This window comes from Kitasatospora hibisci, assembly GCF_043950205.1.
Classification (GTDB): domain Bacteria; phylum Actinomycetota; class Actinomycetes; order Streptomycetales; family Streptomycetaceae; genus Kitasatospora; species Kitasatospora hibisci.
In genome coordinates, this window is the sequence record NZ_CP171642.1 from 3,914,734 (window position 1) to 3,970,859 (window position 56,126).

The following is a 56,126-nucleotide window of genomic DNA, read 5'->3' on the forward strand; positions in this document are numbered from 1 at the left end:
GGCCGGGCGGGTCACCGCACCCGTCGTCCACAGGGGCGTCGGCACGGGGAAGCGGCTGTCCACAGGGGCGCCGGCTGTCCACAGCCGCGAGTTATCCACAGGCCTGGGGATGAGTCGACAAAACGGTATAGCTACTGTCGGGTTCGGTCGGATCATCGGTTAGCGCCGCAGAGATGACTAATCGGACCAGAGTCACCCGTGTGCCAGCAAATCACCCGTCCGAGTGCTTCAATTCCCTCACCCGAGAAGGTCAAATGAGGTTTGAAACCTCAATTCCTTGGTTTTGAGTACGGCCTGCCGGCCCGGCCCGGCCGTCCACAGCCCACCGGTCCCGGCTGTGGATAACCTCCGGACGTCCGGCCGCCCACCGGAGTTATCCACAGGCTCGGGGGAGTTATCCCCAGGGGAAATCCGGTACCGGTGGACAGGCCCCCGCCCGGTAGGCTTGGGCCCGTGATTGACCTTCGCCTGCTTCGTGAGGACCCTGACCGAGTGCGCGCCTCGCAGCGCGTCCGTGGCGAGGACGTCGACCTGGTCGACGCCCTCCTCTCCGCCGACGAGCGGCGCCGGTCCTCGGGCAGTCGCTTCGACGAGCTGCGCAACGAGCAGAAGTCGCTCGGCAAGCTCGTCGCCAAGGCCCAGGGCGACGAGAAGACCGCCCTGCTCCAGCGCACCAAGGAGCTGGCCGCCGAGGTCAAGGCCGCCGACGCCGAACAGGGTGCGGCCAAGGAGGAGGCCGAGCGCCTGCTCCGCTCCCTGGCGAACCTCATCGACCCGGCCGCCCCGGTCGGCGGCGAGGAGGACTTCGTCACCCTGGAGGAGATCGGCACCCCGCGCGACTTCGCCGCGGAGGGCTTCGAGCCCCGGGACCACGTCGAGCTGGGCCAGATCCTGGGTGCGATCGACACCGAGCGCGGTGCCAAGGTGGCCGGCGCGCGGTCCTACTACCTGACCGGTGTCGGCGCGCTGCTGGAGCTCGCCCTGGTCAACATGGCGATCGCCCAGGCCACCGCGGCCGGCTTCATCCCGATGATCACCCCGGCCCTGGTCCGCCCGGCCGCCATGGACGGCACCGGCTTCCTCGGCCAGGCCGCCGAGAACGTGTACTTCCTCGAAGAGGAGGAGCGCTACCTCGTCGGCACCAGCGAGGTCCCGCTCGCGGCGTACCACATGGACGAGATCATCGACGCCGAGAAGCTGCCGCTGCGGTACGCCGGCTACTCGTCCTGCTTCCGCCGCGAGGCCGGCACCTACGGCAAGGACACCCGCGGCATCATCCGCGTCCACCAGTTCGAGAAGGTGGAGATGTTCGTCTTCACCTCGCCCGAGGACGCCGAGGCCGAGCACCGCCGCCTGCTGCAGTGGGAGAAGGACTTCCTGAACGCACTGGAGCTGCCGTACCGGGTGATCGACGTCGCCTCCGGCGACCTCGGCTCCTCGGCCGCCCGCAAGTTCGACATCGAGGCGTGGATCCCCACCCAGGGCAAGTACCGCGAGGTCACCTCGACCTCGAACACCACCGAGTACCAGTCCCGCCGGCTCTCCATCCGGATGCGCGAGGAGGGCAAGGTGCGCCCGCTGGCCACGCTGAACGGCACCCTGGTGGCCGTCCCGCGCACCATCGTGGCGATCCTGGAGAACCACCAGCAGGCCGACGGCTCGGTGGTCGTGCCGGAGGCGCTGCGGCCGTTCCTCGGCGGGCGCACCGTCCTCGAACCCGTCAAGTAACGCCCCACCACCCGCAGGCAGCACCCGGGAGACGCACGGCCCATGAGCAGCACAAGCCCCAGCCCCGTCTCCCCGGTCGACGGTGGCGACCTGCCTTTCCGGCTGGTCGCCACCGACCTCGACGGCACCCTGCTGACCGGTGAGGAGACCGTCTCCGAGCGGACCAGGGCGGCGCTCGCCGCCGCCACCGGCGCCGGGGCCCTGCACATCATCGTCACCGGCCGTTCGGCCGCCTGGGCCCGGCCGGTCTTCGACGAGATCGGCTACCGCGGGATAGCGGTCTGCGGCCAGGGTGCCCAGGTGTACGACGCGGGCGCGCACAAGCTGCTCACCTCGCTCACCCTGGACCGCCGGCTCGCCGCACTGGCGATCGCCAAGATCGAGGCGGAGACCGGTCCGCTGGCGGTGGCCGCCAACCAGGACGGCCTGGAGGGCGAGGTGCTGGCCGGCCCCGGCTACGAGCTGCTGATCGGCTCCGACCTGCCGGTGGTCCGGGTCGCCAGGGACGAGCTGCTCCTGAGCCCGCTCAGCAAGCTCTACGTCCAGCACCCCCGGCTCACCGACGACGGCCTCGCCGAGGCCGCCCGCCGGGTCGCCGGTGACCTGGTCGGCGTCGTGATGGCCGGCCCCGGCATCGTCGAGCTGCTGCCGCTGGGTCTCTCCAAGGCCACCGGCCTGGCCGTCGCGGCCCGCCGGCTGGGGGTGAGGGGTGCCGAGACCATCGCCTTCGGTGACATGCCCAACGACGTGCCGATGTTCGCCTGGGCCCGGTACGGCGTCGCGATGGCCAACGCGCACGAGGAACTGCTCGCGGTCGCCGACGAGGTCACCGCCGGCAACGACGAGGACGGCGTCGCCGCCGTGCTGGAGCGGCTCTACCCGGCGCGGTGAGCGCCCGGTGAGCGAGCGTCGGGCGAGAGCCGAGCGGGCGCCGAGCGGGCCGGGGTCGGCACCCGGATGCTGACCGCTCCGGGAAGAGTTTGTATGCTCCGCTGAAGCTCCGTGCCTCCTGGCGCGGTGCTCCTGTGCGGTGTTCCTGGCAGGGCCCGGGCCGTGCCCGCCGGACACGCGCAGGATTGCTGCTTCCGCCGGTGAGAGGTACGCGCATGTCAGGCCAGAGGGACGAGAACCCGTCGGGGGCGGACGGGCGTCGGCGTGCCGAGGGCGCCTCGCGCGGCGGCGTACGCACCGAGCGGCCCGCGGAGGGCGGCCGGGTCCCCGCACCCCGCCCCGGCGGCCGGGCCGAGGCCCGGCGGGCCGCCCAGGGCAAGGACGGCCGCGGCCGGACCGACGGCGCGCGGAGGGACGGCGGGCGCGCGGACGGCGCACGGGCCGAGGGCGGGCGGGCCGAGGCGCGCCGGGCCGCCGGCGGACGCCGGGCCGAGGCCGCCCCGACCGGTGGTCGGGCGGCGGCGCGCAACAGCCGCAAGCCCAAGCGCAACGTCAAGAAGACCGTCGCGTGGTCGGTGGCGGGCGTGATGGTCGTGCTGGCCGGGTGCGGCGGCGCGATCTACTACAAGCTGAACGGCAACATCAAGTCCTTCGACGCCGGGGCCGTCTCCACCGACCGCCCGCCGGAGGCCGCCGCCGACGCCAACGGCAACAAGCCGGTGAACGTCCTGCTCATCGGCTCGGACTCGCGCGCCGGCAAGAACAGCGACCTCGGCGGCGGCGACGAGGACGGCGCCCGCTCGGACACCACGATCCTGTTGCACGTCTACGCCGACCACAAGCACGCCGTCGGCATCTCGATCCCGCGCGACGCCCTGGTCACCATCCCGAAGTGCAAGCTGCCGAACGGGAAGTGGACCGAGGAGAAGTCCGGACAGATGTTCAACTCCGCGTTCTCGGTGGGCAACACCGAGACCGGCAACCCGGCCTGCACCCAGAACACGGTGGAGAAGCTCACCGGCATCCGGGTCGACCACACCATCGAGGTCAACTTCGAGGGCTTCTCGGCGATGACCGAGGCCGTCGACGGCGTCGACGTCTGCCTGCCCAACGACATCTACGAGGGGAACATCAACCCCAACCTGGGCAAGAAGGGCAAGATCATCCTGCCCAAGGGCAAGCAGAAGGTCTCCGGCCAGAAGGCGCTGGACTACGTCCGGCTGCGGCACGGCATCGGCGACGACTCCGACGTCGGCCGGATGAAGCGCCAGCAGGCCTTCCTCTCGTCGATGATGGCCAAGGTCAAGGGCCAGGGCCTCAACCCGACCACGCTGCTGCCACTGGCGGACGCGGCCACCAAGTCCATGACGGTCGACCCCGGGCTGGACTCGGCCAAGAAGCTGATGGACTTCGCGCTGTCGATGAAGAACATCGACCTGCACGACGTCAAGTTCCTCACCGCGCCGTGGCGCTACAACGGCCCCCGGATCGACCTGGTCCACCCGGCCGTCGACAACCTGTGGAAGACCCTCCAGGCCGACCGGACCATCGACGGCCAGGACGCCACCGGCAAGCAGGAGGACGCCGCGGCGAGCCCGACGGCCGCGCCGGAGACCACCTCGGCGGCGCCGACGCCGGCCGCCGTGGACACCCCGATCAAGGTCGCGGTCTACAACGGGACCACCGCCAACGGGCTGGCGGCCAAGGCCGCCGAGACGCTCAAGGCCGCCAAGGTCACCGTCACCACGGTCACCGGTGCGAAGAGCACCAACAAGGCGACCACCACGGTCGAGTACGGCAGCGGGCAGAAGGCCAACGCGGAGAAGGTGGCGGCACTGTTCCCCGGTGCCACCCTGACGCCCACCTCGGCGGCCGGGATCAGCCTCGTCCTCGGCAAGGACTACGCCGCCGCCAACGCCGGCGCGGCCGCCCCCGCGGCCGGCACGCCGAACGCCCCGGCACCGCTGCCCTCCGAGGTGGTCAGCGAGGCCCGTTCGGCCGACGACGACATCTGCAGCAACGTCTCCTACGGCTGAGCCGGCCGGCACGGGGTCCGTCCGGGCGGACGGACCCCGCAGCGCCGCTCGGCGCCCCCGGCACCGGCCGGGCCCGGTTCGGCCGGTCTTGCCGGGCAGCGCCTAGAGCGCCGCGCGGATCCAGCCGTCGACCAGTCCGGTGAGGTCCTCGTCGGCCTGGCCGTGCTCCACCACGTGGGTGCGGATCACGTCGTGCCCGTCGCCGAACAGGCCGCCGCGCCGGTCCGCCTCCAGCACCACCTCGACCCGGTGCGGGGTGGTGACGAAACTGACCTCCAGCGAGTTGCAGGCGTGCGCGTACTGCGGCGCCGAGGAGAACTCGATCTCCTGGTAGAACGGCAGCGTCTGCCCGGTCCCGTGGATGTGGCCGGCCTCCAGGTCGGCCGAGCGGAAGTGGAAGCCGAGCTGCAGCAGGGTGTCCAGGACGCGGCGCTGCACCGGCAGCGACTCGACCTCCAGCGGGTCGGAGTCACCCTTGTCGAGCGCGCCCGCGATGTCCACCTCGGTCCGGACGCCGAGCTGCATGCCGTGCAGGCGCTGGCCGGCGATCGTGGTGACCGGCGTCTCCCAGGGCACCGGCACGGCGAACGGGATCGAGCGGTTCTCGCCGGGCGCCAGCACCAGCGGCTGGGCGACCGAGAAGCGGGCGAACGGGTACAGCCCGGTGCTCTCGCCCTCCTCGTGCTCGATCTCGACCCGGGCGACCAGCGTCAGCGTGATCCCCCGGATGTCCGCCTCGACCGTCCCGCCGGTCAGTTCGACCGTCCCGTGCAGGGTCCCGCCGGGCTGGACCACCGGCGTGGTCAGGACGGTGTCGACGCCGGGACCGCCGACGCCCAGGGCACCGAGCAGCTTCTTGAACACCATGCGGGCGCTCTCCTCGTAATTGGGGTGGACCGAAGTCGTCGGGAGGAACGCCAGGAGGGAGCCGGCGGTTCCCGAGCTGTTCAGCGGCGGTTGTAGGATGACCGGGCAATCAGTTGTAGGATGACCGACGACCCGCCCAGGGCCGACCGACCGCACCGAGGGGAGCCCCGCCATGAGCGTGCCCGGCCACAGCCAGGACACCTTGCAGGCCGCCGGCCGGCGCTCCCTGGTGGACACCGCCATCGACGCGCTGCGCGAGCAGCTCGCCGCCGGCGCCTGGCCGGTCGGCGCCCGGATCCCCACCGAGCACGAGCTGGCCGAGCGGCTGCAGGTCGGGCGGAACACCGTGCGGGAGGCGATCCGGGTACTGGTGCACGCCGGGATGCTGGTCTCCCGCCAGGGCGAGGGCACCTTCGTGCGCAGCACCAGCGACCCGGCCGCCGTCCTGCGGGGCGTGCAGCGTTCCGGGGTGCGGGACGTCCTGGAGGTCCGCGCGGCGCTGGAGGCCGAGGGCGCCCGGCTCGCCGCACTGCGGCACACCCCCGAGGACATCGTCCGGATGCGGGCCGCGCTGGCCCGCGAGGCCGAGGTGATCGCGGCGCACCCCGAGCGGGGCGGCCGCGAGGCCACCGTCGAACACGACCTGGAGTTCCACACCGCCGTCGTCGAGGCCGCGCACAACCCGGCGCTGGCCGAGGTCTACCGGTACTTCGGTGCCTCGGTGCGCGAGTCGATGCGGACGGCCTTCGGCGACCACGAGATGCCCGAGGTGGTCGTGGCCACCCACGAGGCGCTGGTGGACGCGATCGAGAGCGGCGACCCGGACCGTGCGGAGGCCGCCTGTCGGGCGCTGCTCGCCGAGCCGATCGCGGCCGTCGAGCAGCTCATCGCGGCCATCGCGGCGCGGAAGTGACCGGGCCCACGCCCCCTTCCCCCGCCCGCACCCCCTGAGTTCACGAAAGAGCAGCACGTCCCATGGCCGTCACCCGTGCCCACCAGCCGGTCGCCACCCCGCCCGCACTCCCCGTCCGCACCCGGCTGGCGCACCCCGCCCTGCTGCTGACCGGCATCCTGCTGGTCGCCCTCAACATGCGCGCCTGCCTCGCGGCGATCTCGCCGATGGTCGGGGAGATCCAGCGCACCTTCGGCCTCTCCGCCACCGCGAGCGGTCTGATCACCACCGTGCCGGTACTCTTCCAGGGCGTCGGCGCCCCGCTCACCCCCCGGCTGACCCGGCGGTTCGGCACCGAGCGGGTGGTGCTCGGCGCGGTGCTGGTGCTCGGCGCCGGCGTGCTGCTGCGGGTGCTGCCCTCGGTGGCGGCGCTGTACGCGGGGTGCGTGGTGATCGGGGTGGCCATCGCGGTGCTGAACGTGTCGATGCCGGGCCTGGTCAAGCGCGAGTTCCCGGGCCGGGCGGCGGCCATGACCGGCGTCTACTCGACCACCATGCTGGTCGGCGCGACGCTCGCGGCCGGGACGTCGGTGCCGCTGGAGCACGTGCTCGGCGGCGGCTGGCAGGCCTCGCTCGGCGCCTGGTCGCTGCTGGCGCTGGTCGCCGCGGTGGCCTGGCTGCCGCAGGTGCTGCGCTCCCGGCAGGGCCGGACGACGGCGCCGACCGCGTCCGCCCCCGCCGCCGCGGCGACGGCCCGGCCGGTCGCGGGGATCTGGCGCTCGCCGCTGGCCTGGCAGATCAGCCTCTTCATGGGCATCTCGTCGCTGCTGGTCTACACCCTGGTGGCGTGGATGCCGACCATCCTGGCCGACCACGGGATGGACCGTGGCGAGGCCGGCCTGGTCTTCGCCTTCTCCAACCTCGTCCAGGTGGCCGGTGCCTTCCTGGTGCCGCTGATGGCCGGACGGATGACCGGCCAGCGGGCGCTGGCCGTGGTGATGGCCGCGCTGAACGGCCTCGGCATCGCCGTGCTGCTGGCCGCCCCGGTGTCGGGCGCCTGGGTGGCGGCCGCCGTCCTCGGTGTCGCCCAGGGCGGTTCGCTGGGCCTCGGCCTCGCCTTCATCGTGCTGCGCACCGACAGCGCCGCGGGTGCCGCCCGGCTGGGCGGCATGTCGCAGGCGGTCGGCTACCTGGTGGCCGCGGCCGGGCCGGTCGGTGCCGGTGCACTGCACCAGCTGACCGGCGGCTGGACCACTCCGCTGGTGCTGATGCTGGTTCTGGTCGCCGTCGTCGGCACGGCCGGCTGGGGCGCGGGCCGCAACCGGACGCTCTGAGCCGAGGCCGGCGCCGCGCCCCCGGGGCGGGCTAGGACTCCTCGGCGGCCAGGGTGAGCCCGGCCAGCTTCACCGAGGCCAGCACCGTCGCCCCGGCCGTCACCGCGAGCAGCAGCGGGACGGCCGCGCCGAGCGCGACGTACGTGGTGATCGCGCCGTCCGCGGCCACCGTCCCGGCCACCGAGAGGCCCCACTGCTGGACGCTCAGCGTCCGGGCGCCGTTGACGAAGTTGCCGACCAGCGCCTCCCAGACCAGCGCGTACCCCAGACCCGCCACCACCGCGTGCCGGGTGGCCACCCCGAGCAGCAGGAAGAGCGCGCTGTACGCGGCCCCGGCCAGCAGGACGGCCACGGTGTAGCCGAGCGCCAGGCCGTCCTCCGTCCCGTAGAGCATCAGGCCGCTGAGCAGGGTCGGGATCGCCGCGAGCACCCAGGTGGTGGCGACGGCGACGGCCAGCTTGGTGGTGACGATCTTCCACCGGGGCAGCGGCTTCGCCAGCAGGTAGACGATCGAGCCGTCGTCGATCTCGGTGGCGATGGCGCCGGTGCCGACGACCAGGCCGAGGATCGGCAGCAGGGTGCCCAGGCCCAGCTGGCCGAGGATCTTGACGGTCAGGTCGTGCTTGTCCCCGCTGGAGCCGCTCGCGATCGCCGAGACGAGCAGCAGCAGGGCGGGCACCACCAGCAGCAGGATGCCGCGGCGGCGGCCCAGCAGGCCGCGCAGCGTCAGCCTGGCGACGGTCGGGTTCATGATGGGTCGGCCTTCCTGGGTCCGGTTCCGGGGTGGGTGCCGCGGGTGCTGGGTGCGAGCGCCGGGTGCGGGGTGCGGGGTGCGGGGTGCTGGATCGTCGCTTCGGGTGCCGGACGGGGTCTACGCGGAGACGAGGTAGGAGAACACGCTCTCCAGCGACTCGTCCGCCGGTGCGACGGTGAACAGCCGGATGCCGGCCTCCCGGGCGACCTTCGGCAGCAGGGTGGTGAAGCCCTGGAAGTCGACGGCCTGGATGCTCAGCCCCTGCTCCTGCCGGTCCAGCGCGATGCCGGCCGTCGACGGGTCGGCGATCAGCGCCGCCGCCAGCCTGCGGTCGTCGCTGGAACGGACCAGGTAGCGGTGCGGCCGGTCGGTCATCAGCCGGCGGATCCGGCGGAAGTCGCCCGAGGCGGCGTGCCGGCCGGCCACCACGACCTCGATGTGCCGGGCCAGCTGCTCGACCTCCTCCAGGATGTGCGAGGAGAAGAGCACCGTCCGGCCGTCGGCACCGAACCGGCGCAGCAGCTCCATCAGCTGCAGCCGCTGGCGCGGGTCCATGCCGTTGAACGGCTCGTCGAGCAGCAGCACCGCCGGTTCGTGGACCAGCGCGGAGGCCATCTTGACCCGCTGCTTCATGCCCTTGGAGTAGGTGCCGGTCCGCCGCTCCTGGGCGTACTCCATCTCGACCAGGGCCAGCGCCCGCCGGGCCGCGGCGCCCGGGTCGGCCAGGCCGTGCAGTTCGGCGTTGGCGAGCACGAACTCCCAGCCGGTCAGGTAGTCGTACATCGACTCCCGCTCGGGGACCAGGCCGATCTGCCGGTACACCTCCTGGTTACGCCAGATCGGCGCGCCGTCCAGGGTGACCGCGCCGGTGGAGGGCGCGAGGAAGCCGCTCATCATGTGGATGAGGGTGGACTTCCCGGCGCCGTTCGGCCCCAGCAGGCCGGTGATGCCCGGCCCGATCGCCATGCTGACGTCGTTGACGGCGACCACGTTCCCGAACCAGCGGGAGACCTTGTCGATGGTGATGGTGGCCATGACGCCCTCTCAGATCCTGCGGTGGGTCGGTGGTGGGTCAGATGTTGCGGTAGCGGCGCAGCAGCAGCGCGTAGGAGCCGGTCACCATCGCGACCGCGGTGGCGGCGAAGACGACCGCGCCGAGGGCGCCTGGCGCGTGCAGCCGGAGGCCGGCGGACCCGGCGTCGAACAGCTGGTTGGCCAGGCTCTCCACCAGTGCGTCGGGCGACAGCAGCGCCACCCACTGGGCGGAGTCCGGGACGGTCGACGAGGGTCCGGTGGCGATGCCGACGACGATCCCCACCACCGCCGTGCTGACCGCCAGCCAGCCCATGATCGCGGCCACCCCGAAGCCACGGCGCGGTGTGGCCGCGGCGATCACCAGCGCGACCGAGGTCGGCACCAGGGCGTAGAGCACGGCCGTCAGCAGGCCGTACAGGAAGTGCGCGGTCTGGTGACCGAAGCTCATCCCGCCGAGCAGCGCGCCGACGTAGAGCACCAGCAGCGGCGCGGTCATCAGCAGCAGCTGGGCGCAGACCATGGCGGCGAACTTGGCCCGCACGTAGTCGGCCCGGGTGATCGGGCGGGAGAAGTACAGCGGGACGGTCTGGTGGCGGAGGTCCCGGGAGAGCAGGACGGGCGCCTGTGCGGCGAGGAAGATCGAGACCACCAGGTCGAGGTCGGCGAGGTAGTTCGGGTAGTCCGTCGGCAGGTCGTCGGCCTGCTGGACGACGGCGATCGCCACCAGCAGCACGGCGGGCACGGTGACCGCGCCGAGCACCAGCATCGGCAGCACCTTGGACTTCGCGGAGCGTCCGAGCCCGTACGCGGCGCGCAGGCTCTGCACGAAGAGCGAGCGGGCGGCGTACGACCGGCCGAGCCGGGGGCCGGTGTAGCCGCGGTAGCCGATGTCGTGGATGACGCCGGTGTCGGCCGATCCGGTCTCAGGAGACGGCGGCATCTGCGGTACCTCCCTGCGGTGTGGCGGTGCTGTCCGCCCCGGTGTCGGTGAACAGTTCGGCGACCCGGTGGCGGCGCTGCTCCAGCCGGACCAGCCCGAGGCCGAGATCGGCGACCGCGTCGCGGATGGCGTCGTACGTCCCGTCGCCGGCCAGCCGGACGAGCAGGAGCCGCGGGCCGTCGGTCTCGACCGCCAGGCCGGCGGCGGCCAGCCGCTCGCGCACGGCGGTGCTCGCGTCGGCGGACCGGCCGTCACCCCGGCCGTCGGGGAAGTCCGTCACCTCGACGGCCAGGGTGGCGGTCGCCCCGGTGAAGGAGGCGGTGGAGGAGGACCGCAGCAGCCGGCCGCCGTCGATCACCACGAGGTGGTCGCAGGTCCGCTCCAGCTCGCCGAGCAGGTGGGTGGTGACCAGCACCGAGATGCCGAAGTCGGTGTACACCCGGCGGATCAGCGCCAGCATGTCGTCCCGGCCGACCGGGTCCAGCCCGTTGGTGGGCTCGTCCAGCAGCACCAGCTTGGGGTCGTGGACCAGCGCCTGGGCCAGCTTGACCCGCTGCTTCATGCCGGTCGAGTACCCGCCCATCGGCCGGTACCGCTCCTCGTAGAGCCCGACGTGCCGCAGCGTGTCGGCGGTCCGCTCGCGGGCGGCCGCCGCCGGCAGCCCGGACATCCGGGCCATGTGGACCACGAACTCGGTCGCCGAGACGTCCGGCGGCAGGCAGTCGTGCTCGGGCATGTAGCCGACCTGTTCGCGGATCCGCGGCCCCTCGGTGGCGACGTCCAGCCCGAGGACCTGCCCGCTGCCCGAGGTGGCCGGGGCCAGCCCCAGCAGGATCTTGATGAGTGTGGACTTGCCCGCGCCGTTCGCACCGACCAGGCCGACCACCCCGGGCCGCACCTCAACGGTGAGCCGGTCGAGGGCGGTGACCCGGGGGAACCTCTTGGTGAGGCCGTCCGTCTTGATGACAGTGGACACGTCCACAAACGTAGTGCGGGTCCCCTGCGCGGGCCATGAGCTGGAATGACGACCCGCACTGGTGCTGCGGTATGACACCGGGCCGGCGGTCCCCTAGGGGGCGACGGGAACGGCATCCCCTCGCCCCCTTGCCGACCGGCCGGACACGCCGGTGCGGCCTCGGCCGGAGCGTGTCCGGCCGCGCCCCGGGCCGGCGGCCGCGCCGTCCGCCCGGGGCCGGGCCCGGCGGACGTCAGGCCAGCAGGTCGGACTGGAGGGTGACGACCTGGCGGAAGGCGGCCGTGGGGACGCCCCCGGGATTGGTCATGGTGACGACGCCGAGGACGTCGCCGGCCGACAGGTAGGCCACCCGGCCGGTGGGGCCGGCCACGGCGACGCCGGCCGGGGTCTCCCGGGTGGCGAGGTCGACGCCGGAGACGATGTCCCAGCCCTGGACGGAGCCGACCCGCAGCCCCGGGACGTCCTTCGGATCGGCGTTGGCGCGCAGGTCGGCGAAGACGTCCCAGGCCTCGGCGGAGGAGCCGAAGCCGAGCAGCCGGATCTGGGTGCGGGTGCCGTCGGCCGCGGTCCACTCGCGGACGGTGGCCCTGCGGCAGGCGTCCTGCAGCAGCAGGATGCGCAGCTTGCCGGCCTCCTTCTGCTCGTCGGCGATCGCGTCGCAGGGCACCCACTCCGCAACCGGGGCGGTCTCGGCGCCGGTGGCGGACGGGGAGCCTGCCGGGCTGCCGCTCGGGTTCGCCGAAGCGTTCGCGGAGGGCGTCCCCGACGGGCTCGTCGAGGGGGCGCCGGAGGCGCTCGGATCGGCCGACGCCGGGGCGGTCGGCGACGGGGCGGTCGGCGACGGGAAGACCACCGGGGCCAGCGAACCGCCCGCCTCCTTGGGCGCGGGCAGGAGCAGGAACCGGAGGTCGGCGGCGTGCCGGCTCCTGCTGTCGCGCGGCGCCGCCTTGTCCGAGGGCAGCGGCGGCAGGACCAGTGCCGGGAAGGTGTAGCGGCCGTCGTTCTCGGTGGCCAGGCCGGGCAGGTCGGTGCGGTCCGGCGCGGTGACGCCCAGCGCGGCGCCCGTACCGGCCAGGCCGAACACCAGGACGGCCGCGCTCCAGCGCACCGCCGCCCGGCGCCGGCGGGTCCGGCGGGCCGCGAGCTCCTCGGGGCTCGGCGGAGGGACCAGCGGCGGGAGTGCCGTGGTGTCCGGGGAGCCCCAGGGGTTGTGCTCGGGCGCCACCGGGGCGCCGGCGGGCAGGACCCGGGGGGTCGGCGGGGCGAGCGGCGGCGCCGGGGCGGCCGGTGCCTCGGTGGGGGCGGCCGCGGCGTCGTGCGGGGTGGCGTGGTCGGTCATGCGGACGCTCCCGGGCTGGCGAGGCGGTCGAGCTGCTGGGTGAAAAGGGTGACGATCCTGTCCTTGGGAAGCGGCGCCACGCCCTCGGCGTTCATGATCACGAGGAGGTCGCCCTCGGCAGCCGAGCACTCCAGGTAGTCGATCGGCGCGGACGGCGGAGCCGGCATCAGGTAGCAGTGCGCCTCCGGGTGCCCGGGGATCGTCGGGCCGACGCGGAAGAGGCCGGTGTCGCCCGTGAAGACGGCGGTGTACTCGTTCTGCTTCTGCACCTCCTGCTGGTTGAACTGACGCAGCTTCATCCCGACGACCAGGTCGTCGCCCTCGGCCTTGTAGGTGCGCACGCCGGTGGCCTTGACGTGCAGGCCCTCCCAGTACTGCCGGAGCTTGTCCCGCTTGTCCTTGGGGATCTGCTGGAGCCCGTCGTCCAGCTCGGCGGAGAGCAGGTCGGCGCCCAGCTCGACGTCGTTGCCGTAGCCGCCCTCGTCCGGGCCGAGCGCGTAGCCGACCGGCACGGGCAGCAGCAGGTCGCGCAGCGAGCCGAAGTGGTTGCCGTTGGACCTGGCGCCGTAGGGCGTCGCGCCGACCGTCGGCGCGGGTGCGGCCGCCGGCGCCGTGGCGGTGGCGGGTGCGGGGTCGTCGTACCGGGTCTTGATGACGCCGACGCCGATCACCACGCCGACCAGCGCGGCCACGACGACCGCGCCGGTGGCCCGGACGAGCCGGCGGCCGGAGGCGGCCGGAACGGCAGCGGGTGCGGCGGGTGCGGCGGGTGCGGCGGGGAACGGCTCGGCGGCCAGCGCCGCGGCGACAGGGGCCGGTGCGGCGTCGACGGCCGGGGTCGGCTCCGGGGAGGCCGCCCCGGTCACGGTGCTGTCGGTCATACCAGCCGCTCCCACTGCTGCTCGGCGATGCCCTTCACGACATCGGGGTTCACCGGCTCCGTGCCGAAGACCTTGATCTCCATCACCACGGTGCCGCGCTGCGCGTGCGCCGTCCCGAGGTAGTACTTCTCGGTGGTCTCGGCCCAGTACGAGGCCTCGGAGTCGACGTGGTAGCCGCCGTTGGCGTCGTCCGCGAACGGCTTGAGGTTGTAGCCGGTGGCCCGGGACTTCGCCTCGGCGGCACGGTCGGCCGAGAACTGGATCAGCGAGACCCGGACCTTCAGACCGTCCTGCTTCCAGTCGACCTCGACGGCCCGCCGGAAGTCCTTGGCGTTCAGGGTTTTGAAGACCTCCGCCGACCGGCCGCTGCGCTCGGCGAGTTCGCCGACCGTGATCCAGGTCGGGGTGTCCGGGTAGTCGGCCCACGGGGTGGCGCCGGCCGGGGCCGACACCAGCAGCTTCCGCAGGTCGCCGTCGACGGCGAGCGGCTTCGGCGCCGCCGCCGCGGCCGCACGCGGGTCCACCACGGCGGCCGGGTAGGACGGCAGGGCGACCTGGATCGGCGGCAGCGGCGTCGGCGGGCGACCGGCCTGGATCGCGTAGCCGACGGCACCGCCGGCCACGGTCCCGAGCAGCAGCCCGGAGACCAGCAGCAGCACCGGCCGCGGCCGGGCGGGCCGGCTCGTGGGCAGCGGGTCGGCGGCCGGCGGGAAGACGGGCGTCCCGGCGGGGGCGGGCACGGCGACGGGCGCGGGCACGGCCGGCGCGGGCGCGGCCGGCTCCACGGGCTCGGGCGGCACGACGGGCGCGGCCTGCGTGGGCGCGCCGACGACCGACGGCTCCACGGATTCGGTGGTCACGGAATGGCTCCAGGAGGCAGGAAGGATGACGTGGGGCGGGACGGCGGCGGGCTCAGCCGCCGTTGGACAGCCACTCGCGCTGGCGCTTCATCAGTTCGCTCAGCAGGGCCTTGTCCGGGGTGCCCTTCACGTCGACGTCGATCGTGTACTGCACGTCGCCCTGGCTGGAGATGCCGGCCATCGAGCCGGTGTAGGCCTGCTGCTTGGGTTTGTCCAGGTAGCCGTGCGCGGCGGGGTCCCCGTCGATGTCGATCGGGTCCAGCTTCATGGTGTGGTTCTTGGCGAAGTCGCTCGCCCCGCCGGTCGTGGCGAACCGCATCAGGGTGACGGTGACCTCGGCCTTGCCGTCGGCGGTGCGGTACGTCCGGGTCGCGGCGTCCTTGTAGCCGTAGCTACCGAGGATCCGCATGATGCCGTCCTGGTTGCCGAAGACGTCGGCCACCGCTTCGTCGTCCATCGTCATGCCGTCGACCGGCCCGTACGACTCGCCGCCGTCCGGGATCGGGAGCAGGAAGTAGCGCAGGTCGCCGTCGTGCTTGCCGCCCTTGACGGTGCCCTTGACCGTGCTGGTCGGCTTGGGCTCGGGGGCGGGCGGGGCCGTGGTCGGCGCGGCGCTCGGCGCCGCCGGGGCGGAGGCCGGGGCGGACGCGCTCGGGCCCGACGTGGCGCTGGTCGGAGCCGCGACCGGTGCGGCGACCGCGGCGGGCCGGGGATCGGGCTTGCCGACGGCCACGGTGACGACGGCGCTGGTCACGGTGACGGCGAGCAGGCCCGTGGTGGCGAGGGCGACGCCGACCGCACGCGGCAGCCTGCGCGGCGGCGCGGCGGTCACGGCCGGCGCAGCGGGCGCGGCGTGCTCGGCGGGCACGGGCGGCGCGACCGACTCGGCGGTAACGGCCTTGACGGCCTGGGTCTCTGACGCCTCCGCCGTCGCCGGATCGGCGGCAGGCGGAACGTTTTCGGGCGCGGACAAGGAACTCCCCCGGAGGCATGTGGAATGTCGCGCGCGGGCCCCTCGCGGGCCACCCCCCGTGGCTCCTCGGGCCGACCGTCACGCGTCTCAGCTGGAATTATGAGAGCCGGTCCGCACCACTGCCAACAAAATCAATCACCGCACTCCGCCACAATGATCGACCAATCGGACACACCGTGATCGAACCGCAATGGGCGGATCGGCACCCAGGCCGACCCGCCCCGTTCCGTGTTCTCCCACGGTCGCTCACGACCGCTCGGACCGCCCCACCGGCCGGGGCGCGGACGGCCGCGCGCTCCGGTGGCCGGGCGCCCCCTACGCCCCTGCGCAGATCAGGAATGGGCGCGCTCGGTCAGCTCGACGACCTTGCCGGAGGAGTCGATCGCGACCTTGTAGTCCCCGCCCGAGCAGGGGTAGAAGCCCTTGCTGCCGGTCGGGTCGGCGAGGCACTCGCTGATGTGCTTCACCAGGTCGGCGAGGTTGACGTCCTTCGACGGGACCATCACGGAGTTGAGGTGGCCCTTGACGGTGGGCGCGAACGGCGCGGTCTTGTCGGCGCCGGTCGGCTCGAAGACCACGTCGTTGACGCCGCAGGCGGTCTTGGTGTCCTTGTAGACCAGCGTGGTGGCGCTGGTCCCCTTCACGGGGTAGATCCACTTCTGCCCGGCGGGCAGCGGCGCGGCGTCGCAGAAACCCTCCGGCTCGTCGCTCGCGCCGGCCGGGGGCATGCCCGTCCCGCCGGGCCTGGCGGTGCCCGTCGTACCCGGCTTGCCCGTCGGCCCGGCACCGGTCGCGGCACCGGTCGGCGCGGCCGTGGCCGGGGTCGCGACCGCGGGTTTGCCGGCGCCGCCGCCGGCCTGGTCCGAGGAGTTGTCGGGACCGCAGGCGGTCAGCGCGGCCAGTGCGGCGGTGGCGGCCAGTCCGGCGCCGAACGTTCTCCGGAGAGCAGGCATGACGAAGGAACCCCCGTTGGTGACGCATGATCAGATGGTGAGGTGCGCGGTCAGACTAGCGCCTGCCGCAGACACCCCTCCCGGGCCCGGCCCCGCTCAGCCCAGCTGCGCCAGGCCCTCGGTGACGATCCGCTCGAAGACCGCGACGTCGCTGGCGAAGACCGAGTCCGGCACCGGCCAGTGGATCACCAGCTCGGTGACACCCAGCTCCCGGTACGTGCCGGCCCAGTCGACGAAGGCGTCCAGCGACGCCAGCGGCTTCTCCGCGGTCGAGCCCTGGAGCAGCACCTTCTCCAGCGTCGCCACGTCCCGGCCGGTCGCCTCGCAGGCGGCCGTCAGCTTCTCGATCTGGCCCTTGATCACCGAGGGCGCCTGCTCGACCGGGACGTCCGCGGGCCCCTTCGGGTCGCCGTACGTCACCCAGCCCTGCCCGTACTCGGCGGCCAGCTTCAGCCCGCGTGGGCCGGTCGCGGCCACGTAGAACGGCACGCGCGGCGTCTGCACGCAGCCGGGGATGTTCCGCGCCTCGACTGCCGAGTAGTAGGTGCCGGTCTCGGTGGTCGCGTCCTGCCGCAGCAGCTTGTCCAGCAGCGGCAGGAACTCCCCGAACCGGTCGGCCCGCTCCCTGGGCGACCACGCCTCCTGGCCCATCGCCGTCGCGTCGAAGCCCGCCCCACCGGCTCCGATCCCCACGGTCAGCCGCCCGCCCGACACGTCGTCGACGGAGACCAGTTCCTTCGCGAGCGTCACCGGGTGGCGGAAGTTCGGCGACGTAACGAGGGTCCCGAGACGGATCCGCTCGGTCGCCGTCGCGGCCGCCGTCAGCGTCGGGACTGCCCCGAACCACGGCTCGTCGCGGAACGACCGCCACGACAGGTGGTCATAGGTGTACGCGGCATGGAAGCCGAGGTCCTCGGCCCGCCGCCAGATCTTCTGCCCCTCGCTCCACCGGTGGATGGGGAGGATCACCGTGCTCAGTCGCATACTGCCGACCTTACGCGTGCACACCGGAGAGTGAGTGTTTCGGCAACCCGCAGGGGCGGCACGCGCGCTACCGCTAGCGTGGCGCCATGAGTGCACTGGGCAGGGCCGAACTTGACGCCCTGATCGATGAGGCCACCGTCGATGCCTACGGCGAGGACGAGCAGCTGACGGGCCTGTTCACCATGATCGAAGAGCACCTCACGGTGCCGTTCGCTACGACGGTCCTCGGGATCGAGGTGACCGTGCGCGGTGTCGACCTCTCCGAGGACGGCCGGATCGTCGCGGTGTGCTCTCGCGGCGCCGCTCGACAGAAGATCGGCATTCTGGAGCTGCCGATGCCGACGCCTGCCCCGGACGGCGCCGAGTGGGTCGAGGCCTACCGCCGCTGGGCCGGCTGAGGCCGAGCAGCTTGCGCATCACTTCGAGACCGGCTTGCGCAGAGGGGCAGAACGTGGCGATCACAGCGCACGAAACGGATCACGGCACCGATGACCGTTCACTCGTTGAACTCATCGAGCACTGCGCCGAGTTGAAGGGCGATCTGGTCGCGTTCGCGCAGAGCTCGCGCTTCGACCGGTGGCTGACACCGCTCCTGCTGGAAGCTGCCGGACCTGAGCGGCGGCTGGATGAGGCCGAGGCGATCCGGATCATCGACCACTTCGTCCTGCGGTACCGTCTTCCGGACGGTGCGACCGTGCTGGACCGTTTCGTCGCCGGGCGGCGGGACTTGAATGAGGCCGACCGGCAGGTGCTGCTCGGCTGGCGCGATCCGGTTGAGGGCATCTTCGAGATCCGGCGGAAAGAGGGTGCTGCCGTCGTCCTGCTGAACCTGGTGGACGACTTGGAGTACCGCGTGTATTCGAACGTCGGGCCGGCGGCCTTCCGTGGAGTGTCGAAGGGGGGATTCCTCCTCACCTGTCTGGTGCCACTGCTCACGGCCGACGGACCGTGGCTGATCTCCGGGGCGATGGAGCACTACCCCAAGTCCAGCGCCACCGCGGTCGCCCAGGCAGCGGTCCAACTGGCGGCCGGCCGGCCCGAGCTGGTCTTCCGCAATCCCGAGAAGATCGAGCAGGGCTGGCAGCAGATGCGGGAGGACCGGGCCGCCTTCGTCGAGTTCTGCGGCGGCGACGAACTGGTCCTTCCCCCGGCCGAAGCCGCGGACCTGCTCAACTCCTACTACCGGCACCGACAGCAGGCCACCGTCGCCGCACACCCCGACCGCGCACGAGGCAGGCGGCTGCCTGGGCTGGACTTCCCGGCCTTCCAACTGCCTCACGACCTCGCGGACTCGGACACCATCGGCGTCATCTACGACGAAGTCGACGGAATGAACTTCTACGCGGACTACGGGATGCTGCGGGACCTGTTCGCCGACCCGGCCCTCGCCGGCCGCCGGCAGTACCAAGATCTGCTGCGCACCTACCTGCGCGAGGACTCGATCGCGCCCCTGCCGATTCGCCGCCTAGCCGCCGCCCACCCGGAGACTGTCGACGCGGTGTTCCGGAAGCTGTTGCGGAAACCCGGGTTCACCTGGGCCGAGCACGGCGAGGAACTGCTGCGTCGACGCAAGCCCTGGTACTACGCGCACGAGCCCCGCCCGGGCGTCTCCGTGATCGGCGAGCGCCTCGGCGAACTTGCCGCCGGCGGACGGCAGCGGCAGCTCACGAAAGCGCGACGTCTGCCGCGTCAGGCCAAGCGTCTGTAACGACGAACGGTGACTTTTGCTGATCAGTAGCGGCCCATGTGCGGCATGGCCTTCTCCGCCAGCTCGATGATCGCCTGTGCCTTTGGCAGATCTTCCGTGACCTCCTCGGCGGTGATCGGCGGAGCCTCGGCAGATCGGTACTCGCTCTCGTTCCGACGGACACGCATCCGGCTGAACGGGCGCAGGATGCTTCCGAGCGGTGGGTCCAGCTGTGCCTTCACCGTCTCGTAGACCGCGACGTGGCCGCCCCTGCTCGTGGCGCGAAGCCCCTGATTCACCAGCACCGCCGCGAGCGCCTTGCGCGCCGCGTCGTAGGCAAGGCTGTAAGCGCCGACCGGGTCGATGTCGAGCATTGAGTGGTGTGCATCGTGAAGGTGCAGGTCACGGGCCTGGTGTGATTCCGTGGCGGGATGCTCGTGCTGGTCGCGGGCGGCAGTCTGTCGGGTAGATCGTCTGGCAGGGAGGTCTTCGCGGGTTCTGGTCTGTTCCCGTCCGCGATGCTCGTACGCTCCCGGGCATGGTGGACCCCGAGGTGCTGGAACGGATCGCCGCGCGCCGCGCGGAACTGGACGGACTGGAAGAAGGGCTGGTCAAGCAGCTGGACCGGGTGCGGGCCGAGCGGGACGAACTCGCGGTCACCGAGCGGGTCCTGGCACGGATGGGCGAGCGGATCGCCGAGGAGCGGGCTGCCGCCGCGCCGACGTCGGCGCAGGTCGGCGGGCGTGCGGTGCTGCTTGTCCCGCACCGGAGCGACGGCGTGAACGAGGCCGCGCTTCCCGGTGACTACCGCCGGATTCTGTCGATCGTGCGGGCTGCCGGCGGTCCGGTGCAGGTGCGGGCGGTGGGCGAGGAGCTGGGCCTTCAGGTGGAGGTGCGCGGGAAGCTGGAGCCGCTGCGGGCGAAGCTGGTCAAACTCGCTGACCGCGGCTGGCTGCACAAACGCGGCGACGGGAAGTTCACCGCACGCCTGTAGCCGCGCCGGATGCAGGCACCCGTGAGGCGTAACCAGCGGGCCCTCGACGGCGGTTGAGTTTGGTGTGAAGAAAGACAACGGTCTCGCCGAGGGCCCTGACGGTCTTGTCTACACCGCCCGCCTGCCGCTGTCGAGCGCCACCTTGAACTGGCTCGCCGACCTGATACGCGGCCACTGCAAGAAGATCGGCTCCAGGTGGCGGGCCCTGCCCGCGGGAAGGATCGCCGGGATCGTGCTGGCGGTGCTGCGCTGTGACCAGCGGCCCGGCGACCTGGCCGGCGGGAACGGGGTGCATCGCACCACCGTCACCCGGTGGGTGCGGGAGGTCGTCGGACTGTTGGCCGCCCGTGCCCCGCGCCTGGACCGGGCGTTGAAGAAGATCGCCCGATCGGGTGGCGGGGTGGTGCTGCTGGACGGCTCCCTGATACGCACCCGCCGCCGCACCGGGACCGCGAACCGGAAGAACTACTCCGGCAAGCACAAGTGCCACGGCCTGCTCGTGATCGCACTCACCGACGACCGGGGTCGACTCGTGTGGATCTCCGCGGTCCGGCCCGGACGCACCTCGGAGATCACCGCCTGCCGCCACGACAAACTCACCGCTCATCTGCGCGCGGCCGGCCTCGGCGCGATCGCCGACCTGGGTTTCGTCGGCCTCGACGACAGCGCCCCGGACACCGACCCGGCGGTGATCACCGGCTACAAGGCCGCCCGCAACCGACCCCTGACCAGGGGGCAGAAGCTGTCCAACAAGGCGTTGGCCGCGGTCCGGGCCCCGGTCGAGCACGGCTTCGCGCACCTGAAGAACTGGCGCGTGCTCGGCAAGGTCCGCACCGACCCGAAGTGGGCGACCGCGCTGGTGCGGGCCCTGCTGGTCCTGACGAACCGGGAAGTCGCCCGCTGACCGACGATCTTCGCCGAAGTCATCCGCCCATGACCAGCGCGAGCACGCCGACATCGACGCACACCAGGCCTGTGACCTGCACCTTCACGATGCACACCACTCATTGACTTCCGCTCCCCGCCCTAAAGGGCGGGGATTCCTACCACGGTCGTCTGACCGTCTCGGTGGGTTCCTGCTTCTTCGCGCTGTGCGGGGACGGGTCCCCGGCTTACCCGCGCTCGACAGGCTGACACCGCCAGTCCGGCGGCCGTGGCTATGTTGACGGCGGCGTTGACGTCCCGGTCCAGCCAGACGCCGCACGCCTGGCACTGCCAGACGCGGATGTTCAGCGGCTTGGGGCCGTCCTTGACGCCGCAGTGGGAGCACACCTGGGAGGTCGGCTCGAAGCGGCCGATCTTGATCAGGTTCCGGCCGTACTTCGCGGCCTTGTACTCCAGCATGGTGACGAACGCCGACCATCCGGCGTCGTGCACGGACTTGGCGAGCCGTGTGCGGGCGAGTCCCTTGACCGCCAGGTCTTCCACCGCGATTGCTTGGTTCTCGCGAATCAGTCCGGTGGAGACCTGGTGGTGGAACTCGCGCCGGGCGTCGGCCACCCGTGCGTGGTTGCGAGCGACCTTGTGACGGGCCTTCTCGCGGTTCTTGCTGCCCTTGGCCTTACGGGACAGGGCTTGCTGTGCGCGTTTGAGCTTCTTCTCTGCGCGCCGGAGGAACTTCGGGGCGTCGATCTTCCGCCCGTCCGAGAGGACGGCGAAGTGTCCGAGGCCGAGATCGAGACCGGTGACCGGTTCGGTCTCGGGAAGGATCTCGGGGTCCGTCTCGACAACGAAGCTGGCGAAGTACCGGCCTGCGCTGTCCTTGATCACCGTCACCGAGGATGGCACGGACGGCAAGGCGCGGGACCACTTCACCCGCACGTCGCCGATCTTCGGCAGCGATAGGTCGCCGCCCGGTGTGATCTTCCATCGGGCGTTCGCGGTGAAGCGGATCGCCTGCCGGGTGTCCTTGCGGGACTTGAACCGGGGCGGTCCCATCTTCGGGCGCATGCCCTTGAGGCCGTCGAAGAAGTTCCGGTAGGCGGTGTCCAGGTCCCGGAGGGACTGTTGCAGCACCACGGCGGACACCTCGCCGAGCCATGCCCGTTCGGGGGTGTTCTTCGCGGCCGTGAGCTGCTTGGACAGCTCGCCGGACGGGATGAACGGCAGCCCGGCGGCGCGGGCGGTCTCACGTGCCCGGAGGGCATCATTGAAGGCCACCCGTGCACACCCGAACGCCCTGGCCAGCGCGGAACGCTGAGGCCCGTTCGGGTACACGCGGAAGCTGTACCTGAGCTGCACGGTCAGCACCGTACCATTTTGGTTTATGGCTGAGTATCAGAACATCCGCACTGGTCGGCACTGCGCTTTCGCCCTGCATGCGCACTTGGTTTTCGTGACGAAGTACCGTCACAAGGTGTTCGCCGAGCGGCATCTGACCCGGCTCGAAGAGATCATGCGGGACGTGTGCGCCGACTTCGAGGTGGAGTTGGTCGAGTTCAACGGCGAGAACAACCACGTCCACCTGCTGGTGAACTTCCCGCCGAAGGTCGCCCTGTCCAAGCTGGTCAACTCGCTCAAAGGCGTCAGCTCGCGCCGGCTGCGGCAGGAGTACCCCGAGCTGGTCAAGCACTACTGGCGGGCACAGCGTCTGTGGTCCGGTTCGTACTTCGCCGGATCAGTCGACGGCGCGCCGCTGTCGATAGTCCGGCAGTACATCGAGCAGCAGAACCGTCCGGCTTGACGGTCTGCGGTGGGCACCGTCCACAGTGCGGGAGGGTGCCCACCGCACAGGTCAGAGCAGGGTTCAGAATCGCTTCACCACCGGGCTGAAGCCCGGTGCACTGCGATTAGTCCAGGTAGCTTCGCGGAGGCCAAGTGCTGTCGAGCCTGGGCGAGTTCCGCCTCCGCATGCTCTGCTGAGGCCGGCACCTTCTCGACTTCCCGACGTTGGATCAGGTCGTCAACGACGGCTCGGCCCTGCTCCCAGCGACTCAATCGCCGTTCTCCTCGTGTACTTGCAGGCGGACCAGCGGTCGCTCACGGACCGAGGTCAGGAATGGTTCGTTACTCGGCGATGCCCATGCCTCCGGAGTGACCCGGTGGACATTGACGTCCCTGTGCAACTCCCGAGAGGCCCGCTCGGCGAGGTCGAAGAGCTCGTCAGGATCGGGGCGTCCAATGACCAAGACGTCGATGTCCGCCGGGATCGGTCCCGGCACCCCGCTGTGACGGGCGGCCCAGGAGCCGTAGATATACGCCTCATCGATGCCGCCAAGGTCGGACAGGAGCGCAGTCAAGCGAGGCATCGGCCCGTACGTCACCAGCAGCAGGTCACACAGCGGCCTGTACACGACTGTGTCGGTCCGAGCTGTGATTACTCGGGTTCGTCCCACCCGCTCCTCCGAGAGGATCTCCGCGCCGACCAGCCGGTCCGCCTCTCGAAGGACGGCTGTATGCGAGGCCGTCAGCTCCCTGGCAAGGTCCGTCAGCGTCCAACTGCGATCCGGGTGCAGCAGCACGAGTGCCAGCAGGTCCCCCTGCAGTTGTGACCGGAAGAGCGGGAGGAGCGAGGGTGCAGACATCTTCATCAAGCGCACAATATCATGCGCGTAATGCAGATGTTCGTCTTCGCTGCTGCGCCGCCTCAGGTCAGGCTGCGATAGGTGAACGAGGCTTGACCGACGCCACCAGCGTGCCCAGCCGGATCCGCTCGGTTGCCGTCGCGGCGGCGGTGAGCGTGGGAATCGCCCCGAACCACGGCTCGCCCCGGAAGCTCCGCCAGCTCAGGTGGTCGTAGGTGTAGGCGGCGTGGAAGCCGAGTTCCTCGGCCCGCCGCCAGATCTTCTGCCCCTCGCCCCACTGGTGGATGGGGAGGATCACCGTACTCAGTCGCATGCCCTCGACCCTACGGGAGCCCCGTCCGCCGCTTCATGAATGCAAGGCGAGGAAAACGCTTGGCGATCACACATGGTGTAATACACTTTCCCCATGGACTCTTCCCGCCCTGGCAAGACCAGAGTCACCAGCATCTCCCTGCGCGCGGAGACCCTGGAGGCGATCCGCGCACGCGCTGGAAAGCAGGGCGTCTCCTCGTACATCGAAGAAGCCGTCCAGAGGCAGCTCCAGCGCGAGGCCATCGACGATTACATTGCGGCCGCCGAAGTCGAGCAGGGGCCGGTCGACCCGGCAGAGGTGGCAGCCAAGGCCGAGCGCATCCGCGCGCACCATGCGGCTCACCGTGGAGATGGCACGCCGGCGGACGCCGCGTGAGCGGCACCCTCGTTCTCGACAGCGAGGCGCTCTCCAAGCTCTCCCGTCGGCACCGGGACATGACCGTATGGCTGGACGTTGCCCGCACACTCGATCTTCTGGTGGTGACAAGTGCGGCCACACTGGTGGAGGCACGCGATCCCAAGGTGCCCCAGGCGGCGTTCGATCACGCCGTCTCCCTGACCAAGGTGCGGCCCATCACGGAGGAGATCGCCCGCGCCGCCAGCAAGTTGCTGGTGGCCGAAGGGCTGCACGGGCACAAGTACGCCATCGACGCGATGCTCGCGGCCACAGCCCACCTGGAACACGGTGACGTGACCGTCGTGACGAGCGATCTCGATGATCTGCGCCGGCTATGCCATCCACGCATCGCTGTCGAGCAGATCTGACTCGTCTCCCCTGCAGCCTGGCTCGCAGGTCAGGCTGCGATGGGTGAACGAGGCTTGACCGACGTCACCAGCGTGCCCAGCCGGATCCGCTCGGTTGCCGTCGCGGCGGCGGTAAGCGTCGGGACCGACCCGAACCACGGCTCGTCCCGGAACGACCGCCACGACAGGTGGTCATAGGTGTACGCGGCATGGAAGCCGAGCTCCTCGGCCGCCGCCAGATCTTCTGTCCCTCGCTCCACCGGTGGATGGGGAGGATCACCGCGGGGGTGGGTCAGGGGTTGCGGGCCTTCCGGGCTGCGACGGTGTTCTCGAAGGCGGTGATCCTCCGGTCCGGGAGCGCGTCCGGGGCCTGCTCGTCGGGATTCAACGCCGCAGCCAGCTCAGCAGGGTCGCCGCCGTGAACACCGCGCCCGACGCCAGACAGACCGCGCGCGGGGACAGCCATCCGGGGCCCTCCGGGGGCCGGGTCTGCGGGACCGGAGCCAGCAGCGCTTCCGCGAAGGCCTGGGCGGTCGGCGGTCGGTCCGCCGGCTCGACGGACATCGCGGTCCGTAGCAGCAGGGCGACGTTCGGCGGGAGCTCCGCCCCGGCCGGGAGCGCCGGCAGCGTCGAGGCGTTCGGCTGGTCGGTCATCAGGGCTGTGGCGCGTCCGCCCGGGCCGAACGGCTTCTGCCCGGTCAGCAGCTCGTAGGCCACGACGGCCAACGCGTACACGTCGGCCCTCCCGTCGAACCCGCCGGTCTGGAAGGCCTGTTCCGGTGCCATGTACGCGGGCGTGCCCGTGGTCACCGTCAGCCCGGATGCGTCGGCCAGCTGCTTCGCGCTGCCCAGATCCGCCACCAGCACCGCGGTGGGCGCAGGGCCGGTGGCGAGCAGCAGGTTGGACGGCTTGACGTCGCGGTGCACCACACCCGCCTCGTGCAGGACCTGGACCGCGTAGCCCGCCTCCGCGGCCAGCCGCAGCGCCTCCTGCTGGTCGCACTGCCCGACCCGGTCCGCCAGGGTGCCGCCGCGTACGTAGTCCATGACGAAGTAGGGCCGGTCCTCCTGCACCCCGACGTCGTGCACCCGGACCACCCGCGGGCTGGCGATCCGGCGCAGCAGCCTCGCCTCCGCCAGGAACCGCTCGCGCACATCGGCGTTGGCGGCCCAGTTCTCGGCCAGCACCTTCACCGCGACCTCGGTGTCGAGCTCCGGATCGTAGGCCTTCCAGACCGTCGCGAAGGAGCCGGCTCCGAGCCGCTCCATGAGGAGGTAACGACCGAGCTTGCGCATGTGGCAGCATTCTGCCGGAGTCGGGGGAAGTGTGGAACTCCCCTTCGACGGGTGGGATGCCGAGCAGGGCGAAACGGGGGGATCCGGGTGTTCGAGGAAGGCGAGCTGGAAAGGCTCGTGGCGGCTGCTCAGGCGGGGGACCCGGGGTCGACGGAGTACCTGCTGGCCAAGCTGCGGCCGGTGGTGCTGCGCCGCTGCTCGCGTTTCCTGCCCCACCACGCCGACGCGGAGGAGGCCGCGCAGGACGCGCTCCTGTCCATCAGCACGCACCTGGGCGAGTACGGCGGCCACGGCTCCTTCCTGGGCTGGGTGACGGTGATCGCCTCGAACGCCGCCCGGTCCACCTACCGCTCGATGCGCCGGCGCGCCGAGGAAAGCCACGCCGACCTCCCCGAGTCCGTCGACCCGCGCACCACCAGCGTCATCGCCGGGACCCGGCTCGACCTGATGGAGGCGCTGGCCGCGCTGGAGCAGCAGCACCCCACCCTGGTGGAGTCCTTCGTGCTGCGCGACCTGGGCGACCTGACCTACGTCCAGGTGGCCGAGGAGCTGGACGCCCCGTTGGGCACGGTCAAGGCCCGAATCCACCAGGCCCGCCGCTTCATGCGCGAGCGCCTGGTCACCGGCCTGTGAACGGCGTTCCCGCGGCGGGCGGCGGCCGGGCCGTCATCCGGCCCCGGTCCGCCGTCGCCGCCCTGGTGGCAGCCGCCGCGCTCGGGCTGGCGACCGGAGGATTCGTCCTGCCGCCGCCCCCCGGCGGCACCACGCACCCGACAGCGCGGTCGGGTGCCGCGGCCGGGGGAGCATCCCAGGGCGCGTCCGCTCTCGCGACGCCCGGCGTGTCCGGCCCGACGCCCGCGCCGTCCGGCTCCGGCTCGCCGACCGGTGCGACCGGGCCGGTGACGACCGCGAACCTTCTGGAAGCCGCGGCGTTCAGCCCGGACGTCGGCACCGGGTGGATCCACACCACCGACCGGTACGGCAACGGGACCTACGCCAACTCGGCCTGCTCCGGCGAGAAGACCCTCACCGAGACCCTGGGCGGGCCCGGCGCCCACTTCCGCGGACTGATGACCAGCCCCCGCACCGACCCGAGCGACTCCACGATGGCCGCCAAACACGCCGACCAGGTCGCCCGGGAGTTCGCCGCCGAGGCCCCGAACCCTTCCCTGGCGCAGAACTTCGCCGAGCGCCTGCTGCTGGAGGAGGTGCCCTGCCAGCAGGAACCGCCGGGGCACTGGGTCTACGGAAGGACCACGGCGCTGCAGCTCGCCCCGGACGTCACCGCGAGCTGGATGGGCCTCTACGAGGGATCCTTCAATGCCACCGGCACGGCGCCCGAGGGCAAGGAGCCCTGCGGAGGCATCGCCGTGCTGCGCAGCGGCACCCACTACGGGGTACTGGAGGTCGATGCCTGCCTGGGGACGGCCGCGATGAACCGCGTCGTCAGGACCGCTCTGTCACAGCTGTGAAACAGCCGGTCAGGGCTCCAACTTTCCCCCCTCCGGCGGCATCTCCCCGGTTGTACGAGGACGCAGCAGGCGTCCCGACCAGCAGGGGGACCACATGACCGAGAACCACGCCGTCCAGAAGAAGTCCGCTCGCCGCAACCGGGTCGCCGCCGCGGCCTGCTTCGCCGCCGCACTGATCACGGTCAGCGTCGTCGGCACCCAGTCGGCCACCGCCGACGGGAACTCGCGCAACGCCGCCGGCCGCACCCCGGCCGCCGCCCAGCCGGCCGCGGCCACCGCGCCCGGACTCGGCTCCGCCGCCCTCGTCCAGAGCGAGGACTACTTCCAGCGGGGCCTGAACCCGGTCGGCGCGACGGTTGCGCTGAACGGACGCCAGGGGCTTTCCGCGTGCTCCGGCGAGGAGACGATGCACGACCTGACCAAGGGCAAGGCCACCGCGTACGCCTCCGTGAACTGGACCTTCGACACCAGCGGCCAGCTGACCGAGTCGGCCGCGAGCGCGCACACCGGGGCCGAGGCCGCCACCTGGGAGAAGCAGCTCGTCGCGCTCGTCGAGGACTGCCAGGACGAGCCCGCCGGCCACTGGCACTACGGCGCGGCCCACGCCCTGACCGTCAACGGCGGCACCGCCCGCTGGTACCCGGCCTACAACGGCGACGGCGCCGTCAGCGGCGGGGTCGCGGTCCTGCGCAGCGGCACCCGGGTCGCCATCGTCGAGCTCACCGGCCAGCCCACCAACGCCCCGACCTACGTCGAAGGCATCGCCACCGCAGCACTGAAGCGCCTCCCCTCCTGAACGGCGGCCCGCGCCACTGGGCGGAGCCGGCCCCGGACCATCCGGCACGGAACGTAGGAGAGCGCGGTCGGGACCAGGAACATCCCCGGCTGCGTACAGACCCCCTCGGGTCTCCCCCTGCGTCGCCGTCACCGGCCCGCGCGGGCTGAAGCCGGCGGCCGGGTACGGGCCGCGCGGGTCACCTGCGGCGACCCGCGCGGCCTGGTGGGCGTACCGGTCGTGCGCCCGCCTGCTCCCGCCCGCCGAGCGGTCCCGGCACGGTGGCACCACGGCTACGCCCTCACTGTCGGCCCTTCCCTGACCGACGGTCGTGCCGGCGTCGTCTGACACTTCCGACGCCGATGGGCACGAGATAGTAGACGGCGATGGCGAGGTAACCGACGACGGCCGCGACCGGTGCGAAAAGGCCCAGAACGATCATGGCGACGTAGCCGACGAGTCCGGGCGTGAGGCGCTCGGTCACAACCTGCACCTCTCCTTCATCCGCGTCGCGGCGCACCAGCCCCCGGTGAACCGCGTACCGCCAGAACAGGGACAGCAGCGCGGAGGTCACCAGCAGGGAGAGACCGTAGAAGGTGGTGGCGACACGCTCCGCGTCGCCCTCGCGGATGTACTCGGCCAGCAGTTTGGTCGGAAACGGCAGGAAGGCGACGGCGAGCATCAGTACCAGGTTCAGGCGCATCAGCCAGAGGTCCGCGTGCTCGAGGTACTCGGTGATGACCGAGTGGGCCAACCAGACCGCCCCGATCGTGGCGAAGCTCACCAGGTAGCCCAGGTACGACGGCCACTGCTCGAAGATGGCGTGCAGCAGGCGCGTCGATCCGGGAGGAACAGCGATCTCGAGGACGAGCAGTGTGCCGGCGATGGTGAAGATGCCGTCGCTGTAGGCCTCCAGCCGCGCAGTCTGGAGTTGACGGCGGGGCTGATCGCGCTCGACCGGTTCCTCTGTCATGGCTGGAGTGTGGCAGTCCTGCTCTGGGGCGGCCCGCAGGCGAGTAGCCGGCACCGGAATCGTGTCGCGCCACATCACCGAGGTCACTCGGCCACCTCAAGCGCTGACGGTTCCGCGGCGCCTGCGGCAGCCTGTGGCGTCATCCGCGGGCGGACGCTCGTGACTTCGGGTGGATGACGAGTGCCGGTGCCGGGTGACCGGGTGAGGTCGGGATCGGTTCCGGCAAGGCGGGGGTTCGCCGTCCTGTCGGAACGGTTTGGCCTCTCACACTGCAGAGTTGACGGCCGGACCGCTCGAAGGCCGAGGCGGCGAGCGGTCCGGCCGCTCAGCATGCGACAGGTGCAGAAGGCCGGACCGGGGTCACCGGCACCCCCTCCCCGCCGGATCCGCTCGGTCACCGCCGCCGCCGAGGAGAACCTCGCGGTGCCGTTCAGCGCCTCCGCGCCGGGCGTCGAGGTGGGCGTCCGCACCGCCCGGCACGGGGCGCAGGGCACCTGCGGCCCCGTGGCCCGCGGGCACCACGCCCACTGCGTGCGGGCAGGTCCGTCCGGCCCTGTTCACTCACCTGGACGTGTAGTCGTGACGCCACGTCACGAGGACTGGGCTCGTCACGCACCGTTCCCTGGCACGGTTGAGTGTGCCGCCGAGGCGCTGGGACCAGGTCGACAGGTCGGTCCGGCGGCCCCGTTCCCGCCCCAGCATGGGAGTTCTCTTGCGCTTTCGCAGAGCCGCTGTGCTCACCGCTCTTCTGGCCTCCCTGACGGTGGGGGCCACTCACCCCGGGACCGCCGACGGCCACTCGCCCGGATACGGTGCACCGACGCAGGACGGTGTCGTCCGCAGCGCCAGGGGACCCCTCGCCGCCGCCGAGGTGACGCTGTTCCAGGCGGGGGAGGACCCCGGCTCCGGCGCCCGGCCGCTGGCCCGCACGCGCACCGACGCCCACGGCCGTTTCAGCCTCCCGTACCGCGCCCCGCACGATCCGGGCGCGGTGCTGTACCTGACCGCGGACGCGGGGCCGGAAGGCCGCGCGCGCGGCGGGGCCCCGGGCGGCGTGCGGCCGGTCCGGCTGGTCGCGATGCTCGGCACCGGCCGCCACACCGGGGACGTGGTGCTCGACGAGCTCACCACGGTCGCGGCGGGATTCGCGATGGCGCAGTTCACCCGGGGCGGCGAGGTCGCCGGCCGCAGCCCCGGCCTGCAGAACGCGGCGGCCGTCTCCCACAACCTGGCCGACATCGGCGACGGGGAGGTGGCCGAGACGCTCGCCACCGCCCCGAACGGCGACGAGACGTCCACCCTGCGCGCCTTCAACACGCTGGCCGACATCCTGTCCGGATGCACCGCGGGACAGACCTGCGGCGCCCTCCTCGATCTGGCCGGTCATCCCGGCGCACCGGCCCCCCGCGACACCTTCCAGGCCGTCGCGGACATCGCCCGGCTCCCCGGCAACAACGCCGCCGGGCTCTTCGCACTGGCCGACGGCCGCGACGACTACCGGCCCAGGCTGGCGGAGGCTCCCGACGCCTGGACCATCGCCCTGCGGTACGTGGGCAACGGCCACGAGTTGGACGGACCGGGCAACGTCGCGTTCGACGCCGAAGGCACCGCCTGGATCGGCAACAACTACACGTTCGGCGCCGATCCCCGGCAGTCGGTCTGCGGCTCCCGCATCCTGTCCCGGCTCACCCCGACCGGACAGGACGTCCCCGGCGCCCCGTACCGCGGCGGCGGGCTGTACGGAGTGGGCTTCGGTACGACCGTCGACCCCCGGGGACACGTCTGGGCGGCCAACTTCGGCTTCCAGGGCACCGATTGCCCGCTCGACGCCAGCCGCCTGTACCGCAGCGTCTCGGAGTTCACCGCCGACGGCCGGCCCCTCTCGCCGCCCGGGGGCTGGCGCAACGGTGACATCGTCCAACCGCAGGGCGCCGTGTCGGACCGGGAGGGGAACATCTGGGTCGCCAACTGCGGCGGTAGGAGCGTGACCCGGATCCCCGGCGGGAACCCGTCCGGGGCCCGCAACATCGCGCCGGGCGGCGACACCCTGGTCAAGCCGTTCGGCGTCACCGTGGACACGCAGGGGCGGGCCTGGGTGACCGGCAACGGAAGCGACGACGTGACGCTGCTGTCCCCGCAGGGCGACCCCGTGCGCACGGTCACCGGCGGCGGGATCAAGCGGCCCATGGGCGTCGCCTCCGACAGCCTGGGCAACGTCTGGGTGGCCAACGGCGGCGTGGTGGTCGCGCCCTGCGAGGGCACCACGCCCGCCATGGTCGCCGAGGCGGTCAAGGACATCGTCACCCGGGACGCCGGCGCTTCGGTCACGATGGTCCGGTCCGACGGCACCACCCCGGCCGAGCCGTTCGTCAACGACGGCCTGTTCCTGCCCTGGGGGATCGCGGTCGACGGCGACGACACCGTCTGGGTGGCGAACTTCGGCGGCCACCGCCTGGCCAACCTGTGCGGTGCCCGGCTGTCCTCCTGCCCGCCGGGGCTCCGGACGGGCGATCCGATCTCACCGGCCGGCACCGGCTACACCAGCGACGGACTGGAGCGCAACACCGCCGTCCAGATCGACCCGTCCGGCAACGTCTGGCTCGCCAACAACTGGCGGACCGTACCGCTGCAGACCAACCCGGGCGGCCACGAGATGGTGGTGTTCGTCGGACTCGCCGCTCCGGTGTGCACTCCGCTGCTCGGACCGCCGAAGCGCCCCTGACCACGAGGGGGTCCGGGCCCGTGCGGCCGGATCCTCGGTGTGTCTCCGGCCCGTCCCCCCGTCCGGGGGACGGGCCGGACGCGTCCGACGCGGCGGACCTCCGGTCAGGCCGTACTGGACACAAGGGGACTGACCGGAGGTCACCGGAGCGCTCCGGGCCGATCCGCTCGGTGGCCGTGGCGACCGCCGACGACGCAGATCGGTGAGGACGCTGCGGTACGGCTTCGAACGGCGGCCCGGTCTCCGATGGGCACACCCGTTCGCTTCAAAGCGAACCGGTGACTTACCGCTCGTTGCAGAACGTCGTTTCGGAGCCGTCGGAGACAGCCGTCGCCGACGTGGCCCAGGCACGTGAGGTCACCGGTCGTCAGAACCGGACCGGCACGCGCCCGGTCCCACGGCCGATCGAGATCGCCGCGCACAGGGCCTGCGGCTCACTCCGGGCCGGGGGGTCGGTCGAGGCCGACGGGGGGCGGGGAGGGTCCTTGCGGCGGCAGGGTCGCGAGGAGTGGCCCCGGCTCGGAGCCCGGCACCTGATGAATGAGCCGGCACAGGGCGTAGTGCACGCACAGGAGGGCGAAGACCTCCTGCACCACGCCTTCGGGATGCTGCGAGCGCAGGACGGGCGGCGCCCCGTACGGGCTGAGGATCTCGGCCATCGCGGGACGGGTCTGCTGGTGACGTACGTACAACTCGACCAACTCGTCCGCAGGCGCGTCGTCCGGGTCGGCGATGGTGGTCAACAGCCGGCGGATCGACGGGGCGCACCGGCACTCGGGATCCCGCGCTGTCGGGGAGGTGCAGGAGTGAGGCCGGTCGCGCCACCCGGGAGGCTCGGCGTACCGGATGACGCGGACATGCGCCTCGCGGCCGGGTTCCCGCCCGCCGGAGGGAAGGGGGAGCCGGGCGAGGTACGAGCCGTCGGGCATCACCTCCAACGGTTGCAGCCCGAGCATGCCCTTGTCGCGCCAGAGAAGGTCGGTGCCTTCCGTGACCGCGTGACGGCAGTCGTGGTGGATGAAGCGCCAATCGGTCAGCACCAGTCCTCCTGGCGGAGCCTTGGGCAGCAACCGTAGGGCGGTCTCCGACAGTGCGGCGGCGGCCGGCCCCGTTTCGACCTCGAACACTCCGTGTGCTCTGACCTCGGACAGCACCGTCACGCGCGCCTGCGAGCGGACGGACGCACCGCCCGCCTGCGGATGCGGGCCGAAGTGGCGCAGGTTCGCCGCGCTGCCCGGGAGGTCCACGTTGATCGCGTCCAGTACGGCGATGTGGCGACCCCGGTACACGTCACCGTCGCACGTGCCCGGGGCCGGTCGGCAGAGACGGTGGAACAGTTCCTTCAGGGGCTCCGGACCGAGCCGCAGCCTGGCCCGGCCGATGGCAGCAGTCGTCGGAGCCGGCGGCGGGCGCCGCTTCTCGGACATCACGATCCGGCTGGGCGTCACCAGTCTCATGACATCGGTGTAGCCGAGCTGCGGGAACAGGCACATCGCCAGGACGAAGTACACGACGGTCTGGGCCGGCAGGAGCCGTTGACGCTTCTCGAGCCGTCCGCAACTCTCGATCGCTTCCCGGACGATCTCCACCGGGAAGGCCTCCGCGAGAATCCCCATCGCGGCCTGATCGGCAAGCCGTTCACCATCGGGCCTCTTTCTCTGTCCCAACCTCGGCACGCGTCGTTCAACGCCGGCGCCCTCGCGAGGTCACTAAGTCACCGGTCGTGCACGTCTGACGGGATGTCCGTTCGGTTCTCGTGCACTTAGCGTGAAGACACGCCGCACCGTGCTGGCGCCGGATCGAACCGATGACCGACGGTTCGACGCCCCGAACACCAAGAGGGTCAGTCCCGCCCCTGGAAGCCGCCGACCATCCCCCAAGCAAAGTGGTGTCATGTACAGATCAAGATCTTCCTCCCCTCCCCTCTTCGCCAGGCTCGGCACGCTGGTCACCATCGCCTTCCTGCTGGCCTTCCTGCTCCCCGGTCGCTCGTTCGCGGCGAGCGGCCTCGTGCAGGACCGCCTCACGCCGATCCTGATGACCGAGGGCGTCGCCGCAGCCGCCCGGCTGACCGTTCACGCCCCCACCTGCACCACCGTCAAGGCTCTGGGTGTCGCCGTACGTGACGAGGACGGAACGAACCTCGACTTCCCGGGGCTCGCCTCCGACGTGCAGGTGTGCCGACGCGGGCGGACGATCAGCACCGAGGAGCGCACGCTTCCCGCCGGCCGGTACACGATGTTCGGCTTCTGGCAGGACTACGCGGACAGGTGGCACAACCTGCCCTCACGCACCCTGATCGTCCAGGGATCCGGCTCCGCGTCGTCGGGAGCCCCCCACTCCCCCGGGGGCGGCCCCCTCCCGCCGACCACGGGCAGGTCGCCGGTCTGGTCGGAGGAGTTCGACGGACCCATTCGGTGGGGATCCCGGTGGGTCGGTGACGCCACCTCCGCCTTCCGCTATCAGGACCACAATCCGGGCGACCACAAGCTGGACTGGTTGACCACCGACGCCGTGAGCGTCGAGAACGGCGTCGCCACGTTCACGGCGTCCCCCTCCGACCACACTCTCGAGAACGGCCGGCAGGCCTGGGACACCGGCCTGCTCACCACGGAGGGCTCCGCCGAGCGATTCCGGGTCCGGACGGGCGACTACATCGAGACCCGGGTGAAACTCCCGACCGGCACCGGCGCGTGGCCCGCGTTGTGGACGTGGAAGGACGGCCGCAACGAGGTGGACACCTTCGAGTACCACCCCGACCGCTCCGCCGTGCTGGAGCTGACCAACCAGGTACGCCAACGCTCGGCGTCGTACCGGGACGCCGACGAGGTGGGACCCGGCGCCTGGGTCACCGTCGGGACGTACTACGGAGCCAGGTCGGTCGACTGGTACGTCAACGGAGCCAGGGTGTACCGCGACCGCGCCGGTGTCGGCACCCGGTGGTCCGCCTATCTCATCCTGAACCTCTCCGTCGCGGACGGCCGCTACCACTCGGCCCCGGTCGACGCCGACTCCCTGGGCTTCGCCGCCGACTACATCCGGGTGTACCGATGAGGGGAATCCCCTGACGACCGGGAACGTCTGACATCGACAGTCTCCGCCTGCGCCGGAGGTGTCGCCGGGCTCACGCCCGCGGCACCTCCGGCGGGGGTTCAGGCCCTCGATGCGAGCTCACCGACGGCGTCTCCGGGTGCGGCGCGGAGGCGTCCACCGAGGAAACCGTCCTTGAGGAGCCCCGCCGTGGCCTGCCGCGCTGCGCCACGGCGGGGCGTTCTCGCAGGTGGCAGGGGGTGCGGCGCGGGGTGAGCGGGGCGGATAGGCGCCGGATAGGCGGGTGGTAGCGGCGCCGGTTCGAACGGATAGGCGGGGCCGGGAGAGTGGTTCTCACCAAGGCGAGCTCCGCCGAACCGTGAGGACTCGGAAAGATGATCGATTACCAGACCCGCCCGGCGTCGAGGGGGGCGACGTCCCCTGATGCCGCTGTGCTCAGCACGGTCGTCAAGCGCTTCACCAGCGCGAAGGGCGAGGAGTTCACCGCCGTGAACGGACTGGATCTGCGGATCCGGCGCGGCGAGATCGTGGCATTCCTCGGGCCCAACGGCGCCGGCAAGTCGACCACCATCGACATGCTGCTGGGGCTGACCCGGCCCGACTCGGGAACGGTCGAGCTGTTCGGCCTGCCGCCGCAGCAGGCGGTCCGCGACGGACGGGTGGCCGCGGTCCTGCAGTCGGGGGGCCTGCTCCCGGACCTGACCGTGGGCGCGACGGTCCACATGCTGGCCTCGCTCCACCCCGCCGCCGACGCCGAACAGTGCATGCGCCGGGCAGGCGTCGCCGAGCTGCGCGACCGCCGGGTCTCCGCCTGCTCGGGCGGCGAGCAGCAGCGGCTCCGGTTCGCCCTCGCGCTGCTGCCGGACCCCGAGTTCCTGGTTCTGGACGAGCCGACCGCCGGGATGGACGTGTCGGCCCGCCGGGAGTTCTGGGCGGCCGTCCGCGAGGACGCCGGGCGCGGCATGACGGTCATGTTCGCCACGCACTACATGGAGGAGGCCGACCAGTTCGCCGACCGTGTGGTGATGATCGACAAGGGCTCGGTGGTGGCCGACGGTTCGGCCTCGTCGATCCGCGCCGCGATCAGCGGGCGCACGGTCTCCGCCGTGGTCGGCCCGTACGAGGCGGAGCTGGTGGCCCGGGCGGCCGGCGTCCGCTCCAGCACCGTCCGCGGCGACCGCCACTACTTCAACTGCACCGACTCGGACTCCCTGCTGCGCGTGCTGGTCAACGAGACGTCGGCCACCGGGATCGAAGTAGCCCCCCGCAGTCTCGAAGAGGCCTTCGTGGCCATCACCACCAACGGCCGCACCGTCCAGAAGGGGATCTGATGGCCTCCCTCACCGCGTCGGGCGCCCGTCCCGCCACCTCCACGTTCAGCGGGGTGAACCCCACCTTCATCCGCTACGAGCTCCGCCGGCGGTTCAACCGCCAGACCACGATCTTCACCGTCCTGCTGCCGGCCGTGCTGTACCTCGCCCTGTTCCGGACCAGCCCGAACGACGCGACGCTCCCGCACGGGAACTTCGCCGCCTGGATGATGATCGGCCTGGCGGTGTACGGCGCCGCCACGGCAGCCACCAGCTCCGCCGCGACCATCTCGGTCGAGCGCGCGTCGGGCTGGATGCGCACGATCGCGCTGAGCCCGCTCACCCCGCCCGGGTACCTGCTCGTCAAGGTGCTCTGCTCGGTCCTGATGGCCGGTGTCCCGGTGGCCATCGTCGGCGTGCTGGGTACCCTCACCGGCGCCGAGGCGGACGCCGGCGTCTGGGTGACGTCGCTGCTGGTGGCCTGGCTCGGTGCGGCGGTGTTCGCCGCGCTCGGCATCGCGATGGGACTGGCGCTCAAGCCCGACGTCGTGATGCACATGCCCGGTCTGACCATGACCGCGCTCGCCTTCCTGGGCAACCTGTTCATCCCGCTCAGCGGCACCATGCTGGAGATCTCGCGGTTCACCCCGATGTACGGGGTCGCGACCCTCGCCCGCTACTCGCTCACCGACGGCTACTCGTTCAGCGGCGAGCACTCCAGCCTGGCGGGCGCCGTCTTCAACATCGTCGCCTGGTTCGCCGGCTTCTCGTTCATGGCGATCCGCCGGTTCGCCAAGAGCACCGGCCGCCAGTAGCCCGGCCGCCAGTAGCCCGGTGGGTGCCGGCCCGCCCCGGACGGCCGGCACCCACCGCCGACCACCGCACCACCACCCGGACCGCAACACCACCACCTGGACCGCACCGGGCGCCTGGCGCCGTGCGAAGGGCACCACACGAAAGGGGGATAGAACACATGTTCGCCGTACTCGCGCCCGGCCAGGGCTCCCAGACCCCTGGCATGCTGGCCGGCTGGCTGCGCGACCCACTCCACGCCGAACGCATCCGCGACTGGTCCGAGGCCGCCGACTGCGACCTGGCCCACCTGGGCACCAAGGCCTCCGCCGCGGAGATCGCCCGTACCGAGAACACCCAGCCCTTGCTGGTCGCCCAGGGCCTGCTGGCCCACGGCGGGCCGGCCCGGACGGCGCCCGGGGGAAGCACGGTGGCCGCCGGCCATTCCGTCGGCGAGCTCACCGCCGCCGCCTTCGCCGGGGTGCTGAGCCCCGCCGACGCCGTCCGGCTGGCCGCGATCCGCGGCCGGGCCATGGCCGCGGCCTGCGCCGAGGCACCCACCTCGATGGCGGCGGTGGTCGGCGGGCACGAATCGGAGGTGCTGGCCCGGATCACCGAACTCGGCCTCACCGCGGCCACGTTCAACGGCCCCGGCCAGATCGTGGCCGCCGGGCTCACCGAGCGCCTGGAACAGCTGGCCGCCGCGCCGCCGCCCTCCGCGACGGTCAAGCCGCTGCCGGTCGCCGGCGCCTTCCACACCCCGCACATGGAGTCGGCCCGCCGGGCCGTCGCGGCCGCCGCCGCCACGATGCACTTCGAGCGGCCGGACCAGCTGTTGCTCTCCAACGCGGACGGCGCGGTGCTCACCGAGCCGGAGGAGATCCGCCGGCGGCTGGTCGACCAGGTGGTCCGGCCGGTGCGCTGGGACCTCTGCCTGCGGACCCTGGCCGAGCTGGCGCCGGAGCTCGCGGTCTCGCTGCCGCCGGCCCGCACCCTGGCCAACATCCTCAAGCGCCAGTTCCCCGGCTTGGAGGTGCTGTCCGTCAACTCGCCCCGGGACCTCACCCGGACCCACGAGCGGCTCGACGCCGCGATCGGCAGAGGAGAGCCCGTCCGTGCTGGTGTCTGACCTGCTCAACCGCCCGCGCGCCGAGCGCGCCGACCACCCCGCCGTCGTCGACGCCGACGGCTCCCTCGACTACCGCGAGCTCGGCACCGTCGTGGACCGCGCGGCCGGCTGGCTGCGCGGCCGGGGCGTCACCGCCGGCGACCGGGTGGTGTACACCGGCGGCAACGACCGCGCCTTCCTCGCCCTCTTCTACGCCACGCTCCGGATCGGCGCCGTCTTCGTTCCGGTGCACCCGGAACTGACGGACACCCAGGTCGGCCACATCGTCGAGGACTGCACGGCCGCGCTGGCACTCTGCCCGCCCGCCGCGGGCCGCGCCGCCGGCCGCACCGCCGAGGTGGCGCAGGCCTGGCAGGAGATCCTGCAGACGCCCGCCGACGACTTCGCCGCCGACGTCCCGGACGACAGCACGGCGATGCTGATCTACACCTCCGGCACCACCGGCCGGCCGAAGGGCGTGGTCTGCCCGCACCGGCAGATGCTCGCGGCGGTCGAGGCGGTCAACGCCCGCCTGCAGTACCGCGCGGACGACGTGGTGCTCTGCCGGCTGCCGCTCTCCTTCGACTACGGGCTCTACCAGGCCCTGTTCTGCGCGCTCACCGGCAGCACGCTCGTCCTCGCCCAGCGCAGCCACGACGTCGGCCTGCTGCGCGTCATCGAGCGGCACGGCGTGACGGTCGTCCCGCTGGTGCCGTCGCTGGCGCAGATCCTGGCCCTGCTCCAGGGCAAGCTGCGCCGGCCGACCAGGGTCCGGCTGTTCACCAACACCGGTGCCCGGCCGGGCCGGGCGGTGATGTCCGAGCTGCTGGAGCTCTTCCCCGGCTCGGCCTTCGCCTCGATGTACGGGATGACCGAGTGCAAGCGCATCTCGATCCTCGACCCGGCCGAGTACGCCGCGCACCCCGACTCCGTCGGTCCGCCGATCCCCGGCGACCGGGTGCGGATCGTGGACGGCGAGGGGCGGACGGTCGCCCCCGGCACGGTCGGCGAGATCGTGGTGTGGGGCCCGACCGTGATGGCCGGCTACTGGGGGATCCCGCTCGACGAGCAGAACCGCTTCGTCCGCCGCACCGACGGCTCCCTGGAGCTGCACACCGGCGACCGCGGCCACCTCGACGACGACGGCCGGCTCTACTTCGCCGGCCGCGACGACGACGTGATCAAGCGCCGAGGCATCCGGCTCGCCCTGACCGAGATCGAGGACGCCGCCGAGCGGATCCCCGGGGTGACCGCGGCCGTGGCCCTGAAGCCCGAGCCCGAGGACGGCCCGCTGCACCTCGCGGTGCAGAGCCCGCTGGCGCCGGAGGAGATCCGCGCCCAGTTGGCCCGGCAGCTCGACCACGCCCGGATGCCCGACCTGATCGTCCCGATCGACGCCGTACCGCTGACCGCCAACGGCAAGCCCGACCGCGCCGCAGCCAGGCGCCTGATCGACCCGCCGGCCGCCGCGCCCGCCACCACGACTCCCTTCGCACAGACGAGGACCACCCATGAACCAGTCGCAGTTTGACCAGCTCGTCGAGCGCGTCTGCGCCGTCAAGGTCACCGACCCGCACACCCCGCTCGTGGACCTGGGCGTGGACTCGCTCCACACCATCGCCCTGGTGATGGCCGTCGAGGAGGAGTTCGGGATCGAGGTCGACCCCGACGCGCTCGCCGACCCCGCCCTCTCCTCGCCCGCCGGCCTGCTGCAGTTCGCGCAGGCGCAGGCCGACGCCGCGGCCCCGGCCGCGGTCTAGGGACCTGGACACCGATACCCATGTGGACCGACACCAGACCCGCGGCCGAGATGCCACGGCTCTTCGAACGCGGCGGGGACCTGATCTCCTTCGCCGGGGGCCTGCCCGACCTGGACGTCCTCCCGCTGGAGGCGATCTCCGGTCAGCTCTCCCGCCTCGTCCGCCTCGGCGGAAAGCTCGCCTTCCAGTACACGACCCCGCACGTGGCCAAGGCCCTCGTCCCGGCCGTCACCGACCTGATGGCCCGTGAGGACGGCCGCGCCACGGCCGACACCCTCGTCCCCACCAGCGGCTCCCAGATGGGCCTGATGGCCGTCGGCCTCGGGCTCGCCTCGCCCGGCGAGACCGTCCTGGTCCAGACGCCCGCCTACCCGGGCGCCACCGCCGCCTTCCGCACCGCCGGCCTCGACCTGAGTGCCGTGCCGTCCGGCCGGGACGGCCTGGACCTCGACGGGCTGCGCCGCACCGTCCACGCCCTCCGGGCCGACGGCCGCACCGCGCGGCTGCTCTACTGCAACCCGACGCACCAGAACCCAACCGGGGCCACCATGCCGGTCGAACGCCGCAGGGAGCTGCTGGCGGTCTGCCGGGAGCTGAACCTCCTGGTGATCGAGGACAACCCCTACGGCCTGCTCTCCTTCGACGGCAGCACCACCACCGCCCTCCAGGCGCTCGACCCGGAGAACGTGGTCTACCTGGGCACCTTCTCCAAGATCTTCGCCCCGGGCCTGCGCTGCGGCTGGATCGCCGCACCGGAGCACCTGGTGCCGGCGCTCAGCCGCACCACCGAGGTGATCGCCCTCTCGCCGTCCGCCCTCGCCCAGGCCGCGCTCGCCGCGTTCCACACCCGGGGCGGCTGGAACGACCTGATCGACGGCTACCGGGCGAGCTACCGCGAGCGCTGCGCGCTGATGGCCGACGCGCTGGAGCGCGAGCTCGGCACCGACGGCCCCTGGCAGTGGGAGCGCCCGGACGGCGGCTTCTACATCTGGCTGCGCCACCGCGACGGCGTGGACACCGGCCGGTTCACCGCGGCCGCCGCCGAACAGGGCGTCTCCTTCGTCCCCGGCAGCCACTTCGGTATCGGCGGCGAGCACGCCGACGGCCTGCGGCTCTGCTTCAGCCACGTGCCGCGCGGCCGCATCGCCGAGGGCGTCGCCCGGCTGGCCCAGGCGCTCGCCGCGCCGGCCGCTCCCCCGGAGGGCGGGTCCCGATGACCGACACGCTCGCGGCCGCCCGCGCGGTCGACTGGTCGGAGTTCGGCCCGTCCCGGCCGCTCGGCGACTCGCACTGGCGGGTCTGGGGCGTCGGCCTGCTGCGCAACGCCGGCTTCCCGGTCTCCGGGCTGGACCGCCTCGGCGGACGGCACGCGGTGCACGCGGCCGCGCTCCTGGACAGCGGCGCGGCCGACCACGACGACTTCGAGGCGGCCTACCGGGCCGACTGCGACGCCGAGACGGAGCGGCTGGCCCGCCTCGCCACCGACGGCAAGGTGCGCAGGGCCATCGCCTGGCAGAACCGCACCGTCTACCAGGTCCTCGACTCCCTGGCGTCCGGCCGGGGCAAGGAGTCCAAGCGCCGCCAGCGCGAGCGCACCCTGGCCATGTACTGGCTGCGGTACTGCGCCAAGGCCGAGACCATCGGCTTCTTCGGCCCCGGGGCGTGGATCTCCGTCGGCCGGGGCCGGCGCGCCATCGACTTCGAGCCCGGGCCGTCGCTCACCTCGGCGAGCCGGACGTCCTTCGAGCGCTGGACGATCGCCGCCCTGGGCGAGTGGATGTCCGAACAGCCCGGCGCCCGCTGGTGGTTCCCGCCGGTGCTGCGGCCGGACGTCCACCTCGACGGCGACCGGCTGGTGATGCCGGGCCGCAAGGTGGTCCGGCTGCGCGCGGACGACGTCCAGGTACTGCGCCGCGCCGACGGCGACCGCAACGGCGAGGCCATCGCCGACGCGCTCGCGGCCGAGGAGCAGTGGGACGCCGCGACCGCCCGCACCCGGGTGGAGAAGGTGCTGAGCCGGCTGCTGAAGCAACGGCTGATCGCCTGGGACGCGAACATCCCGGTCGACGTCCGCGCCGAGGAGGTGCTGCGCCGCCGGGTGGACGCCATCGGCGACCCGGAGCTGTTCGTCCGGTACGACGCCGTGCTCGCCGAGCTCGGCCGGCTGCGGGACGGGATCGACCGCGCGACCACCGCCGAGGAGCTCGTCGAGGCGCTCGACCTGCTCGACGGGTTCTTCGTCCGGACCACCGGGCAGGCGGCCTCCCGCGAGGAGGGCAAGGCGTACGCCGGCCGGACGCTCTGTTACCAGGACTCCCTCCGGGACTGCCGGATGGACCTCGGGCAGGACTTCCTCGACGGCATCGCCCGCCCGCTGGCGCTGGTCGCCGACGCGGCGGACTGGTTCGGCAACCGGCTCGCGGAGCTGGTGGAGGCGGAGGTCGCCGCGCTGGTCCGGACCGCCGCCGAGCGCCACGGCACGGTGACGCTGGCCGACGTCTGGCCGCAGGTGCTGGCCCTGTTCTGGGGCGAGCACGCCACCCCGGTGCACGCGGCGACCCGCGAGCTGGCGCTGAAGTGGCGCGAGGTCGTCGCGCTGGACCCGGACGCCCCGGCGTCCCAGCCGGTCCGGCTCTCGGTGGCCGGGATCGAGGAGCGGGCCCGCGCGGTCTTCGCCACCGGCCCGGTGCGCTCGCCGCACCTGGCGGTGCACAGCCCGGACCTCCAGGTGGTCGCCCCGTCCGTGGACGCGGTGAACGCCGGCGACTACACCGTGGTGCTGGGCGAGCTGCACGCCTGCCTGGCCACGCTGGACCTGCCCTTCCTGGACTGGACCGCCGACCACGGGTCGCTGCGCGACAAGGTCAACGCGGCGATCGGCGCCCCGCGGCTGGTGCCGCTGCTGCCGGTCGGCTGGAAGCGCAACAGCGGCCGGATGGTGCCCGCTCCGATCGGCGCCGGGGACCGGCTGATCGGGTTCACCCGGGCGCCGTTCGACGAGCGGGGCCGGATCGACCCGGCCGCCGCGATCACCGTGGTCGAGGCGGACGGCACCGTGACCGCCACCACCCCGGACGGGCGGACCTGGAGCGTCCCGGAGCTGCTCGCGGTGCTGATCTCGATCATCGCCTGCGACGCCTTCAAGATCGGCCTGGACCGCCCCCACGCCCCTCGGGTGACCCTCGACGACCTGGTCCTGTTCCGCGAGACCTGGCGGCTGCGGGCCGACGAGGTCGGGCTGCCCGCCAAGGCGGACCGGCACCACGACTACCTGGCGGTGCGCCGCTGGGTCACCCGGCACCGGCTGCCCGAGCAGGCGTTCGTGAAGTTCCCCGAGGAGACCAAGCCGTCCCTGGTCGACTTCACCAGCCCGACGCTGGTGCTCTCCTTCGCCAACCTCGTCCGCCGGGCGCGGCAGGCCGACCCCGGGGCAGTCGTGACCGTCAGCGAGCCGCTGCCGGCCCCCGAGGACTCCTGGCTGCCGGACGCCGACGGCGAGCGCTACGTGAGTGAGCTGCGGCTCCAGATCAGCAGGAAGGTGCCGGAATGACCGTCCTCGTCCCCGACGACGCGGCACTGCGGGTCCGCCCGACCCGCCCGCCGCGCCCGTCGGACCCCGACATCGTCGCGACGATCGGCGGGACCCCGCTGATCGCCCTGGACCGGCTGTTCCCGCCCAACCGGTTCCAGGTGTACGCCAAGTGCGAGCGCTTCAACCCCGGCGGGAGCATCAAGGACCGCGCCGCCAAGTCGATGATCGAGCACGCCATCGGCACCGGCCGGCTCGTGCCGGGGGTGTCCACGGTGGTGGAGTCCTCCTCCGGCAACCTCGGCATCGCCCTCGCGCAGCTCTGCAACTTCTACCGGCTCAAGCTGGTCTGCGTGGTCGATCCCCGGACCACCGCGCAGAACCTGTCCATCATGCGGGCCTACGGGGCACGGGTCGAGGTCGTGGAGCACCGCGACCAGGCCACCGGCGAGTTCCTGCCGGCCCGGATCGCCCGGGTCCGGTCGCTGCTGGAGAGCATCCCCGACGCCTACTGGCCGAACCAGTACGCCAACGAGTACAACGCCCGGGCGCACCACACGACGATGAGCGAGATCTGCGAGGCCCTGCCGGGCGGACCGGACTACCTCTTCCTCGCGTCCGGCACCTGCGGCACGCTGCGCGGCTGCGCCGAGTACGTCCGGGACAACGGCCTGGCCACCCGGGTCGTCGCGGTGGACGCCGTGGGCAGCGTGATCTTCGGCCAGCCGGAGCCGTGGGAGAGCTCGCACAAGCGGACCATCCCGGGCCACGGGGCGGCGGTGGTCCCGCCGCTGCTGCTGCCGGGGCTGGCGGACCGGGTGGTCAAGGTGACCGACTCCGAGTGCATCCGCGGCTGCCGCCAGCTGCTGGCCCGGGAGTCGATCCTGGCCGGCGGGTCCTCCGGCGCGGTGATCTCCGCACTGCTGGGTGCCCCCGACTGGATCGAGCCCGGCGCCACCTGCGTCGCGGTGCTGCCGGACGGCGGCGACCGCTACCTCGACACCATCTACGACGACCAGTGGGTGGAGTCCTACCTCCGGCAGTACCTGCCGGACCACGACCAAGAAAGGAGTGAGTCATGAGGATCCTCGGTCGCGACGACGTCCGCGCCGCACTGGCGGGTCTGGACTCCACCGTCCTCGACTCCGTGCGGAACGCCTACGTCCTGCACAGCCAGGGCCAGTCGGACCTGCCGTTCTCCACCTTCCTGCGCCCGCTGGGCCGCCCGGACTCGCGCATCATCGCCCTGCCCGCCTACCTGGGCGGACCGGCCCCGGTGATGGGCCTCAAGTGGATCTCGTCCTTCCCGGAGAACGTGAACCGGGGCATGCAGCGGGCCTCCTCGCTCTGCATCCTGAACGACCTGGAGTCCGGCTACCCGGTGGCCCTGATGGAGGGCAGCCAGATCTCCGCGGTGCGGACCGCGGCCAGTGCCGCCCTCGCCAGCGGCCTGCTGTCCGCCGGCCGCCCGGTGCGCACCGTCGGCCTGATCGGCTGCGGCACCATCAACCACCGCGTCATGTCCTACCTGGCGCAGGTCCACCCGGACATCGAGACCGTGCTGCTCCAGGACGCGTTCCCGGAGCGGGCCAAGGTCTTCGCGGCCGAACTGGCCGCGGAGTACCCGGGGATCGCCTTCCGGGCCGTCGACGTGGCCGCCGCGCTCGGCGCCGAGACCGTGAGCATCGCCACCACCGACTCCAGCTACTGGCTCGACCTGGCCGACTACCCGGACCGGCCGCACGGCCAGGTGATCCTGCACCTGTCGCTGCGCGACCTGAGCGCCTCCTCGGTGCTCGCCGCCCACAACGTGGTGGACGACGCGCAGCACGCCGTCCGCGAGCAGACCTCCCTGCACCGCGCCGAACAGCAGGTCGGGCACCGGGAGTTCGTGCACGCCGAGATCGGCGCGGTGCTGGACGGGCGGACCGATCCGGCCACCCTGGCCCGCACGGTCGTCTTCTCCCCCTTCGGCCTTGGCGTGCTGGACCTCGCCGTCGCCGAGGCGGTGCTGGAGGCCGCCGTCGCGGCCGGCCTCGGCACCGAGGTCGAGGGCTTCGACCCGGGCAGTCACAAGGTCACCTCGACGCTCACCGGGAGTGCGGCATGAGCGCCCCGGGACGGCTCTTCGCCGAGGGCACCAGGGCCCTGGTCACCGGCGCCTCGCGCGGGATCGGCGCGGCGATCGCGATCGCCCTGGCCGAGCACGGCTGCGACGTCGCCCTCAACTACCGCAACAGCGCCGGGAAGGCCGAGGAGGTCGCGGAGCGGATCCGCGCCCTCGGCCGGCAGGCCCTGCTGGTCAGGGCCGACGTCTCGGACGAGGCGCAGGTCGCCGCGATGTACAAGGAGATCCGCGGCACCTGGGGCAACGTCGAGGTCGCCGTCCTCAACTCCGGGGTGACCGCCGACGGCCACATGGCCGCGATGAGCTCCGCGAAGTGGCAGGAGGTCATCGGCACCAACCTGACCGGCGCCTTCCTGACCGCCCGCGAGGCGACCAAGCAGATGTACGCCACCGGCGGGGCGATCGTCATGATCGCCTCCACCAGCGGCATCGCCGGCCGGGTGGGCCAGGCCAACTACGCCGCCAGCAAGGGCGGGGTGATCTCGATGGCCAAGACCCTGGCGTACGAGACCGCCGGCCGCGGCATCCGGGTCAACGTGGTGGCGCCCGGGTTCATCGACACCGACATGGTGAAGAAGGTGCCCCCGGCGCAGCTCAAGGAGGCCGCCCAGGCGATCCCGCTCGGGCGCATGGGGACCGCGGAGGAGGTCGCCCAGGCGGCCGTCTTCCTGGCCAGCCCCGCCGCGTCGTACATCACCGCCAAGGTCCTCACGGTCGACGGCGGAATGCTCTACAGCTGACCGGTCATCGCGCCACCAAGAAGAACTGACGATCCATCACACCAATCCGGAAAGGGACCACCATGTCCGTCGCCACCTTCGAGGACGTCCGCACCCAGGCCGAGCAGCGCCTGGAGAAGAACATGAAGATCAAGTCGATGATCATCGACCGCCTCGGCCTGGACGCCGAGCCCGAGGTCGTCTCCGACAACCAGCCGCTGTTCGGCCGCGGCCTGGAGATGGACTCGCTGGACACCCTGGAGATCGTCGTCATGATCAACAACGAGCACGACGTGCTGATCAGCGACGACGACTTCGAGGCCTTCGGCTCGATCAACGCCCTGGTCGACTTCATCGAAGCCCGCGAGGTCTGATCATGACGATCGCGCCGGAGACCGCGCCCGCGCGCCGGGCCGCAGCGGCCAAGGAACCGAAGCAGACCTTCAGCTACTCCTCGGACGACATCAAGCGGATGCTGCCGCACCGCTGGCCGATGCTGATGATCGACCGCGCCTACGACGTCGTGCCCGGCGTCTCCGGCCGCGGCATCAAGAGCGTCTCGGTGAACGAGCCGTTCTTCGCAGGCCACTACCCGGACCATTCGATCATGCCCGGCGTGATGATCGTCGAGGCGATGGCCCAGCTGGTCGCCGTCGTCTACGTGGCCGAGCTGCTGGAGGCGGAGAACCCCGGCACCGGCGACCCCTCGGCCAGCGTCGGCTACCTCGGCTCCATCAGCTCGATGAAGTTCTCCCGGCTGGTCGTCCCCGGCGACCAGCTCCGGCTGGAGGCCAAGCTCGGCCAGAAGCTCGGCGGGCTCCGCTCGGTGTCGGTCCGGGCCAGCGTCGGCACCGAGCTCGCCGCCGCCGGCTCCCTGATCGTCACCACCGAGCGCAAGGGCTGACCGCCCGCCGGGCCGGACCCCCACCCATCGGAACCAGAAGACAAGGAGGTGTGGAATGTCCATCACGATCCGCCCGTACCAGGAGGGCGACGCGCACGACATCGCCGAGCTCTACAACCGTCACCGCGACAACCCCAACCCGGTGGCCGGCGGGATCGGCGGCGACGAGCTGGAGCGCGAGCTGACCGAGCGCGACACGGCGACGTTCCTGGTGGCCGTCGACGACGGGCGGGTGGTGGGCACGTTCGGGCTGTTCCACAGCACCGGGCGGCGGTCCGCGCGGGCCGGCGAGCTCATCGCGGACATGTTCTTCGTCGCCCCCGCCTACCGCAACGGCGTGATCACCGGACGGTTGTTCACCGAGGCGGTCGAGTGGATGATGAAGTGCGGCTGCCTCGTGCTCCGACTGACCGTCAACCCGGCCAACGCCGTGGCCTTCCGGCTGTACCGCCGGGTCGGCTGCGTCTCCGTCGGCGAGACCGTGCCCGGTGAGGACGGCAACGTCGAGCTGCACAACTACATCCCGCTGATCCTCCGGAGCGTCTTCGCCGACCTCGACCCCGAGGCCGTCGCCGCCCTGGGCGGACTCAGCAGCTTCGCCAACGTCGCCGGCGGCCGGGACGACGAACTCCGTTCCGACGTCCGGGTGGTGGACGGCGTCCGCACCATCGCCTACGCTCTGGCCCTCGGCGAGTACCGGATCGACGCGAGCATCGACGTGGACCGCGGGCTGATGCTCGACGCGCGGCTCACCGCCCCCGACGGCACCGACCGGCCGCTGCGGATCGCCGAGCCGCCGTACCGGGTGAAGACCGCCCGGCAGGTCCCGCCGCACCGCTTCGAGTCCGGCGGCCTGGCCTGCGAGGTGGACGGCGGCGACGGCACGGTGACCGTCACCGCCGCCGGGCACCACGGGCCGCTGCTCGTCTCCACCTGGCCCAGCTGCGAGGCGGACCGGTCGGCGGGCTGGCGCGAGGGCCAGCCGCGCGACCTGGACGTCGTCCCGGTCGAGCACGGGGTCCGGGTCACCGAGCGGTCCGGGGAGGACGAGGTCGTCGGCACCATCACCCTCGACGGGGGTGTGCTCGGCCAGGACTTCACCTTCACCCGCCGGCCCGGCCGGATCTTCCAGACCATCGGGCTGCGGCAGGGCACCTTCGCCCGCACCGACCCGGCGGACGGCACCGCCGCCGAGCACCTGCTCGGCACCGGGATCGGCGTCCGCGACGCCTCCGAGGTGGTCGCCGCCGCAGAGGTCGCCCCGGTCGGCAGCGAGCTGGTCTGGAGCGACGGCCCAACCCGGATCGAACTGCCGGTCACCCGACCGGTCCGGCTGATCCACGCCGGGCTGGTCGAACGGCACCTGGAGCAGGACGAGGACGGCGTGGCCCGGCTGCGCACCGTCTTCCGTGCCGGCCCCGGCACCGGCGCCCGGCCCGCGGCCCGCTCCACCGCGGCGCCGCAGCCCGTCGCCGGCGCCCGGACGCTCAAGGTGCAGGCCGCCGCCGCGGGGGTCACCTCGTGGACGGAGGGCGGCACCAAGGTCCTGCGCAGCCCCCACCCCCGCACCCGCGCCTTCGGCTGCAACCCGCGCTGGTCGGCCGGGATGTGGGTGACCCGCGAACACAGCCGGTCCAGCCGCGCCACCGGCCTCGGCTGGGGCGTCCCGACGGCCGGCGAGTGGGAGCAGAAGCACCCCTTCGGCCTGGCCGCCCCGCACGAGCGGATCAGCTGGGAGGTCACCGCGCCGGAGTCGGCCGCCGAGCCGGTCCGGGTCGACGTCCGGGCCCCCGGGGCCGAGGAGGAGATCGTCCTCTGGATCACCCCGAACACGCCGTCCCGCACCACCGTGGTGCTCGACTCGGCCGGCGCCCGCCGGGAGCTGGACTCGTCGGGGTTCCGCCAGGTCTGGGCCGCGGCCGCCGCGGTCCGGCTGGCCGACGGCAGCTGGCTCGACTGCCGGCCCGCCGGCGAGGGGGCCGGCGAGGCGGAGGTCGTCCTGCGCACCACCGCCTCCGGCCTGCTCATCGGCTGCGTCGCGGCCGCCGGGCCGCACGGCGCCGAGGCCTCCTGGCAGCTGGCCGTGCACCGCGAGCCGGTCCTCTGACCCACCGCGGCACCGGCACCGCACCCCGCACAGCATCACAAGCACCGCACCGCACAGACACCGCAAGCACCGCACAGACACCGCGCACCGTCACCCGGGAAAGGACCCGATCCATCATGACCACGACCGTTGCCGTGCCGCGCACCGCGCAGGACGACTACACCACCGTTCGCACCGCCACCGGTGCCTACCGGATCACCGCCCCGCTGGTCCGGGTCTCCGGCGGCGACCGCTACACCCTGCTCGACCAGTTCCTGGCCAAGTCGAGCGAGTACGTCGAGCCGGACACCGTCCGCGAGGCCCTCGCCCTGAACGCCGACGGGACCCCGTTCGCGATCGTCCTGCACTTCGAGATCGGCGACGACTCCTGGCTGCTGCCGCGCACCCCGGTCACCCCCGAGGCGCTGCGCGGCTACCTCGACGCGCTGGACGCCCCCGAGGACGTCACCGTCGAGGTCGAGCCCGAGGGCTGGGGCGCCAGCGCCTTCGAGGGCCCGCAGGCCTGGTCGGTGGCCGCGGAGTTCGTCGACTTCGACATCTCCGGCCTGACCCTGCACGGCGTCACCGAGTCCTCGGTGCCGTCCGACCCGACCGCCCTGGCCCACCTGGCCCGGGTGGGCACCACCGGCGAGTACGGCTACCTGCTGCTCTCGAACGCCCCCGAGGCCGCCCACGAGTCCGTGCTCGCCGCGGTGGCCGGGAAGGGCGGCGCCGAGGTCGGCCCGGAGGGCCTGGCCCGCGTCCAGGCCGAGGCCGGCATGGCCGTCTACGCGGCCGGCTTCGCCGGCCTGCCGGTCCACGAGGCGGACCTCGCCTGGATGGTCGACTGGAACCGGATCGGCGAGTTCACCGGCTCGGAGGAGCTGGTCAAGCCCACCACCGAGCTGGCCCGGCTGACCGCCCTGGCCGCCCCCGCGGACGCCCGCTTCGCCGCCGGCACCGAGGTGAAGGCCGGCGAGCACCGCATCGGCACCGTGCTCTGGCAGGCCCCGTCCGCCAACCCGGACGAGGAGCTGGTCTTCGCCCTCCTGGAGGCCCCGTTCTGGGTCCCCGGTCTCGAACTGGCCGGCACCGCCGAGGACGGCGCCGAGACCCCGCTGCGCACCGTCACCCTGCCCCGCGTCATCGCCCGTTCGCTCACCACGAGGATCTCCTGATGACCACGCCGCGTATCGCCCTCACCGGCCTGGGGCTGATCACCGGGGCCGGGGACGACAGCGAGAAGAGCTGGTCGTCCATCTCCCAGGGAATCTCGGGCATCAAGACCAACACCCTGTTCGACACCAGCGAGCTGCTCACCGAGTGGGCCGGCATGGTCACCAGCGAGCAGCCGGCCGATCTCGACCGCTGCTACGCCCTGGCCGCCACCGCGATCCGGGAGGCCCTGCGCACCAGCGGGCTCGACCTGGACACGGTCGACCGGGACCGGGTCGCCGTGGTGGTCGGCTCCAGCCTCGGCGCGATGCCGACGCTGGAGAGCGTCCACCGGGACCTGGTCCGCGAGGGCCGGCTCGACGCCGTCCAGGCCGCCGCCTCCCAGCTGCCCTGCGTGGGCGACTACATCGCGGCCGAGTTCGACCTCCGCGGCCCCCGGATCGTGCTCTCCAACGCCTGCGCCGCCAGCGCGGTGGCGCTCGGGTACGCGGCGGAGCTGCTCTGGAAGGGCGAGGTCGACCACGTGATCTGCGGCGGCGTCGACCCGCTGGCCGAGCTCTCGGCCTACGGGTTCAGTGCCCTCGGCGCCCTCGACCCCGAGCCCTGCGCGCCGATGTCGGCCTCCACCGGGCTGACCCTCGGCGAGGGGGCCGGGTTCATGGTCCTCGAATCGGCGGACCGGGCGGCCGAGCGCGGCGCCCGCGCCCTGGCCGAACTGGGCGGCTACGGCCTCTCCTGCGACGGCTACCACCAGACCGCGCCGGACCCGAGCGGCAAGGGCGCCGCGGCCGCCATGGCGCAGGCCCTGGCCACCGCCGGCCTCGGCCCCGAGGACGTCGACTACGTCAACCTGCACGGCACCGGCACCCCGGCCAACGACGTCTCCGAGCCCAAGGCGGTCAAGCTGCTCTTCGGCTCCGACGTCCCGCCGGCCAGCTCCACCAAGTCGATGCTGGGTCACACCCTCGGCGCCGCCGGGGCGGTCGAGGCGATCGTCAGCACGCTGGCGATCGACCGCGGGACCATCCCGCCGACCGTCAACACCCGGGGCGTGCCCTCCCCGTTCGGGCTGGACATCGTCCCCGACACCGGCCGCCCGGCCGAGCTGGAGGTCGTCGCCTCCAACTCGTTCGCCTTCGGCGGCAACAACGCCACGGTGGTGCTGAACAAGCCCGGCCGGGCGGCCAGGGCCCCGCGGCGCACCTCGGCGGTGCACGACGTCGTGGTCACCGGCGTGGCGGGCCTGGCCGGCTCGGCCGGCAACACCGCCGAACTCACCGCCGCACTGGCGGAGGGCCGGCCCGGCTTCTCCGACCTGGAGCACGTCGAGGGCATCGGCGAGCTGCCGATCGGCCGGGTGGACGTCCGGTCCGCGTCCCGCAAGCTCAACCCGAGCCGGGCCCGCCGGATGGACCCGCTGGGTCTGCTGGCCGCCGCCGCGGTCGGCGACCTCTACGAGCGGCACGGCAAGCCCTCGCGGTCCGAGGCCGAGAACACCGGCATCGTCTTCGCCACCGGCTACGGCCCGGTGACCTCCGTGCTCCAGTTCCACAAGGGCGTCCTGCAGCAGGGCATCACCGGTGCCAACCCGTCGATGTTCGCCAACACCGTGGTGAACGCCGCGGCCGGCCACGTCGCGATGCTGCACCGGTACCGCGGCTACACGGCGACCATCGCCAACGGCGGCACCAGCTCGGTCCTGGCGCTCCAGCTCGCGGCCCGGGTCATCGCCCGCGGCGCCGCCGACCGGATCATGGTCGTGGTCGCGGACGAGTTCCCCGAGCAGGCCCTGGCCACCCAGGCCCGACTGCCCGGCTACGCGCGGACCGCGCAGGTGGTCCCGGGCGGCCGGAGCGGGATGGTGCTCAGCGAGGGCGCCGCCGCGATCCTGCTGGAGAGCGCGGAGTCGGCCGCCGGCCGCGGTGCGGACGTCCTGGCCTCGGTCAAGGGCTTCGGCGCCTCGGGCGAGTCGGTGGGCATCGGCCGGATCGGCCGCGACGGCGAGGCCTGGGCCCGCGCGCTGCGCGGCGCGATGGCCGAGGCCGGGACGGCCCCGGAGGAGATCGACACCGTGGTGTCGGCCGCGTCCGGCTACAGCCTGGTCGACGTCGCGCAGGCCCGGGCGCTCCTGCTGTCCGGACTGGCCGACCGCCCCACCGTGGCGCCCAAGGCGCTGCTCGGCGAGACCTACGGCAGCGCCGGTGCGCTCGGCCTGGTGGCCGCGCTCGGCGGCGGGGCACCGCAGGGACGGCTGCTGCTGTCCAGCTTCGCCTACGGCGGCAGCTACGCCGCGGCAGTGCTCGACGCGAGGTCCTGATGGGCACGGCGCTGATGGACGCTGCGCTCACGGGCGCGGCGCCGCGGGCCGCCGCGGCGGGGGAGGACCGGGTCGGCGGGACGGTGATCGGCGGGGCGGTGATCGACTGCCTCGTCACCCGCCACCCGCACCTGCCGCGGGACCGGATGGGCCACCGGCTGAACGACGCCGGCCGGTGGCTGATCACCGAGGCGGTCGCCCGGCTGTACGGGTGCACCGTCACCCCACGGGACCTCGCCCGGGACGAGCACCGGCGGTGGAGCCTGCCGGCGCTCGGCCTGACCGCCTCGGTGGCGCACTGCGCCGAGTACAGCACCGTCGCCCTCGCCACCGGCCCGCGGGTGGGCGTGGACCTGCAGGACCACCGCGACCGCCCGCACGCCATGCAGTGGCTCGGCGACCTGCTCGGCAAGCCGGCCGGGCAGCCCGCCACGATGCGCGACTTCGCCGAGTGCGAGGCGCTGATCAAGGCCTCGCACATCCGCAAGGAGACCTTCGCCGGCGTCCGGCTGCCCGCCTGGCGGCCGGGCTGGCGCCCGACCAACACCGGCTACCTGGTGCGGTCGGCCGGCCTCGGCCGCGGTCTGCACCTGGCGCTCGCCACCGATGCGGCCGCCCCGGTGCGGTGGTGGTGGCAGTCCCGCCCCACCGAGCCCGCCGTCCGTACGGACGCCCTGACCCTGGAGCCCGCAGCATGAGCCCGACCGCGACGGCGACCGAGACCCCGGCCGCGTCGGCCGCCACCCGCCCGTACAGCCGCCGGATCTCGCAGATCGAGCGCGGTTACCTGAACGCCGCCGCCACCGGGACGCCCCAGCTGATCCAGATGGTGATCGGGGGCGAGGGCCGGATCGGGCCGGACGAGCTCCGCGCAGCGGTCCGGGCCGCCACCCTGGCCGCCCCCGGCCTCGCGGTCCGCCGCCGCGGCGCCGCCTGGCGCGCCGACGGCTCCGTTCCACCGGTGGTCGGGCTGCCGGCCGCCGCCGGCTTCGACCACCCGTTCTTCCACCGCGACCTCGACGTCGTGGCCGGCCCCGTCTGCGAGGTCGGCCTGGCCGAGGGGCCGGTGATGACCCGGCTGGTGTTCCGGGCCAGCCACATCGTCACCGACGGCCGGGGGCTGCGGAACTGGATCGAGGACGTGTTCCGGGTGCTGCGCGGCGAGGAGCCGGTCGGCGCCGCGGACACCGTCGACGACGCGCACTTCCGCGCCGCCGCCGGCACCGTGCCGGCCGCCCCCGCGCCCGCCCGGGTCGAGGGTTTCCCCGCCGTCCTCGGCCACGGCCCCGCCGACGGCACCCCGCTCTGGCTCCGCCGCTCCGTACCGGCCTGCCCGTCCGCGGTCACCGCCCGGGTCGCCGCCGCCGTCTCCCGCCGCCTGGGCACCGAGTCGGGCCGCCTGATCGTCCCGGTGGACCTGCGCCGGCACGACCGCTCGGTGCGCTCCACCGCCAACCTGACCTCCCAGCTGGTCCTCGACCTGCACCGGAACGACCGCTGGAACCGGCTGCACGGCCAGCTGCTCGGCGCCATGCTGCGCAAGCGCGAAGTCGCCGTGCTGGACCGGGACTTCCTGCGCAGCAACCCGTTCGCCAACTCGCTCCGCGAGGCCCGGGAGCTGGACGGCAGCCGGTTCCCCTGCACGGCGATCCTGACCGACCACGGCCGGATCGACACCGAGCTCTACCGCACCGACCGGTTCCGTCCCACCGAGTACTTCACCCTGCCGATGCTCGTGCCCTACGCCGAGATGTTCCTCAGCACCTGCCAGATCGGCGACCGGACCGAACTGACCCTCTCCTGCCGCAACCGTCCCGGCGCAGCCGAGGCGGCCGAGGCGGTCCTCGACGAGGTCGAGCGCGGCCTCGTCGACGCGGACTGACGCGGCTCGACCCCCTGTTGACGATGAAGGACGTTCGAACATGCCGACGACAACCAAGCTGAGCACCGAGGAAGCGCCGAGCCCGCCGGAGGCGGAGGCCGTGGTGGACGCCGTGGACGCCGCGCCGGTCGTACCGGACACCGACTCCGCGCCCGCGGGCGACACCGGGCCCGCGGGCGGGAAGGACCTCGCACCCGGGACCGCGACCGCGACCGAGCCCGCGGCCGAGCCCGGGACCGGTTCCGAGACCGCCGGCGAGCAGGCCCCGGCGGCCGGCGGCGAGCAGTCCGGGCCGTCCGCCTCCGCCCTCCTGACCATGGCCGCCGCCATCACCGGCGGCTTCCTCGCCCTGCTCGACACCACCATCGTGAACGTGTCGATCGAGGACACCACCGCCCGGTTCGGCGGGATCAACCAGGTCCAGTGGGTGGTCACCGCCTACCTGATCGCCCTCGCCGCCGTCATGCCGGCCACCGGCTGGCTGGCCACCCGCTTCGGCGTGAAGCGCGTCTTCGCCGCGGCGACCGCCGTCTTCGCCCTCGGTTCGGCGGGCTGCGCCTTCAGCCAGACCCTCACCGAGCTGGTCGCCGCCCGCGGCCTGTCCGGCGCCGCCGCCGGCGTGCTCACCCCGGTGTCGACGATCCTGCTCACCCGCGGCGTCCCGCGCGAGCACCTGGGCCGGGTCCAGGCGCTGAACGGCAGCGTGATGCTGATCAGCCCGCTGCTGGGCCCGACCATCGGCGGCCTCCTGGTCGAGGCCGGCGGCTGGTCGGCGGTCTACCTGATCAACATCCCGCTCTGCGCGGCGCTGTTCGCGGTCACCCTGCGCTGGGTGAAGAAGGACGCGCCCGCCGAGCGGATCGCCAAGCCGCTCGACGTGGTGGGCCTGCTCTCCTCCGCGACCTGCACGGTCTGCACGGTGCTGGCCATCCACGAGTTCGCCGACCAGGGCGTACGGGCGAGCATCGACCTGCTGGCACCACTGGGCCTCGCCGTGCTGAGCGGCGCCGTCTTCGTCGTCCGCGAGCTGCGCGCCCGCTTCCCGTTGCTCGACCTGCGGCTGTTCCGCAACCGCGTCTACGCGACGGCCGTGGTCAACGTCTTCTGCCTCGGCTTCGTCCTCTACTCGCCGATGATGCTCATCCCGCTGTACTTCCAGAGCGCCCGCGGCGAGACCGCCGTGACCACCGGGTTGCTGATGTCCACCGGCGGCCTCGGCGTGGTCACCGCGGCCTGGCTCTCCCGCGTCCTGCTCAAGAAGCTGGGCGGCGGCGCGACCGTCGTCATCGGCATCACGCTGACCATGCTCGCCACCGTGCCGCTCACCACGCTCTCGGGCGACACCTCCTACCTGCTGCTCTGCGCCAGCCTGGTCGTCCGCGGCCTGGGCACGGGGCTGACCATCGTGCCGACCATGACCCG

The 56,126-nt window shown here is 72.6% G+C and carries 52 protein-coding genes and 2 pseudogenes (1 of these 54 running past the window's edge); 35 read left to right on the forward strand and 19 right to left on the reverse strand.

Annotated features, from left to right (window positions below):
• The first annotated feature begins 453 nt into the window (after window positions 1-453).
• The 3 genes from serS (at window position 454) to ACF9IK_RS16835 (ending at window position 4,655) form a co-directional block, all read left to right on the forward strand.
• The gene (gene serS, locus ACF9IK_RS16825) at window positions 454-1,728 is read left to right on the forward strand and encodes a serine--tRNA ligase (protein WP_395295011.1); all 1,275 of its coding nucleotides are present in this window, start codon (window positions 454-456) and stop codon (window positions 1,726-1,728) included.
• Between the two features lie 42 nt (window positions 1,729-1,770).
• Complete coding sequence (locus ACF9IK_RS16830; protein WP_395295012.1) at window positions 1,771-2,619, forward strand: HAD family hydrolase; 849 nt, start codon at window positions 1,771-1,773, stop codon at window positions 2,617-2,619.
• 215 nt (window positions 2,620-2,834) lie between these two features.
• Window positions 2,835-4,655: an LCP family protein gene (locus ACF9IK_RS16835; protein WP_395295013.1), complete on the forward strand. Its 1,821-nt coding sequence runs from the start codon at window positions 2,835-2,837 to the stop codon at window positions 4,653-4,655.
• A gap of 102 nt (window positions 4,656-4,757) precedes the next feature.
• Here ACF9IK_RS16835 and ACF9IK_RS16840 read toward each other — a convergent pair whose 3' ends face one another.
• Window positions 4,758-5,522 carry a sporulation protein gene (locus tag ACF9IK_RS16840; protein WP_395295014.1) on the reverse strand — a complete coding sequence of 255 codons (765 nt, stop codon included), beginning with the start codon at window positions 5,520-5,522 and terminating at the stop codon, window positions 4,758-4,760.
• A 172-nt stretch (window positions 5,523-5,694) separates the two neighbouring features.
• On the opposite strand from ACF9IK_RS16840, the gene ACF9IK_RS16845 reads away from it, so the two are divergent.
• Both ACF9IK_RS16845 and ACF9IK_RS16850 read left to right on the forward strand, forming a co-directional pair.
• On the forward strand, window positions 5,695-6,435 hold the full coding sequence (locus ACF9IK_RS16845) for a FadR/GntR family transcriptional regulator (RefSeq protein ID WP_395295015.1): 741 nt from the start codon (window positions 5,695-5,697) through the stop codon (window positions 6,433-6,435).
• 62 nt (window positions 6,436-6,497) lie between these two features.
• Complete coding sequence (locus ACF9IK_RS16850) at window positions 6,498-7,748, forward strand: CynX/NimT family MFS transporter (RefSeq protein WP_395295016.1); 1,251 nt, start codon at window positions 6,498-6,500, stop codon at window positions 7,746-7,748.
• Between the two features lie 31 nt (window positions 7,749-7,779).
• Here ACF9IK_RS16850 and ACF9IK_RS16855 read toward each other — a convergent pair whose 3' ends face one another.
• The 10 genes from ACF9IK_RS16855 to ACF9IK_RS16900 form a co-directional block, all read right to left on the reverse strand.
• Entirely contained in the window at window positions 7,780-8,502 is a 723-nt protein-coding gene (locus tag ACF9IK_RS16855; protein WP_395298599.1) for an ABC transporter permease, read from the reverse strand.
• 117 nt (window positions 8,503-8,619) lie between these two features.
• Window positions 8,620-9,537, reverse strand: a complete 918-nt coding sequence (locus ACF9IK_RS16860) for an ABC transporter ATP-binding protein (RefSeq protein WP_395295017.1) — start codon at window positions 9,535-9,537, stop codon at window positions 8,620-8,622.
• A gap of 37 nt (window positions 9,538-9,574) precedes the next feature.
• Window positions 9,575-10,477, reverse strand: a complete 903-nt coding sequence (locus ACF9IK_RS16865) for an ABC transporter permease (protein WP_395295018.1) — start codon at window positions 10,475-10,477, stop codon at window positions 9,575-9,577.
• A complete protein-coding gene (locus tag ACF9IK_RS16870) occupies window positions 10,461-11,453 on the reverse strand; it encodes an ABC transporter ATP-binding protein (RefSeq protein WP_395295019.1) in 993 nt (330 codons plus the stop codon). The genes ACF9IK_RS16865 and ACF9IK_RS16870 overlap by 17 nt, the downstream gene beginning before the upstream one ends.
• A 232-nt stretch (window positions 11,454-11,685) precedes the next feature.
• Window positions 11,686-12,792 carry a hypothetical protein gene (locus ACF9IK_RS16875; protein ID WP_395295020.1) on the reverse strand — a complete coding sequence of 369 codons (1,107 nt, stop codon included), beginning with the start codon at window positions 12,790-12,792 and terminating at the stop codon, window positions 11,686-11,688.
• Window positions 12,789-13,673: a hypothetical protein gene (locus ACF9IK_RS16880; protein ID WP_395295021.1), complete on the reverse strand. Its 885-nt coding sequence runs from the start codon at window positions 13,671-13,673 to the stop codon at window positions 12,789-12,791. The genes ACF9IK_RS16875 and ACF9IK_RS16880 overlap by 4 nt, the downstream gene beginning before the upstream one ends.
• Window positions 13,670-14,533 carry a hypothetical protein gene (locus tag ACF9IK_RS16885; protein WP_395295022.1) on the reverse strand — a complete coding sequence of 288 codons (864 nt, stop codon included), beginning with the start codon at window positions 14,531-14,533 and terminating at the stop codon, window positions 13,670-13,672. The genes ACF9IK_RS16880 and ACF9IK_RS16885 overlap by 4 nt, the downstream gene beginning before the upstream one ends.
• 52 nt (window positions 14,534-14,585) lie before the next feature.
• A complete protein-coding gene (locus tag ACF9IK_RS16890) occupies window positions 14,586-15,506 on the reverse strand; it encodes a hypothetical protein (protein ID WP_395295023.1) in 921 nt (306 codons plus the stop codon).
• Window positions 15,507-15,838: 332 nt separating this feature from the next.
• Complete coding sequence (locus tag ACF9IK_RS16895) at window positions 15,839-16,459, reverse strand: hypothetical protein (RefSeq protein ID WP_395295024.1); 621 nt, start codon at window positions 16,457-16,459, stop codon at window positions 15,839-15,841.
• A gap of 96 nt (window positions 16,460-16,555) precedes the next feature.
• Complete coding sequence (locus ACF9IK_RS16900; protein ID WP_395295025.1) at window positions 16,556-17,443, reverse strand: LLM class flavin-dependent oxidoreductase; 888 nt, start codon at window positions 17,441-17,443, stop codon at window positions 16,556-16,558.
• A gap of 86 nt (window positions 17,444-17,529) precedes the next feature.
• Between ACF9IK_RS16900 and ACF9IK_RS16905 the strand changes: the two genes are divergently transcribed.
• Window positions 17,530-17,841, forward strand: coding sequence for a hypothetical protein (locus tag ACF9IK_RS16905; protein ID WP_395295026.1), 312 nt, complete (start codon window positions 17,530-17,532; stop codon window positions 17,839-17,841).
• Between the two features lie 53 nt (window positions 17,842-17,894).
• Window positions 17,895-19,151 (forward strand): hypothetical protein, encoded by a 1,257-nt coding sequence (locus ACF9IK_RS16910; RefSeq protein WP_395295027.1) that lies wholly within the window; start codon window positions 17,895-17,897, stop codon window positions 19,149-19,151.
• A 23-nt stretch (window positions 19,152-19,174) separates the two neighbouring features.
• Here ACF9IK_RS16910 and ACF9IK_RS16915 read toward each other — a convergent pair whose 3' ends face one another.
• Window positions 19,175-19,504, reverse strand: a complete 330-nt coding sequence (locus tag ACF9IK_RS16915) for a HEPN domain-containing protein (protein WP_395295028.1) — start codon at window positions 19,502-19,504, stop codon at window positions 19,175-19,177.
• Between the two features lie 164 nt (window positions 19,505-19,668).
• On the opposite strand from ACF9IK_RS16915, the gene ACF9IK_RS16920 reads away from it, so the two are divergent.
• A complete protein-coding gene (locus ACF9IK_RS16920) occupies window positions 19,669-20,124 on the forward strand; it encodes a hypothetical protein (RefSeq protein WP_395292868.1) in 456 nt (151 codons plus the stop codon).
• Between the two features lie 64 nt (window positions 20,125-20,188).
• Window positions 20,189-21,028, forward strand: a complete 840-nt coding sequence (locus ACF9IK_RS16925; RefSeq protein WP_395292869.1) for a transposase family protein — start codon at window positions 20,189-20,191, stop codon at window positions 21,026-21,028.
• A 122-nt stretch (window positions 21,029-21,150) separates the two neighbouring features.
• Here ACF9IK_RS16925 and ACF9IK_RS16930 read toward each other — a convergent pair whose 3' ends face one another.
• The gene (locus tag ACF9IK_RS16930) at window positions 21,151-22,365 is read right to left on the reverse strand and encodes an RNA-guided endonuclease InsQ/TnpB family protein (protein WP_395298428.1); all 1,215 of its coding nucleotides are present in this window, start codon (window positions 22,363-22,365) and stop codon (window positions 21,151-21,153) included.
• Window positions 22,366-22,390: 25 nt separating this feature from the next.
• On the opposite strand from ACF9IK_RS16930, the gene tnpA reads away from it, so the two are divergent.
• Window positions 22,391-22,807: an IS200/IS605 family transposase gene (tnpA, locus tag ACF9IK_RS16935; RefSeq protein ID WP_395292353.1), complete on the forward strand. Its 417-nt coding sequence runs from the start codon at window positions 22,391-22,393 to the stop codon at window positions 22,805-22,807.
• 250 nt (window positions 22,808-23,057) lie between these two features.
• Here tnpA and ACF9IK_RS16940 read toward each other — a convergent pair whose 3' ends face one another.
• Window positions 23,058-23,654 carry a nucleotidyltransferase domain-containing protein gene (locus ACF9IK_RS16940; RefSeq protein WP_395295029.1) on the reverse strand — a complete coding sequence of 199 codons (597 nt, stop codon included), beginning with the start codon at window positions 23,652-23,654 and terminating at the stop codon, window positions 23,058-23,060.
• A 70-nt stretch (window positions 23,655-23,724) separates the two neighbouring features.
• A pseudogene (locus ACF9IK_RS16945) lies at window positions 23,725-23,961 on the reverse strand (LLM class flavin-dependent oxidoreductase); the annotation flags it as partial.
• Window positions 23,962-24,054: 93 nt separating this feature from the next.
• On the opposite strand from ACF9IK_RS16945, the gene ACF9IK_RS16950 reads away from it, so the two are divergent.
• Together ACF9IK_RS16950 and ACF9IK_RS16955 are read left to right on the forward strand one after the other, a co-directional pair.
• Window positions 24,055-24,336, forward strand: coding sequence for a hypothetical protein (locus tag ACF9IK_RS16950; RefSeq protein ID WP_395295030.1), 282 nt, complete (start codon window positions 24,055-24,057; stop codon window positions 24,334-24,336).
• Window positions 24,333-24,725: a type II toxin-antitoxin system VapC family toxin gene (locus ACF9IK_RS16955; protein ID WP_395295031.1), complete on the forward strand. Its 393-nt coding sequence runs from the start codon at window positions 24,333-24,335 to the stop codon at window positions 24,723-24,725. The genes ACF9IK_RS16950 and ACF9IK_RS16955 overlap by 4 nt, the downstream gene beginning before the upstream one ends.
• 38 nt (window positions 24,726-24,763) lie before the next feature.
• Here ACF9IK_RS16955 and ACF9IK_RS16960 read toward each other — a convergent pair.
• Together ACF9IK_RS16960 and ACF9IK_RS16965 are read right to left on the reverse strand one after the other, a co-directional pair.
• Window positions 24,764-24,984, reverse strand: a pseudogene (locus ACF9IK_RS16960) (LLM class flavin-dependent oxidoreductase); the annotation flags it as partial.
• Window positions 24,985-25,088: 104 nt separating this feature from the next.
• The gene (locus ACF9IK_RS16965) at window positions 25,089-26,000 is read right to left on the reverse strand and encodes a serine/threonine-protein kinase (RefSeq protein WP_395295032.1); all 912 of its coding nucleotides are present in this window, start codon (window positions 25,998-26,000) and stop codon (window positions 25,089-25,091) included.
• Between the two features lie 117 nt (window positions 26,001-26,117).
• Here ACF9IK_RS16965 and ACF9IK_RS16970 point away from each other — a divergent pair, with 117 nt between their 5' ends.
• From ACF9IK_RS16970 to ACF9IK_RS16980, 3 genes are all read left to right on the forward strand, one after another.
• A complete protein-coding gene (locus ACF9IK_RS16970; protein WP_395295033.1) occupies window positions 26,118-26,633 on the forward strand; it encodes an RNA polymerase sigma factor in 516 nt (171 codons plus the stop codon).
• A 266-nt stretch (window positions 26,634-26,899) separates the two neighbouring features.
• Entirely contained in the window at window positions 26,900-27,472 is a 573-nt protein-coding gene (locus ACF9IK_RS16975; protein ID WP_395295034.1) for a hypothetical protein, read from the forward strand.
• Between the two features lie 94 nt (window positions 27,473-27,566).
• Window positions 27,567-28,268, forward strand: a complete 702-nt coding sequence (locus ACF9IK_RS16980; protein ID WP_395295035.1) for a hypothetical protein — start codon at window positions 27,567-27,569, stop codon at window positions 28,266-28,268.
• 280 nt (window positions 28,269-28,548) lie between these two features.
• On the opposite strand, the gene ACF9IK_RS16985 is transcribed toward ACF9IK_RS16980, so the two are convergent.
• The gene (locus tag ACF9IK_RS16985) at window positions 28,549-29,220 is read right to left on the reverse strand and encodes a TMEM175 family protein (protein ID WP_395295036.1); all 672 of its coding nucleotides are present in this window, start codon (window positions 29,218-29,220) and stop codon (window positions 28,549-28,551) included.
• Between the two features lie 733 nt (window positions 29,221-29,953).
• On the opposite strand from ACF9IK_RS16985, the gene ACF9IK_RS16990 reads away from it, so the two are divergent.
• Window positions 29,954-31,942, forward strand: coding sequence for a hypothetical protein (locus ACF9IK_RS16990; protein WP_395295037.1), 1,989 nt, complete (start codon window positions 29,954-29,956; stop codon window positions 31,940-31,942).
• 434 nt (window positions 31,943-32,376) lie between these two features.
• Here the strand turns inward: ACF9IK_RS16990 and ACF9IK_RS16995 are convergent, their stop codons facing one another.
• Entirely contained in the window at window positions 32,377-33,558 is a 1,182-nt protein-coding gene (locus tag ACF9IK_RS16995) for a transposase domain-containing protein (RefSeq protein ID WP_395295038.1), read from the reverse strand.
• Window positions 33,559-33,835: 277 nt separating this feature from the next.
• Between ACF9IK_RS16995 and ACF9IK_RS17000 the strand changes: the two genes are divergently transcribed.
• The 19 genes from ACF9IK_RS17000 to ACF9IK_RS17090 form a co-directional block, all read left to right on the forward strand.
• Window positions 33,836-34,996, forward strand: a complete 1,161-nt coding sequence (locus ACF9IK_RS17000; protein ID WP_395295039.1) for a glycoside hydrolase family 16 protein — start codon at window positions 33,836-33,838, stop codon at window positions 34,994-34,996.
• A gap of 371 nt (window positions 34,997-35,367) precedes the next feature.
• The gene (locus ACF9IK_RS17005) at window positions 35,368-36,324 is read left to right on the forward strand and encodes an ABC transporter ATP-binding protein (RefSeq protein ID WP_395295040.1); all 957 of its coding nucleotides are present in this window, start codon (window positions 35,368-35,370) and stop codon (window positions 36,322-36,324) included.
• Complete coding sequence (locus tag ACF9IK_RS17010; protein ID WP_395295041.1) at window positions 36,324-37,118, forward strand: ABC transporter permease; 795 nt, start codon at window positions 36,324-36,326, stop codon at window positions 37,116-37,118. The genes ACF9IK_RS17005 and ACF9IK_RS17010 overlap by 1 nt, the downstream gene beginning before the upstream one ends.
• Before the next feature lie 158 nt (window positions 37,119-37,276).
• Window positions 37,277-38,224, forward strand: a complete 948-nt coding sequence (locus ACF9IK_RS17015; RefSeq protein WP_395295042.1) for an ACP S-malonyltransferase — start codon at window positions 37,277-37,279, stop codon at window positions 38,222-38,224.
• Window positions 38,211-39,734 carry a class I adenylate-forming enzyme family protein gene (locus ACF9IK_RS17020; protein WP_395295043.1) on the forward strand — a complete coding sequence of 508 codons (1,524 nt, stop codon included), beginning with the start codon at window positions 38,211-38,213 and terminating at the stop codon, window positions 39,732-39,734. Before ACF9IK_RS17015 ends, ACF9IK_RS17020 begins: the two co-directional genes overlap by 14 nt.
• Window positions 39,715-39,963: an acyl carrier protein gene (locus ACF9IK_RS17025; protein WP_395295044.1), complete on the forward strand. Its 249-nt coding sequence runs from the start codon at window positions 39,715-39,717 to the stop codon at window positions 39,961-39,963. Before ACF9IK_RS17020 ends, ACF9IK_RS17025 begins: the two co-directional genes overlap by 20 nt.
• A gap of 20 nt (window positions 39,964-39,983) precedes the next feature.
• Window positions 39,984-41,180, forward strand: coding sequence for a PLP-dependent aminotransferase family protein (locus ACF9IK_RS17030; protein WP_395295045.1), 1,197 nt, complete (start codon window positions 39,984-39,986; stop codon window positions 41,178-41,180).
• On the forward strand, window positions 41,177-43,513 hold the full coding sequence (locus tag ACF9IK_RS17035) for a lantibiotic dehydratase (RefSeq protein ID WP_395295046.1): 2,337 nt from the start codon (window positions 41,177-41,179) through the stop codon (window positions 43,511-43,513). Before ACF9IK_RS17030 ends, ACF9IK_RS17035 begins: the two co-directional genes overlap by 4 nt.
• Complete coding sequence (sbnA, locus tag ACF9IK_RS17040) at window positions 43,510-44,574, forward strand: 2,3-diaminopropionate biosynthesis protein SbnA (protein WP_395295047.1); 1,065 nt, start codon at window positions 43,510-43,512, stop codon at window positions 44,572-44,574. Before ACF9IK_RS17035 ends, sbnA begins: the two co-directional genes overlap by 4 nt.
• Window positions 44,571-45,602, forward strand: a complete 1,032-nt coding sequence (sbnB, locus tag ACF9IK_RS17045; protein ID WP_395295048.1) for a 2,3-diaminopropionate biosynthesis protein SbnB — start codon at window positions 44,571-44,573, stop codon at window positions 45,600-45,602. The genes sbnA and sbnB overlap by 4 nt, the downstream gene beginning before the upstream one ends.
• Window positions 45,599-46,360 (forward strand): 3-oxoacyl-ACP reductase FabG, encoded by a 762-nt coding sequence (gene fabG, locus ACF9IK_RS17050; protein ID WP_395295049.1) that lies wholly within the window; start codon window positions 45,599-45,601, stop codon window positions 46,358-46,360. Before sbnB ends, fabG begins: the two co-directional genes overlap by 4 nt.
• Window positions 46,361-46,422: 62 nt before the next feature.
• The gene (locus ACF9IK_RS17055) at window positions 46,423-46,713 is read left to right on the forward strand and encodes an acyl carrier protein (protein WP_395295050.1); all 291 of its coding nucleotides are present in this window, start codon (window positions 46,423-46,425) and stop codon (window positions 46,711-46,713) included.
• A gap of 2 nt (window positions 46,714-46,715) precedes the next feature.
• The gene (fabZ, locus tag ACF9IK_RS17060; protein WP_395295051.1) at window positions 46,716-47,243 is read left to right on the forward strand and encodes a 3-hydroxyacyl-ACP dehydratase FabZ; all 528 of its coding nucleotides are present in this window, start codon (window positions 46,716-46,718) and stop codon (window positions 47,241-47,243) included.
• 55 nt (window positions 47,244-47,298) lie between these two features.
• Complete coding sequence (locus ACF9IK_RS17065) at window positions 47,299-49,350, forward strand: GNAT family N-acetyltransferase (protein WP_395295052.1); 2,052 nt, start codon at window positions 47,299-47,301, stop codon at window positions 49,348-49,350.
• A gap of 116 nt (window positions 49,351-49,466) precedes the next feature.
• Window positions 49,467-50,507, forward strand: coding sequence for an aminomethyl transferase family protein (locus ACF9IK_RS17070; protein WP_395295053.1), 1,041 nt, complete (start codon window positions 49,467-49,469; stop codon window positions 50,505-50,507).
• Window positions 50,507-52,822, forward strand: a complete 2,316-nt coding sequence (locus ACF9IK_RS17075; RefSeq protein ID WP_395295054.1) for a beta-ketoacyl synthase N-terminal-like domain-containing protein — start codon at window positions 50,507-50,509, stop codon at window positions 52,820-52,822. Before ACF9IK_RS17070 ends, ACF9IK_RS17075 begins: the two co-directional genes overlap by 1 nt.
• The gene (locus ACF9IK_RS17080; protein ID WP_395295055.1) at window positions 52,822-53,520 is read left to right on the forward strand and encodes a hypothetical protein; all 699 of its coding nucleotides are present in this window, start codon (window positions 52,822-52,824) and stop codon (window positions 53,518-53,520) included. The genes ACF9IK_RS17075 and ACF9IK_RS17080 overlap by 1 nt, the downstream gene beginning before the upstream one ends.
• Entirely contained in the window at window positions 53,517-54,704 is a 1,188-nt protein-coding gene (locus tag ACF9IK_RS17085) for a hypothetical protein (protein WP_395295056.1), read from the forward strand. The genes ACF9IK_RS17080 and ACF9IK_RS17085 overlap by 4 nt, the downstream gene beginning before the upstream one ends.
• 40 nt (window positions 54,705-54,744) lie before the next feature.
• Window positions 54,745-56,126, forward strand: partial view of a DHA2 family efflux MFS transporter permease subunit gene (locus ACF9IK_RS17090; protein ID WP_395295057.1) — the 5' portion only. The gene runs 265 nt beyond the window's last position; only the first 1,382 of its 1,647 coding nucleotides appear in the window; the start codon lies at window positions 54,745-54,747; the stop codon falls past the right edge of the window.

Excerpts from the sequence above, each read along its gene's own strand:
- ACF9IK_RS17015 (WP_395295042.1), top strand. The coding sequence starts at position 37,277 with ATGTTCGCCGTACTCGCGCCCGGCCAGGGCTCCCAGACCCCTGGCATG.
- ACF9IK_RS16995 (WP_395295038.1), bottom strand. The coding sequence starts at position 33,558 with ATGGGGATTCTCGCGGAGGCCTTCCCGGTGGAGATCGTCCGGGAAGCG.
- fabG (WP_395295049.1), top strand. The coding sequence starts at position 45,599 with ATGAGCGCCCCGGGACGGCTCTTCGCCGAGGGCACCAGGGCCCTGGTC.
- ACF9IK_RS16830 (WP_395295012.1), top strand. The coding sequence starts at position 1,771 with ATGAGCAGCACAAGCCCCAGCCCCGTCTCCCCGGTCGACGGTGGCGAC.
- ACF9IK_RS17010 (WP_395295041.1), top strand. The coding sequence starts at position 36,324 with ATGGCCTCCCTCACCGCGTCGGGCGCCCGTCCCGCCACCTCCACGTTC.
- ACF9IK_RS17030 (WP_395295045.1), top strand. The coding sequence starts at position 39,984 with ATGTGGACCGACACCAGACCCGCGGCCGAGATGCCACGGCTCTTCGAA.
- ACF9IK_RS17065 (WP_395295052.1), top strand. The coding sequence starts at position 47,299 with ATGTCCATCACGATCCGCCCGTACCAGGAGGGCGACGCGCACGACATC.
- tnpA (WP_395292353.1), top strand. The coding sequence starts at position 22,391 with ATGGCTGAGTATCAGAACATCCGCACTGGTCGGCACTGCGCTTTCGCC.
- ACF9IK_RS16905 (WP_395295026.1), top strand. The coding sequence starts at position 17,530 with ATGAGTGCACTGGGCAGGGCCGAACTTGACGCCCTGATCGATGAGGCC.
- ACF9IK_RS17035 (WP_395295046.1), top strand. The coding sequence starts at position 41,177 with ATGACCGACACGCTCGCGGCCGCCCGCGCGGTCGACTGGTCGGAGTTC.
- ACF9IK_RS17005 (WP_395295040.1), top strand. The coding sequence starts at position 35,368 with ATGATCGATTACCAGACCCGCCCGGCGTCGAGGGGGGCGACGTCCCCT.
- ACF9IK_RS16950 (WP_395295030.1), top strand. The coding sequence starts at position 24,055 with ATGGACTCTTCCCGCCCTGGCAAGACCAGAGTCACCAGCATCTCCCTG.
- fabZ (WP_395295051.1), top strand. The coding sequence starts at position 46,716 with ATGACGATCGCGCCGGAGACCGCGCCCGCGCGCCGGGCCGCAGCGGCC.
- ACF9IK_RS17080 (WP_395295055.1), top strand. The coding sequence starts at position 52,822 with ATGGGCACGGCGCTGATGGACGCTGCGCTCACGGGCGCGGCGCCGCGG.
- ACF9IK_RS16985 (WP_395295036.1), bottom strand. The coding sequence starts at position 29,220 with ATGACAGAGGAACCGGTCGAGCGCGATCAGCCCCGCCGTCAACTCCAG.
- ACF9IK_RS16875 (WP_395295020.1), bottom strand. The coding sequence starts at position 12,792 with ATGACCGACCACGCCACCCCGCACGACGCCGCGGCCGCCCCCACCGAG.
- ACF9IK_RS17085 (WP_395295056.1), top strand. The coding sequence starts at position 53,517 with ATGAGCCCGACCGCGACGGCGACCGAGACCCCGGCCGCGTCGGCCGCC.
- ACF9IK_RS16940 (WP_395295029.1), bottom strand. The coding sequence starts at position 23,654 with ATGAAGATGTCTGCACCCTCGCTCCTCCCGCTCTTCCGGTCACAACTG.
- sbnB (WP_395295048.1), top strand. The coding sequence starts at position 44,571 with ATGAGGATCCTCGGTCGCGACGACGTCCGCGCCGCACTGGCGGGTCTG.
- ACF9IK_RS16850 (WP_395295016.1), top strand. The coding sequence starts at position 6,498 with ATGGCCGTCACCCGTGCCCACCAGCCGGTCGCCACCCCGCCCGCACTC.
- ACF9IK_RS17025 (WP_395295044.1), top strand. The coding sequence starts at position 39,715 with ATGAACCAGTCGCAGTTTGACCAGCTCGTCGAGCGCGTCTGCGCCGTC.
- ACF9IK_RS16965 (WP_395295032.1), bottom strand. The coding sequence starts at position 26,000 with ATGCGCAAGCTCGGTCGTTACCTCCTCATGGAGCGGCTCGGAGCCGGC.
- ACF9IK_RS16865 (WP_395295018.1), bottom strand. The coding sequence starts at position 10,477 with ATGCCGCCGTCTCCTGAGACCGGATCGGCCGACACCGGCGTCATCCAC.
- ACF9IK_RS16860 (WP_395295017.1), bottom strand. The coding sequence starts at position 9,537 with ATGGCCACCATCACCATCGACAAGGTCTCCCGCTGGTTCGGGAACGTG.
- ACF9IK_RS16915 (WP_395295028.1), bottom strand. The coding sequence starts at position 19,504 with ATGCTCGACATCGACCCGGTCGGCGCTTACAGCCTTGCCTACGACGCG.
- ACF9IK_RS17000 (WP_395295039.1), top strand. The coding sequence starts at position 33,836 with ATGTACAGATCAAGATCTTCCTCCCCTCCCCTCTTCGCCAGGCTCGGC.
- ACF9IK_RS16980 (WP_395295035.1), top strand. The coding sequence starts at position 27,567 with ATGACCGAGAACCACGCCGTCCAGAAGAAGTCCGCTCGCCGCAACCGG.
- ACF9IK_RS16845 (WP_395295015.1), top strand. The coding sequence starts at position 5,695 with ATGAGCGTGCCCGGCCACAGCCAGGACACCTTGCAGGCCGCCGGCCGG.
- ACF9IK_RS16920 (WP_395292868.1), top strand. The coding sequence starts at position 19,669 with ATGGTGGACCCCGAGGTGCTGGAACGGATCGCCGCGCGCCGCGCGGAA.
- ACF9IK_RS17070 (WP_395295053.1), top strand. The coding sequence starts at position 49,467 with ATGACCACGACCGTTGCCGTGCCGCGCACCGCGCAGGACGACTACACC.
- ACF9IK_RS16840 (WP_395295014.1), bottom strand. The coding sequence starts at position 5,522 with ATGGTGTTCAAGAAGCTGCTCGGTGCCCTGGGCGTCGGCGGTCCCGGC.
- ACF9IK_RS17055 (WP_395295050.1), top strand. The coding sequence starts at position 46,423 with ATGTCCGTCGCCACCTTCGAGGACGTCCGCACCCAGGCCGAGCAGCGC.
- sbnA (WP_395295047.1), top strand. The coding sequence starts at position 43,510 with ATGACCGTCCTCGTCCCCGACGACGCGGCACTGCGGGTCCGCCCGACC.
- ACF9IK_RS16880 (WP_395295021.1), bottom strand. The coding sequence starts at position 13,673 with ATGACCGACAGCACCGTGACCGGGGCGGCCTCCCCGGAGCCGACCCCG.
- ACF9IK_RS17075 (WP_395295054.1), top strand. The coding sequence starts at position 50,507 with ATGACCACGCCGCGTATCGCCCTCACCGGCCTGGGGCTGATCACCGGG.
- ACF9IK_RS16895 (WP_395295024.1), bottom strand. The coding sequence starts at position 16,459 with ATGCCTGCTCTCCGGAGAACGTTCGGCGCCGGACTGGCCGCCACCGCC.
- ACF9IK_RS16900 (WP_395295025.1), bottom strand. The coding sequence starts at position 17,443 with ATGCGACTGAGCACGGTGATCCTCCCCATCCACCGGTGGAGCGAGGGG.
- ACF9IK_RS16835 (WP_395295013.1), top strand. The coding sequence starts at position 2,835 with ATGTCAGGCCAGAGGGACGAGAACCCGTCGGGGGCGGACGGGCGTCGG.